This is a genomic window from Pusillimonas minor, from assembly GCF_014237865.1.
Lineage (GTDB): Bacteria > Pseudomonadota > Gammaproteobacteria > Burkholderiales > Burkholderiaceae_B > Neopusillimonas > Neopusillimonas minor.
The window spans coordinates 225,415-276,025 of the sequence record NZ_JACJUU010000004.1; the positions used below are offsets into that span (position 1 = coordinate 225,415).

Here is a 50,611-nt window from a genome sequence, read left to right on the forward strand (position 1 = left end):
CTGGCGGTAAATGTGGTCTTGCACGTCGCCGGCGGCAAATACGCCCGGCACCGATGTTTGGGTAGCCATGCCGTTCAGGCCGCTTTGGGTCACGATATAGCCGTTTTCCATTTTAAGCTGGCCTTCGAAGATGCCGGTATTGGGTTTGTGGCCAATCGCAATAAAGGCGCCCGTCACGGCCAGGTCTTCGGTTTGGCCGGTTTGGTTGTTAAGAATCCGGACCCCGGTGACGCCGGAATCATCGCCCAGTACTTCTTGCAGCTCGTAGAACAGCTTCAGGCGCATATTGCCGTTGTTGACCTTGTCCATCATTTTGTCGATAAGAATGGGCTCGGCACGGAATTTGTCGCGACGGTGAATGACGGTGACGGTGCTGCAAATATTCGACAAGTACAGGGCTTCTTCGACAGCGGTATTGCCCCCGCCAACAACGACAACATCTTGTTTTTTATAGAAAAAACCGTCGCAAGTGGCGCAACCCGACACCCCGCGGCCCATAAAGGCCTGTTCAGACGGCAAGCCCAGGTATTGGGCCGATGCGCCGGTGGCAATGATCAGGGCATCGCAGGTGTAGACCTCGCCCGAGTCACCGTTAAGCGTAAATGGCCGTTTAGACAGGTCGACACTGGAAATGTGGTCGTAGACAAATTCGGTATCGAAGCGCGCAGCGTGCTCTTGAAAACGTTGCATCAGGTCGGGGCCTTGTACGCCCTGGGCATCGGCCGGCCAGTTGTCGACGTCGGTGGTGGTCATTAGCTGCCCGCCTTGTTCCAGGCCGGTAATCAGGACAGGGTTCAGGTTGGCGCGCGCGGCGTAAACCGCTGCCGTGTAGCCGGCCGGGCCGGAACCGAGAATCATTACTTTGGCGTGTTTTGCAGTCGTCATCGCATCAATATCCGAAATTAGTGTGTAGCCAATTATAATGAGTCCATGGCTCGAATACCTGCAGCATCTCCCCGCTCGTCGCGCAACGTGCGCAATGGTCCCTCGGCATTGCAAACCCGTCTTTCGGGCTTGCTGCGCGAGGCCCGCTGGATCGCGTTCGCCGCGCTGGCTGCCTGGCTGGGGCTGGTGCTGGCCACGTGGGCGCCCACCGATCCGGCCTGGTCGCACTCTGTGCAGTCAACGGTCACGCTTAACAAAGGCGGGACGGTTGGGGCGTATGTGGCCGATCTGCTGCTTTTCCTGTTTGGCTATTCGGCCTGGTTGTGGGTGGTGTTGCTGGTGCAGCGCGTGGGGGTTGGTTTTTACCGGCTTACCGGGCAGTTGCCCCCCGACGAAAAAGCCGATGTTCTCCCGCGTTTGCGTTGGGAGGCCGGCGTCGGCTATGCGCTCATGTTTGTGGGCGTCATGGGCACCGAAGCCATGCAGCTGGTCGAAACGGGCTCGCATTTACCAGCCGGTGCCGGCGGCGAGCTGGGGAAATTGCTGGCTAAAGGTCTGGGTTACACCTTGGGCACCACGGGGTGTACCCTGTTGTTGTTGGTGTTCATCGCCGTCGGGTCCAGTCTCTTTTTCCGGTTTTCGTGGTTGCAGGTGGCCGAACGCATCGGGCTCTACCTCGAGCGGTTTGCGTTGTATCTGTGGCAACTTAAAGTGGCGCGCGAAGACCGCAAAGTGGGCGAAGTCAAAAAGGCCGAGCGCAAAGAAGTTGTCGAGGCCAAGCAAGAGCAGCTCGTTCACGAGCAGCCAGTGCGCATCGAACCGGCTATTGTCAGCGTGCCTAAATCCATTCGCGCCGAAAAAGAAAAACAAAAAACCTTGTTTGCCGCGCCCACAACAACAGATGCCTCGGGCTTGCTGCCCGAAATCGGCTTGCTCGATGCCGTAACCGAGCTGCCCGAATCGGTTTCCCCTGAAACCATCGAGTTCACCTCCCGGCTGATTGAAAAGAAGCTGTCTGATTTTGGCGTGAACGTTACCGTCGTGGCGGCGCAGGCCGGCCCGGTCATTACACGCTACGAAATCGAGCCGGCCACCGGCGTCAAGGGTAGCCAGATCGTCAACCTGGCCAAAGACCTGGCCCGGGCGCTCAGCCTGGTCAGCATCCGTGTGGTCGAGACCATCCCGGGCAAAAACCTGATGGGGCTCGAGCTGCCCAACCCGCGTCGCCAAATGGTCAAACTCTCCGAGATCATCGGGTCGCAAACCTACCATGCGGCGTCTTCGGTGCTAACCATTGCGCTGGGTAAAGATATTGCCGGTAATCCCGTTGTGGCCGATCTGGCCAAAATGCCGCATCTGCTGGTAGCGGGTACCACAGGGTCGGGTAAGTCGGTTGGTATCAACGCCATGATTCTGTCGTTGCTTTACAAGGCCGATGCTACCCAAACCCGCCTGATTCTTATCGACCCGAAAATGCTCGAAATGAGCATCTACGAAGGCATTCCGCACTTGCTGGCCCCGGTGGTTACCGATATGCGGCATGCGGCCAACGCGCTTAACTGGTGCGTGGGCGAAATGGAAAAACGCTATCGTCTGATGAGCAAGCTTGGGGTGCGCAACCTGGCCGGTTACAACGCCAAAATCCGCGAGGCCGCCAAGCGCGACGAAACCATCCCCAACCCGTTTTCGTTAACGCCCGACGCGCCCGAGCCCCTGTCTACATTGCCCATGATTGTGGTGGTCATCGACGAGCTGGCCGACCTGATGATGGTGGTGGGTAAAAAAATCGAAGAACTTATTGCGCGCCTGGCGCAAAAAGCGCGTGCCGCCGGCATTCACCTGGTGCTGGCCACCCAGCGTCCCAGCGTCGACGTTATTACCGGCTTGATCAAAGCCAATATTCCAACGCGTATCGCATTCCAGGTGTCGTCAAAAATCGATTCGCGCACCATTCTTGACCAGATGGGGGCCGAAACACTGTTGGGGCAGGGCGACATGCTGTACATGCCGCCAGGTACCGGGCTGCCGGTGCGCGTGCACGGTGCCTTTGTTAGCGACGACGAAGTCCACCGCGTGGTCGACAAGCTTAAAGAGCAGGGTGAACCAAACTACATCGACGGGGTCCTAGAAGGAGCCCCTGAAGGCGAGACCGGCGACGGTGTGGGGTCGGTTACCGGCTTTGCCGATGCCGAATCCGATCCGCTTTACGATCAAGCCGTTCAGGTCATTTTAAAGAACAAACGGGCGTCAATTTCGTCGGTGCAACGCCACTTGCGTATTGGGTATAACCGCGCTGCACGCTTGCTCGAACAAATGGAGCAAGCCGGTCTGGTGTCAGCCATGCAGGCCAACGGTAACCGCGAAATTCTCGTCCCGGGGGATTCTGCCAATGCAGATTAATCAAAAAATTGCGGCTTTTTGTACCGGGGCTTTGCTGGCCTTTGCGCCGCTGGCGGGTTGGGCAGCCTCGGCCGAAGCGCAGTTGCGTCACTTCATTCAAAACGTACAGTCGGCCACCGGTCAGTTCCAGCAACAAACCACAACGCCCCAGGGGCAGGGCAAGCCCTCGCAAACGGGCGACTTCTCATTTCAGCGCCCGGGCAAGTTTCGCTGGGACGTTAAAAAGCCCTACGAGCAGCTTATTGTGTCTGACGGCCGCCACGTGTTGCAGTACGACCCAGACCTGGCGCAAGTTACCCAGCGCAGCGTCGATCAATCCATCGGCGCTTCCCCGGCCGCCATTTTGTTTGGTTCTGGTTCTCTCGATGAATCTTTCCGCCTCGAAGCCTTGCCCGACCGCGATGGTCTGGCCTGGTTAAGGGCCACGCCCAAGGGCGCCGACGCCGGTTTCAAATATGTCGATATGGCGTTTGCCGACAACCTCCCGGCGCGCCTCGAGTTGCTCGATGCTTTCGGGCAAACCACGGTTATCGATCTGGGCAAGGTATCGGTTAACCCCGACCTGTCCGCCGGCACGTTTCAGTTCAAGGCGCCTGCCGGCGTCGATGTCGTCAAGCTTCAATGACCTCTCCCGATCTTTTTTCCGGTTCGGCCGGCGCCGCGTATGTGCCTTTGGCCGAACGTTTGCGTCCGCGCCGGCTCGACGACGTTATCGGGCAAGCGCATTTGCTGGGGCCCGGCAAGCCATTGCGCGTGGCGTTTCAGTCGGGCCGACCGCACTCCATGATTTTCTGGGGCCCGCCGGGGGTGGGCAAAACCACGCTGGCCCGGTTAATGGCTGACGGCTTCGACGCCCAGTTCCTGGCCATTTCTGCCGTGCTGGGCGGCGTCAAAGACATCCGCGATGCCGTCGTTACCGCCCAGGTGGCGCAAGGCCAGGGGCGTCGCACCATTCTGTTTGTCGACGAAGTTCACCGGTTTAACAAAGCGCAGCAAGACGCTTTTTTGCCTTATGTCGAAAGCGGCTTGTTTACGTTTATTGGCGCCACCACCGAAAACCCGTCATTCGAAGTGAACTCGGCGCTGCTGTCACGGGCCCGGGTATATGTCCTCGAACCGTTGTCAGCAGCCGATTTGCAAGGCTTGATAGGCAAGGCACTGGCGGTGATCAACAGCGATCTGGTTGCCGCGTCTCCAGAATCGCCGGCATCGTCGGCATCTCCCATGCCCTTGGCATCCGAACCGGGCAACAATGATGTCGGCGATCCTGCTGGTATTGCCGACGACGGTCTCGTCGCGCAAATCTCTATGACTGAAGACGCCGCTGCGCAATTAGCGGCATGGGCCGACGGCGATGCCCGGCGACTGATCAATGCGCTTGAAGTGGTGGCCGAGTCGGCCTTGGGTGCGGGCCGCAGGCAAATCGATGCCGAATGGCTTGAAACTTCACTGTCGCAAAACCTGCGCCGTTTCGATAAAGGGGGCGATGCTTTTTACGATCAGATCAGCGCATTACACAAAGCGGTTCGAGGGTCCGACCCCGACGCCGCCTTGTATTGGTTTGCGCGCATGCTCGATGGCGGGGCCGACCCAAAATATTTGGCACGCCGCATGATCCGTATGGCGGTAGAGGACATTGGCTTAGCCGACCCGCGCGCAACCGAACTGGCCTTGAACGGCGCCGATATCTACGAGCGCCTCGGTTCGCCTGAAGGCGAGCTGGCCTTGGCGCAAGCGGTGGTCTACATGGCTTGCGCTGCCAAATCAAACGCGGTTTACAAGGCTTACAAGGCTGCGCGGCAGTACGCGCAGCAGCATGGTTCGGCGCCGGTACCCGTGCATTTGCGCAATGCGCCTACCCGTCTTATGAAACAGCTTGGGCATGGCGAAGCGTATCGGTATGCACACGACGAGCCGCATGGCTATGCCGCAGGCGAACGTTATTTCCCCGACGGCCTGGGGGCAAGCTTTTATCGGCCGACAGACCGCGGGCTAGAGGGTAAAATCACCGAAAAGCTGGCATTTTTACGCGATCTCGATCGTCAGCATCGCGGTAAAAAGTAGTCCGCACAACCGGCGGGGAGCGTCATTTTGCGCGCCTGTGCCCGGCTTTCCTTTTAATTATTTTATTTGGCTCAATATGTTAGACCCCAATCAGTTGCGTAAAGATCTGCCCAGCGTGGTCGCGGCGCTGGCCCGGCGTGGCGTGTCCTTCGATACCGAACGTTTCGCCCAGCTCGAGTCCCGTCGCAAGGCCGTCCAGGTCGAAACCGAAACCCTTCAGGCGCGTCGTAACGCTGTCTCTAAACTGATTGGTCAACTCAAGTCCAAAGGCGAAGATGCGTCTAAAGAAATGGCCGAGTCCCAGGCCATTCCCGAGCAACTGAAAGCCCTCGAACAAGACTTGTCGGCCATTCAGGCCGAACTCAACGAATGGCTCATGACGATCCCCAATTTGCCGCACGAGAGCGTGCCCGAAGGGAAGTCATCTGACGACAACGTTGAAGTGCGTCGCTGGGTGCCGGGCCCGACCGATGCCAATGGCAATCCTGCGCCCCTGCCTTTCGAGGTCAAAGATCACGTCACACTGGCCGAGCGTTTCGGTCTCGATTTCGAGTCGGCACGCAAGCTGGCGGGTTCGCGCTTCATGATGCTGCGCGGCGCCGCAGCGCGTTTGCACCGTGCCGCCGCCCAGTTCATGCTCGACCTCCAGACTGAATCGCACGGCTACACCGAGTGCTACACCCCCTACATCGTCAACAGTTCAACCCTGTACGGCACCGGTCAGTTGCCCAAGTTCAAAGACGACATGTTCTGGGTGACCAAGGGCGGACAAGACAAAGAGCCCCAGCTCGACGAACAGGGCAACCCGGTCGAACGCGAAGATCTCTACCTTATTTCCACGTCTGAAATCACGCTGGCCGGGTCGATGCGCGACACCATCACGCCGGCGGCCGATCTGCCCATCAAGCTGACGGCCCACACGCCGTGCTTCCGCTCTGAAGCGGGTAGCGGCGGGCGCGATGTGCGCGGTGTCATTCGCCAGCATCAGTTCGACAAGGTAGAGCTGGTGCAGGTGGTGCAGCCCGAAGCTTCGTATCAGGCGCTTGAAGACATGGTCACGCACGCCGAAGCCGTGTTGCAAAAACTGGGTGTCCCGTACCGCGTGATGTTGCTGTGTGGCGGCGATATGGGCTTTGGTGCGGCTAAAACCTACGACCTCGAAGTCTGGTTGCCCGCCCAAAATACCTGGCGTGAAATTTCATCGGTTTCAAATTGCGAGGCCTTCCAGGCGCGCCGTTTGCAGGCCCGTTACCGCCCCGAAAAAGGCAAGCCCGAATACCTGCATACCCTGAATGGTTCGGGGCTGGCGGTAGGCCGTGCGCTGGTGGCCATAATAGAAAACTACCAGCAAGAAGACGGTTCTGTCATTGTGCCCGAGGCGCTGCGGCCTTATATGGGTGGCATCGAGCGCCTGTAATGTAAAAAAAGCCCGGCGTGTGTTTCAACGCCGGGCCACGATGACCCGAACAGGCTTGTCGGGTTTGGTTTAGTCGCGGTACCCACGGTGTTTATGATGGCGCTTGCCCTTGTGGCCGCGCCATTTTTTATGCGGATGGTAGTCGTGCCTTTTGTAGTAGCGGGGGTATTCGTTGTAAACGACCCCGCCGGGCACAACCACAACGCGGGGCTGCCCCACTGTTACGCTCCAGCCGTTGGGTTCGTAGTGCCGTTGATAGTGCCCATAACGCGGCGGGTGCGGGGTGCTGTAGACAATGCCCGGCACGCCGACGGCAATGTCAATATCGACGTCGGCCAGTGCGGGTTGGGCGCCGGCCAAACCCAGCACCATCAGGCCCGTCATGATCAGTCGCTTCATTTTTCACCTCTTGTTAAGCTTCAATGAGCTTATTTTGGCAATAATCCCGGCCAAAAGGTGTAAGCGCAATCAACTGAAATGCTTCTAATGACAACGGCTATGGCACAGTTGTTACAGCTGGGTCGCAAGGCGGCCGCGCAACTATGGCTAATGCAGCACCGGGGGCTGATGATTTTGGTTGCTGCCTAGCCCAGGGGCTCTTGCCGGCTGCACCGCTTTGGCCGTCGACGAATTAGCCGCGCTTTTGGCGTCTTTATTTACCTCGTCGGGGTCGGCATCCGGAGACGCCCAGGCCATTAAGCCCAGTATCAGGGCGATCCAGAACAGCAACGACAGCGTTACGGCCAGTAACCCGTTCAGGCTGGCATAGCCCACGGCTTCGGAGGCGCGGATGCCTAAAACGTCGGATACGTAGGGGATATGACCCAAGCCTTCGACAAGCAAGTTGCCGGGAAGACGGTAAAGATCGCGGAGCAGTTCCCAGATTTCCCAGAAACTGTAGCGGCCATCCGCGTTGATATCAACAACGAGATCGAGCGATTTGATGTTCATGGCAGCTCCTTAAAACCGGCCATGCCAGACCCGCGTGCACAAGGCCGGAGTCGAAAAAACAGCGCGTAAATACATTGCCCTGCACGATCATCTTATGCCTCGATGCGCTGCAAATCAAACATATTTCTAAAAGCAATAAGACGATCGTTATTAGTTAGTTCTCGTGTCGAATGAAATTGGCTAGCATGGCCCAATTCTTTCAAGTTTCTGAACAAACGGAAAAATCATGAAAACTTTGATCAAGCAAGTGTCCGCCGGACTCGCATCGACCGTCGGGGCTTTGGCCCTGGGCTTGTCTGCGCCTGCGCAGGCGCAGTCCACTTTCGATGTCACGGTGCTGGCGGCGTCGTGTGCCAACTGCCACGGTACCGACGGCCGTTCGCCGGGTGGGATGCCCTCGTTGGCGGGTCGCCCCGAGGCGGTGCTTAACGCCCAACTGATGGCTTATAAATCTGACACGCCGCCGGCTGGCACCACCGTCATGAACCGTTTGGCCAAGGGCTATTCCGACGACGAGCTGGCCGCGTTGGCCAAGCACTTTTCGCAAATCAAGCCGCAGGCCACCGACAAAAACTAAAGGGTAACGATCATGATCAATTCAAAAAAAATGACGCGTCGCGAATTGCTCGCTACCGTGGGCAAGGCCGGGGCGGCGGGTGCTTTGCTGGTGGGTGCGCCCTCGTTTGCCAGCGGTTCGGCTGGTCGAGTGGTCGTTGTCGGCGGTGGGTTTGGTGGCGCTACGGCAGCCAAATACCTCAAGCGTCGCAACCCTGCCATTCAGGTTACGCTCATCGAGCCGGCGCGCGAGTTCATGACGTGCCCGTTTACCAATCTGTATTTGGGTGGCCTGCGTACGTTGCAGCAGCAGTCGCATAATTACGACGAGTTGCGTGCTTTGGGCGTAACGGTGGTGCACGATTACGCCGACGCGGTCGATGCCCAGAAGCAAACCGTCAAGGTGGCGGGTGGCCAAACGTTTGCCTACGACAAGCTGGTGCTGTCGCCCGGTATCGACTTCCGCTGGAACGCTCTGGAAGGCTATGACGAGGCTGCAGCGCAAAAGGCGCCGCACGCCTGGAAAGCGGGTGCGCAAACCGAACTACTTAAAAAGCAGCTTGATGCCATGCCGGATGGCGGCGTGTTCGTCATGGTGGCACCCGCCAACCCGTATCGTTGCCCCCCCGGGCCTTACGAGCGCATCAGCATGGTGGCGCACTACTTCAAAACGCAAAAGCCCAAGTCAAAAATCCTGGTGCTCGACCCCAAAGACGCATTTTCCAAGCAGGGTTTGTTTACTGACGGCTGGAAGCGTTTTTATGGCGACATGATCGAGTGGGTGCCGCTGTCCAAAGACGGTAAAGTCGTGCGTGTCGATGCCAATACATTAACGGTCGAGTCCGAGTTCGGCGAGAAGCACAAGGCCGACGTGCTCAACGTTATTCCACCTCAAAAGGCCGGCATCATCGCCGAGCGCGCCGGGGTAACCAACGAGAGTGGCTGGGTGCCGGTCAACCCGGATACTTTCGAGTCGGCACGCGTGCCTAATATTTATGTGGTGGGCGATGCCACCGTTGCGGCACCGATGCCCAAGTCTGGTTTTGTGGCTAATGCCCAGGCCAAGGTTGCCGCTGCGGCGATTGTCAATGCGCTGGCCGGTCGTCCTGCCGTCAAACCCTCGTTCATCAACACGTGCTACAGCCTTATCGCGCCCGACTACGGTATCTCTGTGGCCGGCGTTTACGCGGTGCAAGACGGTAAAATCGTCGAAACCAGCGGTGGCCTCAGCCCGAAAGACGCCGATGCCGACTTCCGCAAACTCGAGGCCGAATACGGCGTGGCCTGGTATAACGCCATTGCTCAAGACACTTGGGGGACGCAGGCCTAAGTCGCGCGGTTGCGCAGGCCTGGGTCCGGGTTAAACATCGCAAGGAAGCATTATGTCGAATGTCGAGCTCGTGCTCTGGTCTGCCCTGTGTATCGGGTTTGTTTTTGGGGTGGCGGGGCAGGTCAGTGGTTTTTGTCTGCATCGTGGCTTGGCCCAGCATTTCCGGGGCCTGCAGCGCCGTCGGCCGGTCGCGCCTAAGCAGGTCGCGGCGCCTGCCCGCAGCATCGCTGCGGCAAATCAGGGCCCTTCGGCTATGTCGGTTGCCGCACCCGAACGCGCGCCCGCGGTCAAGCTGCAAAGTTTTGCGTTGGCATTGTTTGTGGCAATTGTGGGCACCCAATGGGCAGCCCATGCGGGTTGGGTCGACCTGACGCAATCCATTTATCTGGCCGGTACATTTTCCTGGCTGCTGGTGCCCCTGGGCGGCGTATTGTTTGGTTACGGCATGACGCTGTCCAACGGGTGCGGCGCAAGGGCGCTGGTTTTGCTGGGGCAAGGCAACCTGCGCGCTGCGGTGGTGCTGCTGTGTCTGGGCGTGTCGGCCTACGCCACACTTACCGGCGTTCTGGCACCCATGCGGGTCAGTCTGGCCGAACTCACCGCTTGGTCTCCCGGCAGTTTCCGTGGGCCGTTCACGTCTTACTACGTGGCAGCGGCTTTGTTGTTTTTGGCGGGCTTGTTGTGGTTTGCGCTGCGCAAGGCAACTTTGTTGCGGCACAAGGCCGACTTTTTCGGCGCCGTGGTCATCGGCTTGCTGGTGGTTGCCGGGTGGCTGGTTACCGGCGTGCTGGGCGCCGACGACTTCGACCCGGTTGCGCTGGAGTCCATCACTTTTGTTGCGCCGGTGGGCGAAACACTTCAGTACCTGATGATTTCTACGGGTGTGGATGCGGGTTTTGGCGTTCTTGTGGTGACCGGTGTGGTGCTGGGCTCGTTGGTGTCTGCGCTGGTGGGTGGGCGCTTCAAGTGGCAGGGGTTCGAGTCTCCGCCTCAAATGCGTCGTTACATGGCGGGCGGTATTTTAATGGGTGTGGGTGGCGCCCTGGCCATGGGGTGCTCTATCGGGCAAGGCCTGACCGGTTTTTCTACGCTTGCGCTGGGGTCTGTCATGGCCTTGCTGGGTATACTGGCCGGGTCGCGTCTGGCGCTTAATTTGCATCGCAATTCATCATGATTTTCCCTCGTTTTTCTGTTCGTCGTGTCTTGTCGGCTGTTGTCTTCTCGTCTTGGGCGCTGGCTGCGCCTTTGACGGCGTTGGCGCAAACACCGGCTTGGCAGCGTGTCGAAGCGGTCAAGGCTCTGGTGGGCAACAACCTGCAATCGGGGCAGGCGGTCAAACTCGAATTACCGCTGGTGTCTGAAGACGGCTCGTCTGTCGCGATGTCGGTCGTTGCCGACCAGCCCCTGGGCGACGGCGTCTACATTCGTTATCTTGATATTTTCGCCCTTGGCAACCCCACGCCGCAGGTGGCCCACTTCGAGCTTGGCCCGGAAGTGGCGCCGCTTAATCTGGGTTTGCGCGTTCGCCTGGGCGAGTCGCAAACTGTGGTTGTGGTGGCCCGCAGCAGCGACGGCCGCGCGTTTGTATCCGAACGCGCAATTCGTATTACCACCAGCGGCTGTATTGCCGGGGCTGCGCGGCTCGACAAGGCACTTGAAATGAAAGAGCGGGTGCGCGTGCCCAAGCAGTTTGTCGCGGGCAAGCCGGCCGAGGTGCTGACCATGATTACGCACCCGATGGAAACCGGGTTGGTGCCCGATGCCAGCGGCAACATGCCCGATCAGCGCATTATCAATAGTTTCACGGCCAGCCTGGGCGACCGTCAGGTCATCAAGGCCCGGTTCTACCGTTCAATGGCTGCCAACCCCTACGTGCGGTTTACATTGGCACCCAATGTAAATACAGACTTGCAACTGGTTTGGCGTGAAGACACCGGGCGGCAAACCGAGCACAAAGCCGCCATACAAGTGGCCAGCAATTAAGCCTGGCCGGTTTGCAGCGTGGGTAGCTACCCGGCTGTTTACTGTTCACAGCGTACGTTGCCACCCGGCCCAAACCGCCGGTGGCGTTAAGTGATCTCGGCGCCTGCCAACAGTAGTTCTTCCAACGCCTGACCGGGTAAGGGCCGGCTGAAAAAATAACCTTGCAGGTGATCGCAGCGTTCATTGCGCAGGTAGTGAAGCTGGGCTTCGGTTTCAACGCCTTCGGCCAGTACGGTCAGTTTCATGCTGTGGGCCAGGGTAATAATGGCCTTTACGATGGCGGCGTGGCTTTCGTCCTGTGTAATGTCTTCAATAAACGACCGGTCGATCTTCAGCTCATGGATCGGAAAGTTACGCAGGTAGCTCAGGCTTGAGTAGCCCGTGCCAAAGTCGTCTATCGAAAGCCGGATACCCATGTCGTGCAGGGTGCGCAGGGTGCTGGTTACCTGATCCGGGCGCTCCATCAGCACGCTTTCGGTAATTTCCAGCTCAAGCGCGTCGGCCGGGCACTGTGCGTCTTCAAGAGTCTTTTTTATCTGCGAGACAATATCCTGATTCTTGAACTGGCGTGCCGACAAGTTTACCGATACCCGCATGTTGGGGTTGGCATGGGCGCGCCATTTCACAATATTTGTGCAGGCTTGTTTCAGTACCCACTGGCCGATAGGCAAAATCAGACCCGTGTCTTCGGCGACCGGGATGAACTCGTCGGGGGCGATGTGTACGCCGTCGGGCAATGTCCATCGCAGCAAGGCCTCGACGCCGATGATCCGCCCGCAACCAGCCCTGATTTTTGGCTGGTAGTGTAGCTGGAGCTCGTTCTGTTCTAGGGCCCGGCGCAAGCCGTCGGCAATGAACAACCGCCGAATGTGCTGAGCATTGACTTCGGGCGTATAGAACTGCACGTTATTGCGTCCGGCCTCTTTGGCCTGGTACATGGCCGAGTCCGCATGTTTTAACAGGGTGTCGCCGTCTGGGCCGTCTTTCGGGAATAGGGCAATGCCAATGCTGGCGCCGGTATAAAGATTGCGGTCTTTGTATGCAAAAGGGGTGGCCAGCGCACGCAAAATGCCTTGGGCTCTTGCGGTAGCAATGCGGCTACCCTCAATGTTCTCCAAGATCACCACAAACTCATCGCCGCCCAGTCTGGCCACCGTATCGGTCTCTCTAACGCTGGCGGTCAGCCGTCGGGCGGCCTCGGCCAGCATGGCATCGCCTGCGGCGTGCCCCTGGCTGTCATTCACATGTTTGAAACGATCCAGGTCCAGGTACATCACGGCCACTTGCTGTTGGTTGCGCTTTGCACGGGCCAGAGCCTTGCTTAGCCGGTCTTGCAGCAGCACACGGTTGGGCAGGTCGGTGAGTGCGTCATGCCCCGCCAGCTTGACCAGCGCCTCTTCCATGCGTTTGCGGTCCGAAATATCTTCAAGCACAACGATCAACCCCATGCGCGAACTGTCTTCGCGCAGGCACGATACAGTGGCGCGTGTCCAGATGACGTGCCCTGCCTTGTGCAGGTATCGCCGCTCTTTGCTGTAGTGCTCCAGCTCTCCGGCCATCACACGGCGGGTCATGGCATCGGCATCGTTGCGGTCGTCTGGGTGTGTCAGTTGCGGGAAGCGCATGCCCAGCAACTCCTGACGCTCATACCCCAGCACATCGCACAGTTTCTGGTTGATACGGGTGATACGCCCGTCGGCATCGGTTTGTGCCATGCCCACCGCGGCCAGGTTGAAGGTCAGGCGGTAGCGTTCTTCGCTTTGTGCAAGTTTGGCTTTTACGTTCAGTTTTTCGGTAATGTCTTGTGCCATTACCAGCAGTAGCGGTTTACCCCTGAACCGGATGCAGCTCAGGTTGAATTCAAGTTTCAGGCGGATGTCGGCCTGATCCAGGGTGACAAAAATACTGTTCTGGGCGTTGCCGGTTTCAAGCACGTCGGTGCCGGCCTCTAGCAGCAAACTGCTTTTTACCAGGCTGGACAAAGGCAAACCCTCGGCGGACAAGTCATCGTCAAGCCTGAAGATAACTCGCATGGCCGGGTTCATTGACAGCACCACAAGGTTTGCACTGACGACCATTAGTCCGGTGGGCATGGTCGACACAATACTTTCGGCATATTCCTTATGCTCGCGGATTTCTTCAGTATCTGCGTGAAAATAAGTGTCCAGTGCCAGGCCAATATCAAAGTTGACGACCTTCATCAGCGCATCGCAGGTCTTCATGTATTCGTCGGGTTCGTGGCCCAACGCCTGCCACAGCAGCTTTTGCATCTCGGCGACGTATTTCCGGTAGGCGCCCAGGTACCAGGTAGGTTCAAGCCCGATATGCTGGTGCACCAGGCCCACGCGCAGGCGGTCGCGCACATAGTCGGGGCCGTAATCGCCGGCCGTCAGGGTATTAAAGTACTGCCCTTGCACGTGCTTAAGCCGGTCGAGTCGACCGTCACCTTCCAGCAGGGGCTTGATCGCATCAAACCGCGACAAATGGGCGTAGAAGGCGTCTGCGAAACGTTTGGACTCTTTACCCAGCAGCTCATGGGCACGTCGCAATCGCAGCGCATCTTCATCGGTAAGCTCCAGAAACGCCTTGCGTTGATGGATCTCGTCGTCGTCAAGCCCCAGGCTATGCGTCAGGGCATCGACTTTCTCTTTCAGGTCTTTCATGCATCGGCCTTGTCGTTCTTCAGCCCAGTTTCAAGCGGGGCACGGGGGCATTGCGTTTAAGCAGGCGTAGCGGTTGCTGCTTTTTAGCCGGCCGGGTCCGGGTCAAGGCGTTGGCGGTTGTGTGGGTCTCGATCAACTTGAAAGCATTGAGCAGTGCGCTAAGGTGAGCGGCTTGCAGTTGCAGGGATTCTGCGGTTTTTGCCGTGCTTGCTACGGCGGCGGCATTGTCCTGGGTGATGGCTTCAATCTGCCCGACGGCCTGATTGATGTGTTCGATGCCTGTGCTTTGTTCTTTTCCTGCAGCCGCAATTTCGCCCATCAGCATTGTGGCCCGATGGGCCGAGTCAAGGATGTCCTGCATGATCTGCGCGGTCTGGTCGACCTGCCGGCTGCCGGCGTCAATGCGTGTCACCGATGCTTCGATCAGCGTTCTGATGTCTTTTGCGGCATCGGCGCTGCGCAGTGCCAGGCTGCGCACTTCTGCGGCTACCACGGCAAAGCCACGCCCCTGGTCGCCGGCCCGCGCGGCCTCGACAGCGGCATTCAACGCCAGAATATTGGTCTGGAACGCAATCGTGTTGATCATGCCGATGATGTCAACCACTTTGCGAGCGCTTTCCTGGATGTCGGTCATGGTGCGGGTAACCTGCGCGGCGGCTTCGGCCCCGCGCGTCGCGGCTTCGGCAGTCGAGGCCACCAGTTGATTGGCGGCCTCCGAGTTCTCGGCATGTTGTTGAACAATCGATGTCAGTTCGGTCACCGAGGCAGACGTTTCCTCGACGTTGCCGGCCTGCGAGTCGGTGCGCTGTGCCAGCAGGGTGTTGTCGCTGGCCAAATGTATGGCTTGGGCATTGACCTGTTGTGTCGACTCTTTGATTTGCCCCACCAGCAGCTTGACGTTGATCTGCAGCTTGCGCAGCGACTGCATGAGGTTGGCAATTTCGTTGTTACCCAGGGCGTCGATACGGCCGGACAGATCGCCGGCACTCATGCGGTCGATGTCTTGCTGCGCACGGGCCAGGGGGCTGATCAGCCGTCTATAGATGGCAATGCCGCCATAGGCAGACAGCGCCGCACCACAAAGCATCAGCAGTTCGGCCAGCAGCGGTAGTACCGATGTGACCGTGGTGTTGGCCAGATTCAACTGCCACACCACAAAGGCATTCACCAGAAACAGGGTCATCATGCAAAGCGTCCATAAAACAAGACGGGTTTTCAATGACAGTTCGGTGGGGGGTGTTTGCGGGTGACGTGACAGGCGAGGGCGACGTACGACCGCGCCTTCTCTGACGGTGATGCGTCGTGTCCCTTCACGAATTTCGCGGTAGGCGGCTTCGGCGGCTGCGACCTGTTCAGGTGAAGGTTTGACGCGAACCGAGGTGTAGCCCGTGATCTCGCCGTTTTCGGTGATGGGGGCGGCATGGGCCTCGACCCAGTAATGGTCGCCGTTCTTGCAGCGGTTCTTGACCAGGCCTGTCCAGGCTTTGCCACTGCGCAGTGTTTGCCACAGGTCGTAAAACGCCGCTTTGGGCATGTCGGGGTGGCGCACAATATTTTGCGGGGCGCCCAGCAGCTCCTGCTCCGAAAAGCCGCTGATGCGAACAAAGTCTTGATTGACGTAGGTGATGTTGCCCTGCAGGTCTGTTTTCGAGACGATGGTCTCGGTGTCCTGCAATATATATTCCCGATGCGTTACTGCGCGTTCCTGTCTCATGTCCTCTGGTCCTGGTGACGCCGGTGGGCGCAACGCGTAATGCGGTTGCAACGCGCTTCATGTTGCCGGCGGTTTACGGGCAATGGCGGGTGCTGGGCCAGGTTTGAGATGGGTCGCGGGTTTTGGGCGACTGTGGCAAACGCGAGAGCAGGCGGGTTTGGGGCCGGCGGGCGTTGCCAAGTACTAGTTTGTTCTTGCTTTGCGTCCTGATTATTAACGCATGCAAAATCATTGACTAGGTGAGGATAACCCTAGGCGTCGAACTGGCTGAGTGTTTCGTGAGCTGCTATCAGTGACTTGGCCAAGTCTTGAACTTGCCGGCGAGTGCGGCGCGCCTGTGCGCGCAAGGCCTGAAAAGCACGGTCATGGTCAAGCCGGGCTCTTTCCATGATGATGCCAATGGCAATACTGATTTCACGGCTGGATTCGAGCGCCTGGTTCAGGTGCGCTTCGTTTCTTTGCAGTTCAACAATGTCTGCTGCGCGAGCCAGGCCCGCTTTAATTGCCGGAATGAGTTGTGCCGTGTCGATGGGTTTGACCAGATAGCCGACGGCGCCGCTTTCGGTGGCCTCTTTTACGGTTTCCTCGTCTCCGTAGGCCGTAAGAAAAATAAACGGCACTTGCGTTTCGGCCCGTAGCTGACGAGCCACCTCAAGCCCGGACACACCCGGCATACTGATGTCCAGGATAGCGAGGTCGGGCGTGAGGTCTTGCAGCAATTGCAGGGCTTGTTCGCCTGAGTAGGCTTCGGTTACGGCAAAGCCCGCGTATTTGAGCCCTTTTGACAGCGTTGCAAGTACAAGGCGGTCATCGTCGACAACCAGAAGATGAAGTTTGACGGCGGCGGATGGCTGCGAGGGAGTCATAGTGGCTAAAGTTGGCGTGCGGGGTTGACGCTGTAAATGACCGGGGGCGAAAGCGTAAGTTGTGTTTCGACGAACCCGGGGCGATTGGCAAATGTCAGGGTGGCGCCGTGCGCCGGCAGCATCGAGCGTACCAGTTCAAGCCCAGTCCCTATGCCTTGTTCGGACGCAAAATCAAAATCATCGGGCAGTCGGCCCGGGTTGGTAATAGTGATGCGCGCACATTCAAGCTGTGACTGCCAGGCGACGCTTACGCCTAAGGTATTGTGTCGCTCGGATGCCGACAGGTGCTTGGCCGCGTTAAGTATCAATTCGTTCAATATCAGGGCAATGGGTACGCGCTCTTGCTCGCAAACCCGAATGCGTTCAGGCACATTGACGGTCACCGTAAAGTGCGGGCCGTCGGGCAACACCAGCTCTTGTACCATCCGGGCAATACTGGGGGCCATTTCGCACAACACCACCTCGTTGTATAGCGCCTTGCCTTCAAGCCCGTGTACAACCGCGATGGTGCGCACCTGCGCAATGGCCTTTTCCAGTACGTGGGCGGCCCGGGGCTCCGACTGGGCATGCTGGCGCAACATGCCGGCAACACCTTGCAGGCTGTTCTTGATACGGTGATGCACTTCCCGGATCAGCACATTGCGTTGACGCTCCATGCGCGTGACATAGGCTCGCGTTTGCTCTTCAATAAACGCCGCATACGTGTTCACCGTCCGGATCGCGACAAAGTGCTGAAACTCGTTGTGATCGTTGAAGACAGGGTTGAAGCTCAGGTGAACCCAGAACGGCGTGCGGTCTTTTTTGTAGTTCAGCATTTCGCCTGAAAAATGCTTTTTGTGGGCGACACATTCGCGCAGTTGGTCAAGTGCACCGGCATCGGTGTCGGGGCCATGCAGGAAGTCGCAAGGGTTTTTGCCCACGACCTCGTTGGCAGCATAGCCCGTCAATGTCTGCAGTTCAGGCGATGCCCAGATGATTTGCCAGTTTTCATCGCACATCAGCGTGAACGCGCAGGCACACGGCGAAGCCACAGGCAGTTGCGTCTCGGGCGGGGTCAGAACAGGCTGTTGGAGTTGTGGCATGGCTTGTACTCAAATTTGTGCCAAATTGTATTTGGATGTGCATGAAATTAAAAGGTCGGGTTAGTCCTCACTGTGCAGGGCGGTTACTGTATGCGTTTTGCTCGCGATAAAATGCCCCAAATGCCGCACGCCGGCCACGCGAATACTCACCGGAGCACTCATGTCTTACCAGCATATTCAGGTCCCCAGTCAGGGCGGCAAGGTTATCGTTAATCCCGACGGCACACTGCAGGTACCCGACCAGGTCGTCATCCCGTTTATCGAGGGCGACGGCACGGGTAAAGACATCATGCCGGTGATGCGCAATGTGGTTGATGTCGCGATACAAAAGGCCTACAACGGCGCACGCAAAATTCACTGGATGGAAATTTACGCCGGGCAAAGTGCGGCCGACCGCTATGGCCAAACCGCGTTGCCCGCCGAAACGGTGCAGGCCATCAAAGATTATGTTGTCGCCATCAAGGGCCCGCTGACGACCCCGGTCAGCGGGGGTATTCGTTCGTTCAATGTGGCCTTACGACATCAGCTCGACTTATACGTTTGCCTGCGCCCGGTGCGCTATATCAAGGGTGTGCCGTCGCCCGTTCAGCACCCCGAGCGCGTCGATATGGTGATCTTTCGTGAAAACGAAGAAGACGTCTATGCAGGCATCGAGTTTCCGGCCGAATCTGATCAGGCCAATGCGCTGATTGATTTCTTGCAGAACACGCTGGGGGCGCAAGATATCCGCTATCCCAAAACATCGGCCATCGGCATTAAAACGGCGTCTCGCGAAGGGTCGGAGCGCCTGATTCGAAAAGCCATTCAGTACGCCATCGACCACGACCGCAGTTCGGTTACGTTGGTGCACAAGGGCAACATCATGAAGTTCACCGAGGGGGCTTTCCGTGACTGGGGGTATGACCTGGCCCGACGCGAGTTTGGTGCGCAGCTCATCGATGAAGGGCCGTGGTGCCGCATTAAAAACCCGACAACCGGCCGCGACATTGTTATTAAAGATGCCATTGCCGACGCCTTCCTGCCGCAGGCTTTGTTACGCCCGAAAGAATTTGACGTCATTGCTACCACCAACCTGAACGGCGATTATTTTTCGGCCGCGGTTGCGGCTCAGGTTGGGGGCACGGGTATTGCTCCCGGCGCCAATCTGTCCGACTCGGTGGCCCTGTTCGAGGTCACGCACGGCACGGCGCCCAAGTATGCCGGTAAAGATTACGTCAACCCGGGGGCAGCCATTTTGTCGGCCGAAATGATGCTGCGCCATCTGGGCTGGCCCGAAGCCGCCGACCTGATTGTGGCCGGCATCGAGGCCGCTATTCAAGACAAGGTCGTGACCTACGATTTTGCACGACGTCTGCCGGGCGCCACGCAGGTATCTTGCTCAGGTTTTGGTCAGGAAATTATCAACCGGATGCCAACTTGACAGCGCTCTCGCTATAATAGGGGGCTGTCTTGTATCTTATATAAGACATATCACGCTAACCCGCGGTGCCAGTCCCGGATAACGGTGCCTGCTTTTTCCGCGACAGACACAGGCTCAAGAGGACACTATGACTTCCAAGATTATCTATACCCTTACCGATGAAGCGCCAGCTTTGGCGACGCATTCGTTGTTGCCAATGGTCGAAGCGTTTGCCCGTACAGCCGGTATCGCCATGGAAACGCGTGATATCTCTCTGTCGGGCCGCATTCTGGCGGTATTTTCCGACAAGCTCAAGGCTGAACAGAAAATTTCTGATGCGCTGGCCGAACTGGGCCAGCTGGCAACCCAGCCCGAAGCGAACATCATCAAGCTGCCTAACATTAGTGCATCGATGCCGCAACTGAAGGCCGCCATTAAAGAGTTGCAGGCACAAGGTTATGCCTTGCCCGACTACCCCGACGAACCTGCAACCGACGAAGAAAAAGATATCAAGGCGCGTTACGACAAGGTCAAGGGCAGTGCGGTTAACCCCGTTCTGCGCGAAGGCAACTCCGACCGTCGTGCCCCTTTGTCAGTTAAAAACTACGCACGCAAGCACCCCCACAAAATGGGTGCCTGGGCAGCCGATTCCAAAGCGCATGTGGCCAGCATGGCCGACGGCGACTTCTACGGCAGCGAAAAATCGGTAACAGTCGGCCAGGCCGGCGATGTCAAAATCGAACTGACCGCCAACGATGGCACCACCACCGTGCTTAAAGCAAAAACCACGCTTAAAGCCGGTGAAGTGATCGATGCTTCGGTCATGTCGGTAGCCAAGCTGCGCAGCTTTTTGCAAGCGCAAATCGAAGACGCCAAGCGCCAGGGTGTTTTGTTTTCAGTACACCTGAAAGCCACCATGATGAAGGTCTCCGACCCGGTACTGTTCGGCCATGTCGTGTCGGTGTTCTACAAAGACGTGCTGGCCAAGCATGCCGATGCCCTTAAGGCCATTGGTTTCAACCCCAATAACGGTATTGGCGATTTGTACGCTCGTCTGGGCGATTTGCCCGCCGAACAGCAAAGCGCCATCAAGGCCGACCTCGACGCTGTCTATAAAGCGCAACCCGGTCTGGCCATGGTCAATTCCGACAAAGGCATTACCAACCTGCATGTGCCCAGCGACGTCATCGTCGACGCCTCCATGCCTGCCATGATCCGCGATTCGGGCAAAATGTGGAACGCCGAGGGCAAGTTGCAAGATGCCAAGGCCGTGATTCCCGATCGTTGCTATGCAGGTGTTTACCAGGCTGTTATTGACGATTGCAAACGCAATGGCGCGTTCGACCCGGCCACAATGGGCAGCGTTCCCAACGTGGGCCTGATGGCGCAGGCCGCCGAAGAATACGGCTCACACGACAAGACGTTTGTTGTGCCGGCCGACGGCGTTGTACGCGTCACCGACGCTGCAGGTAACGTACTGCTCGAGCACGCTGTGCAGGCGGGCGACCTCTGGCGCATGTGCCAAACTAAAGACGCGCCGATTCAAGACTGGGTCAAACTAGCCGTTAACCGCGCACGTCTTAGCAACACCCCAGCCGTATTCTGGCTCGACCCCGCACGCGGTCACGATGCACAGCTTATTGAAAAGGTTCAGCGCTACCTTAAAGACCACGACACCAACGGCCTTGATATCCGCATCATGACCCCGGTCGAAGCCACGTTGTTCTCGCTCGAGCGTATTCGCCAGGGCAAAGACACCATTTCGGTCACCGGCAACGTCCTGCGCGACTACCTGACCGACCTGTTCCCCATCATGGAACTGGGCACCAGTGCAAAAATGTTGTCTATCGTGCCTTTGATGGCTGGTGGTGGCCTGTTCGAAACCGGTGCAGGTGGTTCGGCACCCAAGCACGTGCAGCAGTTTGTCGAAGAAGGCTTCCTGCGCTGGGATTCGCTGGGTGAATTCCTGGCCCTGGCCGCGTCGCTTGAGCACCTGGCCAACAGCTACAACAACCCCAAAGCCAAAGTGCTGGCCGACACGCTCGACCGCGCAACCGGTAAATTCCTCGACGAAAACCGTTCGCCCGATCGTAAAGTGGGCGGTCTCGACAACCGCGGCAGCCATTTCTACCTGGTTATGTTCTGGGCCCAGGCTTTGGCCGAACAAACTGCCGACGCCGACTTGCAAGCCAAGTTTGCCGAAGTGGCCAAAACACTGACCGAGAACGAAGCCAAAATCGTGGCCGAACTGGCCGCCCCGCAAGGCAAGCCTGTTGACATTGGTGGGTACTATCGTCCCGACACAGCCAAGGTCGACGCAGCGATGCGCCCCAGCGCTACGCTGAACGCGGCCATTGCCAAGCTGGGTTAATCCACGGTCTGGTAAACTGGCCCGCCGCCGGCGCAGCACGCTTGATGCAGGCTGCGCCCAGGCGTTAGCCCGGCATCACCAAACCGCGCCCGAATACTGCCTTGTCGGCAAGTGTTCGGGCGCGGTTTTTGCGTTGTGGGTCTGGTCAGCGAAGCTGAAAATACGCGAAGCAGGTAGACAAAATGCTCACGGCATATAGGGTCGTGAAGATGCTCCCGTGATACGTTCCCATCAATAAACGCTTAATGGAGCGTATGTCGATGTTTTCACCCTTGTTTTTATTTTGTTTATAAACGAAAATGGCTGGATACCTTGTCGAGCATTACGTAACGGCTGATGGGCAAAAAGATCTTTTTATAGATTGGTTAGCCCGTTTGCGCGATATTCGGGCAAAAGTGGCCATCATCAGACGCATTTCTCGCCTCGAAGGTGGGAACTTTGGTGATCACAAGTTTTGCCGCGATGGTGTTTGGGAGTTGCGTGTCGACGTTGGGGCGGGGTATCGCGTTTACTACGCTCTGTCGGGCCATCGGGTGGTGGTGTTGTTATGTGGCGGCGACAAGAATAGTCAGGATCTTGATATTGAGCGTGCTGTGGGCTGCTGGCAAGACTGGAGGCAGAGGGCCGAAACATGAAAAGTAAATCTCACACTGATGCTATGGCTGATTTGTATCGTAGCGATCCGGCGCTTGCCTTCGAGGTAATTAACGCCATCTTGGAAGATGGGGATCAGGCTGAGTTGCTGACGGTATTGCGTCAGCTGACGCAGGCGTTTGGTGGCGTGCAAGCCGTAGCCGAACAGGCCCACTTGAATCCGACGCAGCTTTACCGGACACTTTCACCGCAAGGTAATCCTGCGCTAAAAAGCCTGACTGCAATTTTAAAGGCGATGGGTATGCGGTTGGCTGTGCAGCCGGTCTCTTAACCTGGGTTTTTGCGTTGTGGGCGTTGTCTGTCACACGGTGCGCCGCCGCGCCCTTGAGGCGTGTGGCCTTAAGCTGCCAGTGACGACGCTTCGATCAATCGGCTTCCGGTTTTACGAAGATGTCGTCGTCGCTACATAATTCTTGAAATATTGCTATTGGCATAGCAGCCGCCCTACATTGCTTGTTACTGAACGCAGCCTTTGTTATTGGAAGCAGCCCCTGTTATTGGAGGCAGTCTATGGCAGCAAGGTGTCAGCTATTATGAGTGTGAACGCCAATTAACAACAGGTGGTTTTGCCATTGTGTAAAAAGTTGTTGTAAACTAGGCCGAACGGATTACGTTTTAAAATTTAACTCAGTGCGCAGGCGTGTTAATCACTCTTAAATACGGCGCGCGCTCAAGCTCAAAGGTGGCTCTATGTCCAAGTTAACCAAAGTTACTGCAGCGCTGGTTGCGCTCGCTTTTTCGGGTAGCGTCATGGCGCAAGCCGCTGGCGGCGCAGGTGCGGGTGCCTCGGGCACGGGCACGGGCACGGGCACGGGTGCTGGTGCTGCGGGGGCAGGTGCTGGCGCAGGTGCGGGTGCTGCGGGGGCAGGTGCTGGCGCAGGTGCGGCCGCCGGTGCAGCTGGCGCGGCTGGCGCAGCTGCGGCGGGCGTTGGCGTAGGCGCCATTGGCGGTATTGGCCTGGGCGCCATTGCTGCCGGTGTGGCGGTAGTCGGTGGCATTGCCGCCGCTGCTGCAGCAGCGGGCGGCAGCAGCGGTGGTTCTACGCCAACTACCAGCCACCACGGCGGCTAAAAACTATTGCTTTAGTACCGGGGCGCGCCTGCCTTGCGCGCCCCTTGTCTTGTCTACAGGTGCCGGCTTAAACAGGCGCCCACTTCGGGTTACATGCGTAGCACACTGACGGTAGGGCGCTTACCCTTTCTTGGGTTCAGTCTGCTTGCCATTTTCCTTCTTTTGGTTGCCTTGGGCGCGGCGCAACGCGCTGCAGCGTCCGAGTCGCCTACATCGCTAGGGTTAACCGGCCTTATCAACATGCCGTCGGGCCGCATGGCCGAAGACGGCATGCTGTACATGGGTTTTAGCCGGTCGGCCCCGTATGGCGCCGCCTATGGCGTTATGCAAGCGTTGCCCGGCTTGCAAGTGTCGGGGCGCTACACGCGCATCAGCGGTGTTCAAGGCTTTCAAAACAATACCGATTACGGCTCATACAAAGACAAGGCCTTTGGCTTCAAGCTGCGCTTGCTGCCCGAAAACGCCTTTGGCCTGGGCTGGATGCCCGAAGTGTCGGTAGGGGCCGAAGACATACACGGCACAGCCTTGTTTCGCAGCGAATTTATTGCCGCCACAAAGCGGGTTGACCTGGGCGTCTTAGGTAACGTTGATGCTACCGTGGGTTATGGCCGCAAGCGCATCGACGGCCCCTACGCCGGCCTGCGTTACCGCCATAAAAGCCTGCCGTCGTGGGCGCTGGTGGCCGAATACGACCGCACCGCCTACAACCGCGACCCTTTCGCCGCCAGTACCGGCTTAAGCAACCGCAAGCCGGGTCGCCTGGGCGTAGGGCTCGAATACACCTGGGGCGCGCTTACCCTGCAAGCCACCCGCAACCAGGATCAGTACGGTTTCAACCTGTCATTGGCATTGCCGCTTCAGGGTACACGCAGTTTTGTACCCAACATCAACGAAGCCGGCCCGTTTGCCGGTGGCGCCTGGGCCAGCGCCGCGCCGCGGCCTACCGCCGCCCAATGGGAAACCGACCGCCAGTTTCGCCAAAACCTGCTGGTTGCCTTGCACCAGGAAGGCCTGCGCAACGTACGGGTGGCCTGGCACAACGGCGTAATGTCGCTGTCGGTATCCAGCAACCGTTACCGCTACGCATCGCGCGGGGTAGGGCGTGCCGCCCGCATTGCCATGGCCTACGCCCCGTTTGAAACCCAAACCCTTGAAATTACCTGGGAAACCCGTGGCGTGGCCGGCATGACCTGGACGTTTTTCGACGTGCCGACATTGCAGCGCTACTTTATGGGTACCGCCACGCGCAGCGAACTGGCCCACGCCGTTACGTTAAGCTACGCCAACCCCAATGGCCGCTTCGAGGCCAGCCGCCGCAACGACCTTAACGCCATGCTCGACGAGCTGGCTTTTCAGCAATCTGCAGGCACCAATTTTGACTGGGGTCTGGCCCGAGTACAGTTCGACACCCACGACCAAACCTCGTTTACACTGGCGCCGTCATTTTCCAGCATACTTAATGACCCTAGTGGTATCTTTAAATACGACCTGGGCCTTACCGCGGCACTAGACGTCAACCTGGGGCAGGGGCTTTGGTTCGAAGGGGCTGTGCGGGCGTCGGTACTAGAAACCATTAGCGATATTTCTCAGCAATCAAACTCAACGTTGCCGCATGTACGTTCCGACGCGCCCTTGTACCGGCAGGCATCGCGCTACAAACTAGACCGCCTGTTGCTTAACCAGCTGTGGCACCCGTCGCAGCGGGTGTATACGCGGGCCTCGTTCGGGCTGTACGAAGAAATGTTTGGCGGTTTTGGGGCCCAGGCGCTGTATTTGTCGGGCGGGCGCTGGGCGGCCGACGTGTCGGTAGACATTTTGCGGCAACGCAACTACAAAGGTACGGGGTTTTTGTCGTACCGCACCCACCAAATTATGGCCTCGGGGCATTACCGGCTGCCTTGGGTCGACGGACTTACCGCTACCGTGCGGGCCGGGCGCTTCCTGGCGGGCGACCTGGGCGCACGCTTCGAGCTAACCCGTACGTTCAAGTCGGGCCTTGAGGTTGGCGTGTGGTACACCCATACCAACGGCAACGACATCACAAGCCCCGGCAGCCCCGGCAACCCCTATCAAGACAAGGGTGTTTTTGTGCGCATCCCGCTGGGCACCCTGCTAACCAACGATTCCGGCGCCTCGGCCTCGTTCAGCTTGTCACCCTGGAATCGCGACGTGGGCCGCATGGTGAATTCGCCGGCCGACCTGTACCAAATGGCCGAAAAAGGCTGGCTTGAAAACGCCCGCGACGGCGACGGTTTGCGTGGCATTTCCGACATCCCCCCCGAGGACACGCCATGACGAACACCTGGGGCCGACTAGCGGGGGTGGTTTTGGGCATGGCCGCAGCACACGCCGCCTGCGCCCAACCCAATGCACCTGTGCCCGCACAAGCGGTAGCGCCCGTAGCCGCGCAAACACCTGCGCCCGCACAAGCCGCAGCACCCGCAGCCACGCAAGCCCCAGCACCCACAGCACCCGCTTGCCGCGTTTTCGACCCCGAACTGCAAGGCGACTATGCCGGCGGCTGCGAAAACGGCCTGGCCCAGGGCCAAGGGCAGGCCAAAGGCGCGGCCGGCGCCTTGTACCAAGGCCAGTTTGTGGCCGGCAAAAAGCATGGCTATGGCGTAAAGCTGTACCCCAACGGCGACGGCTATGCCGGCCACTGGGAAAACGACATGCGCCATGGCCACGGCCGCTACGAATATGGCAAAGCCTCGCCCTGGCGCGGCGACGTTTACCAGGGCGGCTGGCAAAACGACCGCCAGCACGGCAAGGGCACCTACATATTTTCGCCCTCGGGCGACAGGTATACCGCCACTTTCGACCAAGGCGTGCCCAAAGACGTTGGTACACCCACCACCACCCGACGCAAGCGCGTGCTTGAAGTTTTGCTGCCCGTGCTGGGCAAGCCAGGCACATTGGTGTGCTCTGTAACCACGGAAGGGGCTGCCCCCACCCGCATTGCCCGCGGCGTGGTGCTAAACACCATTGACGACCGCTTGCTGGTTAACATACAAACACCGCAAACGCTGTCTAACTCGGCCGACCCTGCCCTTAACCCCCGCTGGGAAGTATTAACCAACTGGATGCTATGCCCGACACCCGCCCCTTGATTTTGGTTATGTGCACCGGCAACATATGCCGCAGCCCCATGGCCGAAGTGCTTATGCGCCACGCCCTGCAACAGCAGGGTATAAACGCGCAGGTGGTGTCGCGCGGGCTGGCTGCGCCTGCCGGGCGCAGCCCGCACCCGTTTGCCCAGGCCACGGCCAACCACTTCGGCTTGCCCCTTGACCCGCAAAAACGTAGCGCACCGGTTAATTTGGTAGACTTCCAGGCGGCAACCGTTGTGCTGGTTATGGACCAAGGTCACCGCCGCGACATTTTGCAGCGTTACCCCCAGGCCGGTGGCAAAACGTTTTTGCTGCGCCACTGGAATGGCGGGCACGACCTGGCCGACCCTTTACACGCGCCCGAAACCGTGTTTCGTGAACAATGGCCCCTAATGCAAGAAGCCTGCACAGAATGGGCCACGCGCCTGCTGCAGGCCGGTATGCTGGCCAAGGCTACCCCCAACCCTTAACAGATCTTACGTTCAACCATGCCAACCATAGCCCAAAACGTTACAGAGCCTGCCGGAGTATGTCAGGACGCGCCAACCCCGCCGTGCGCCACCGCCATGTTGCGCAGTATGGCCGCCTTGGCGTTTGTGGCCTTGTTGCTGGCCCTGGCCGGTTGTACAGGCATGTATTTGGGCGTGCAGGGCGAACGCCCCACCAGCAGCGGCAGCCTTGGCGACGACGTTACCGCGCGTGTGGATATTCACACCATTACCCCCGAAACCGTATACCAGCAACGGCAAGAGCTTGAAGCTGCCGCCCAGCTTGACCAGGCGCGCCGAAACGCGGCCGTGCCAAACAGCAACGGCAGCTACCAGTACCTGGTGGCCCCGGGCGATATCCTTAACGTAATTGTTTGGAACCACCCCGAACTGAACAACCCCGCAGGGCAAATTACCAGCGAAATTGCCGGCCGGGTGGTGGCCGACGACGGTTACTTTTTTTACCCCTACGCAGGCCGTGTGAAGGCCGCCGGCCGCCGCACCACAGACATCCGGAACGAGCTGACCCAAAAACTTACCCAGTACCTGACCGAGCCCCAGGTAGATGTGTCGGTAGTGCAGTACCGGGGTCGCAAAGTATTTGCCGTGGGGCAATTTAACAAGCCCGGGCCGGTGGCTTTAACCGACGTTCCCTTGCGCGTTACCGACGTAGTTACCCGTGCCGAAGGCCTGAACGAAAACGCCGACGAACGCGAGGCGGTGCTTACGCGCAACGGCGTACGCTACGCCATTAACCTGTATGCCCTGTACCAAAAGGGCGACATGTCGCAAAACCTGGTGTTGCAAGACGGCGATATTCTGAATGTGGCCGAAAAACGCTACAACAAGGTGTTTGTTCTGGGCGAAGTGGTCAAGCCGCAGTCGGTATTATTGCCCTATGGCGCTTACACCTTGGCCGAAGCCCTGGGCGATGCCGGCGGGCTTAACCCCACTACATCGAATGGCAGCCAGGTGTACGTGCTGCGCGCCGTACCCGGTGCGAAACCCCAAGTATGGCACCTTAACGCGAATTCGCCCGACGCCCTGGTATTGGCCGACGGCTTCCGGTTGCAAGCCCGCGATGTGGTTTTTGTTGACGCCGCCGCCGTTACACGCTGGTCGCGCGTTATCAACCAGTTGCTGCCTTCAGTTGGCGGCCTGACCAACCTGGACAACCTTGCCCGCTAATTTACTGCTTACCCTAAATAATGTCTGATTCTTTACCTACGCAAAACGCAGTACCCCCGGGCCAAGATGTGCACGACGACGAAATTAGCCTGGGCGAACTGTTTAACGTCATTGCCCAGCGCCTGTGGCTGGTGGGCGCCATTTTTGCAGCTGCGCTGGCTGCGGGCGTGGCCTATGCCTTGTTGGCAACCCCCATTTACAAGGCCGACGCCCTAATACAGGTTGAAGAGCAAACCGGCGGGGCGCTAAGCGGGCTGGCCGTGTTTTCCGACCCCATGGCGGCCATGCAGGGCAGTAAAGTAGCAGGCGAACTGGAAATTCTGCGTTCGCGCGAGGTATTGCTTAAAGCCATTAACCAAACCAAGGCCGACATTGCCATTGAAGTGGACAACCGGTTTCCGTTGCTGGGCAATTTACTGGCACGCCGCCACGACGCCAACACCCCCAACCAGCTGGCCGAACCCGTTTTGGGTCTGGATTCGTTTGCCTGGGGCGGCGAGCGCCTGGAGGTTTCGGAATTGCAATTGCCCCGCCGCTGGTGGGGCCAGCCCTTTTACCTAAGCGTTACCGACGCGGGCTTTGCCCTGTACGACAACAACGACAACCTGCTGCTGGAAGGCCCGGCCGGGCGCCGATATACCTTTAACGTGGCCGGCGAACCAGCGGTTATAGCCGTTACCCAGCTGGCCGGCCGCCCCGGCACCCGCTTCGAAGTTAAAAAAATTGCCCCCACCGAAGCCGTAGAACAATTACGAAAAGAACTGAACGTATCTGAGGCCGGCAAACAAAGCGACATTATCAATATTAGCTTTGAACACCGCGACGTGGTGTTTGCCACCGACATGGTTAACGCCATTGCCAACGCCTACCTGGCCCAAAACGTAGAGCGTCGCAGCGCCGAAGCGCGCAGCAGCCTGAAGTTTTTAGAAGCCCAGTTGCCCAATGTTAAGCGCAGCGTAGACGAAGCCGAAAACGCCCTGACCGGCTACCGCGAACGCAGCGGCACCGTAGCCGTAGACAAAGAAGCCGAAGGCCTGTTGCAACAAGCCATTGCACTGGAAAACAGCCGCCTGGAAGCCACCCTTAAGCGCGACGAAATGCTGCAGCGCTTTAAACCCGAGCACCCCGACGTTAAAGCCGCCAACCAGCAAATAGCCGCTATTGGCAAGGCCATTAACGAACTGAACAAGCAAATTAACCAGTTGCCCGAGGCCCAGCGCGGCCTGTTTACCTACGAACGCGACGCCCGCGTTAATACGGCCTTGTACATTTCGTTGCTTAACAATGCCCAGGAACTGCGGGTGGCCGAAGCCGGAACCATAGGCAATGTGCGCATTATTGACTACGCCCTGCGCAACGACCGCCCTGTGGCGCCGCGCAAGGCCCTGGTGGTGGCGGTAGCCGGCGCTGCCGGTTTAATGCTGGGCATTTTGGCGGCGTTTGTAGCCTATTTTTTACGCCCCGCCGTACAGCGCCCCGAACAAATTGAACAGGCCACCGGGCTTACAACGTATGTGTCTATTCCCTTGTCGGAAACCGGGCGGCGGTCAATATTCAAGGCCAGGCAAACCAACACCGGGGCTAACCCTTTGCTGGCCGTTAGCCACCCCGAAGACCCGGCCATAGAAAGCCTGCGCTCGTTGCGCACCGGCTTAACCTTTGCCCTAATGGGGGCGCCAGGCAAGGTAATTACCTTTACCGGCGCCACCGCCAGCGTGGGTAAAACCTTTGTGTCGGCCAACTTTGGCGCACTGCTGGCCACCGGCGGCCAGCGCGTGCTGGTTATGGGTACCGATTTGCGCCGCCCCCGCTTGCACCTGTACTTCGGGCTAGACAAAAAACAAGCCGGGTTGTCGGACGTGCTGGCGGGCAATGTTAGCCTTGAGCAGGTGCAGTACAGCACCGGCGTACCGGGGTTAACGGTACTGCCCGCCGGCACCGTACCCCCCAACCCGGGCGAGCTGCTGTTGTCGAACCAGTTTACCCGGGTGCTGGATAACCTGGCCCAAAAATACGACCTTATTGTTATAGATACCCCGCCCATTTTGCCGGTGGCCGACGCCCTGGCCGTTCTAAAGCACACCACCGTAGCCTTTATGGTGGCCCGTGCCGAACAAAGCACAGTTAGCGAACAGCGCGACGCCATGGCCAAGCTGCGCCATTCGGGCGTGGCTGCGCCCATTAAGGGCGTTATTTACAACGGTGTACAGCGCAACCGCGTGGGTTACGGGTCTTCGTACAAGTATTACTACTCGTACAAATAAAAGTGCAGATTATGGCGCCCGCCCACTGGGCGGCGCGCCAGCCACACGTCTGGGTATAGATTCCGCGTATGTCGATCGTGATACGACAGGGCGGTAGCGTGCCAAAAACCAGAGAAATCCAAACAAACCATGACTAGCCGCCATGCCAGCCTTCTGAAAGGCACTACGTTTAGCGCGTTTCGTTTTTTGGAACAATAGTTCGACATTACCCAGCCCCAGCTGGCCGAAACGTTCGGTATACCGTGGGCGGATTGAGGTACTGCCTAAAGGCAATCTAACCCCCAGAGGTGTGGCAGAAAAGGCGGCTATTACCTATTGGTTTCTGCAGCGCAAGATGGATGGGCACGAGGCGCTGAGGACAGAAATCGAACCTCTGAAGTCTGAGGTTGAAAAGTTTGCGGACAAGGAACACAAAAAGCATGATCGACGTCACCCTTGTCATTCTTTGTGGTGATTCGGGCACCCTCTTGTGGCCACTATTCCGCACCTGCTTCCCTAAGCAGTTTCTTTGCTTGACCGGCAAAAAGAGCTTGTTTCAGCAAGCGGCCTTACGTCTGGCCAACCTTGGCAATTTAGACATTAAGGCCGCATTTCCCATTGTCATCAACGGCGAATATCATCTTTTCTTGGCATTGGAACAGCTTCGCGAAAACGGTGTTGAGCTTGGCTGTGTTTTGCTGGGACCGGCAGGCAGAAATACTGCACTAGCGCTTACATTGGCAGCGCTGGCCGCCATGGACGGTAGCGCAGACCCTGGGCTGGTCGTTACGCTTGCCGATCAAACGGTGGTTAACGCGCTAGCCTTCACCATCGCTATGCGACAAGTAGCGGGAGAGGCGGCTAACGGTACCATCGTTATTTTGGGTGTGACACCAGACAAGCCAGAGACGAGTTATGGCTATATCCAAATCAATCAAGCTGAGGCGAATGCAGGCGCGTATGCAGTGCGCTGGCTTGTGGAAAAGTCTGATGCCGCTACCGCCCAAGCCTACTTGAACGAGGGACGTTACTTCTGGAACGCAGGCATGGTCGTGCTCAAAGCCTCTGCATGGATCAACGCACTTGAGCAGTTTCGGACAAGCATCGTGCAGGCTACACAGGACGCCTGGGGTAAGCGCAGTTCAGGGGCCCAATTTGTGCGCCCATGTAGGGCTGTATTTGCTGCCGTTCCCTCTAAGTCAGTTGACTACGCCGCCATAAAGCACTTCCCAAAGACGCCAACGGTAATGCTCAGGTAGGTGACATACTGACCGCAGACAGCAAAAATACCTTAGTGCGCGTCACTAGCCGGCTCGTTAGCCTAGTTGGTTTCGATAATCTCATCGTCATCGAAACCCTTGACGTGATCCTTGTGGCAGATAAATCCCGTAGTCAGGATGTCAAAAATAGTGTTACCTAGCTGCATGTTAATAAGTCTAAAGAGCATAATCGCACAGAAGGCTACACCGCCCTTATGGTTGGTACGACAGCATCGACAAGGATGGTGCTTCAAGGTTAAAGAATACCTGTGAAATCCATGGCCAGCCTGAGTTTACAAAAGCATCACCATCGAGCAGAGCACTGGGTCGTAGTCAAAGGAATTGCTGTAATCACTAACGGCGATAAAGTTATGACTTTGACAGAAACCCAGTCAACCTATATCCCTCTTGGAGCGGTCCATCGCCTTTACAACGCCGGAAAGATTTCCCTTGGAGTAGTAGAAGTGCAATCGTGAAGCTATCTTGGCGAAGACGATACAATGAGCCTCGAAGACAAATACAGACGCAACTATTAATTGGAAAAAATGAAGGTTCTTGTTACAGGAGGCGCCGGTTTTATTGGTTCCTGGCTCGATGAGTCACTAATTGAAGCAGGACACGAAGTTATAGTTATAGATAACCTAAGTCCGCAAACTCACGGAGCATTGCGGCAGTCAAATATCCCTTGGCTAAAAACTGGCGACGTTGAATTTCTTTGTGCTGATGTGCGGAACCGAAGTGTTATGGATATCGCACTGGCCCGTATGGAGGAAATCGTTCATCTGGCTGCTGAAACTTGTACGGGCCAGTCCATGTACCAAATCGCACACTACTATGCTGTCAATCAGCAAGCGACCGCGGCATTATTTGAGGCTAATGGGGCGTGCCATCGTCATATAAGTCGCATCATTCTTGCATCGAGCCGTACAATTTATGGTGAGGGAGCATACCGCCTTGGCAAACAGCTTTTTGTTCCCACGTCGCGAGACACTTCGCGAATGAAGGCCGGAGATTTCGAACCGTACGGCCCCAGCGTGGAAATGCTGAAATTAGTGGCAACGCCCGAACATGTCACACCACGCCCCGCATCTGTCTACGCGGCGACTAAGCTTGCCAATGAGACCTTCAGTCGTATCTTTGCAAAAGTTTATGGGACGACTGTGGTCGCTCTACGCTTTCAGGATATCTATGGCGAGCGACAGTCGCTGCATAATCCCTGCACAGGAATTCTGTCCATCTTGTCAAACAGGATGCGGCAAGGGCTCCCGATTAATATCATTGAGGATGGGCGCGAGGGCCGAGACTTTGTTCATGTCAGCGATGTTGTACGTGCAATTTGCCTAGGTCTGGACAAAACTTTAACTGGCTTTGACGCGCTTAATATGGGATCGGGGCTGCCGACAAATGTTAACGAAGTGGCACAATTGTTGCAGCAACCGCTTGGCAGCGAGTCTGCTCTGCATGTGACTGGGGACTTCCGTGCAGGTGACATACGTCATTGCTACGCGAACCTCTCAAGAGCGCGTGCGCTGGGTGCAGGGACAGGAGCTTAGTGAGGCCATGTCAGCTCAGGCGCAACATCAAGTAACACCATTAGAGCTCGGTCGTGCCAGCTGAATGCGTCAATTCAGTCAGCCGTTCGGCCTCCCCGAGCTCTGAAGCAGGGCGAGCGTACCTCTCAGCCAGCCATAAGCAACGTGTATTGCTCTTAAATACAAGACTATGCGCACCAGTATGCTGAGGCGAGTTTCCTCGAATTCCGCCGCAAACGTCTTCAGCGGCGCAGTCGCTGCGATCTACCAGCTGGCTCTCACAGCGATTGCAGTGTCTATTTGGAGCGGAGCGGATTTTGCAGCTTGGGGCCTGGCTATGTCTATAGCGGCCATAGCCCCCCTTCTCTCTGTGAACTTATCAAATGTTGTGACCCGGCGCTTGGTAGAAGCGCGTCACAGCCTACACGATGCGACCGCAACTGCCATAGTGCTTGCGGGGCGTCGCATTGGTTGGGGTTTGACCAGCGCAGCTTTCATAACTTTGTTCAGCGCTGGCGCATGGATTCAAGGTTGGTCAAGTTTAAATGCACTGACTGCAAATAAGTTCTTGATTCTTTTGATAATCTTGCTATTGACGAATAGTTGGTTGTTACTTTGGCAAGTACGTTTCGGTCAATTTTTTGCAGAAGAGCGTAATTGGATCCCTGCGTTAATTTTTGCGTGCGCTCGGGCGGGTGGCCTTCTGGGCATGCTCAGCGTCGTAGCTTTAGGTAACAGAAATCTTATTCAAGTAGCCCTTGGTATATTTGCTGGCACTTGGTTAACCTTGATTACCACGAGATGGGCATTAACTCGCCTAAGGCTAGTAGATAGCTGTGGCTGTATACCTACCAATCTTGAAATTCGAGTTCAGCTTTGGTGTAATCTTCGCATACTTTACGGCTTTGCCTTCGGAACCGCCTCAAGTCTCATTGTCCAATACAGCATCCCTCCGCTAATTGCAATCATCGAACCGCAACTATTTAGTTCCTTTTACCTCGCTGGCATACTTAACTCATTAGCCATAGGAGTTCTTTCCTCTGCAATGTCAGCTTTGCTGGCACCATTCGCTCGTTGGCACACAACTGGCTCCACCCAGGCATTAAACCGCATCGGCTTGTTCAGTCCGGCCGTATGCGCTGGAATGTGCCTATCTGTACTTTGTTTGTGCTGGTTTACGCTGGAATTTGCGCTCAATTTACTATCGCCTCGCTCGGTCCACATAAATGACGTCCGCCTCTTTCTAGCGCTTTTGGGGCTTCAGGCCATTGTCCGAACTGCAGCTGCGGGCTTTGCTACATACGTTTCTTCGGCTGGAACATCGCGTCAGATGGCGATCCCCTTGTTAATCGAGATAGTGCTGACCTTAACTGTGGCAGTCCCACTGGGGTGGCTCTTCGGTGTTCACTCAATGCTGCTAGGTCTGACATTTGCGGCTTTGATTGGAAGCCAGTTCAGTAGTATAGCCTTTGCAGCACTTTGTAAGCCTGCTCGTATTACCTCTCGCGTTGCTTTCGCGTCATTGCTATCGGCACAACTGGTGGGCGCGGCGCTCTGGTGGTTAATTGTTAGTACTATCGGGTAGTGCACAGCCCGTTCTAAATATTTTTGGCATCACTAAGCATGAACAAGAGATTTGTCCGCAGTTGGGATGTATTTGACACACTGATCGCCCGCAGATGCGGAACTTACGACACGATATTTGAAATAATGGGTAGAGCCCTTGGCGAAGACTTTCGAACTTCGCGGATTCGGGCTGAGGCCATCGCACGTGAATCGAAGTATGAGATTTCGATTGACGACATATACGATGTGATTCAAAAAGAGAAGGACTGGACCCAGCAAGAGCGTCAATATGCCCTGGAGCTTGAAATCAGCACTGAGTTCGCTAACGTCATCCCAATTACGGAGAATATGTCGTTAGTACAAAACGGCGACATCCTGGTCTCAGATATGTACCTTTCCCCCGACGTAATCCTAGGGCTACTCCGTAAAGCTGGCCTTGACAAGGTGATCACACTCTATGTGAGTACACGTGGCAAGCACGATGGCAGCATCTGGAAGCAAATAAAAACTCAGTGCATCATATTGAAACATACAGGTGACAATCCCAGCTTGGACTTCATGCGACCACTGCAGCATCTAATCCCTGCAGCCTTAACAAACTCTAGCGCGGAGACGCCATGGGAGCGGTTTCTAAGCGCTAACGGTGCACCCGAGCTAAGCTGCTTCATACGAGAGATGCGGCTTCGTAGTCATCGCACGCCCCCCAAATTTCGCGCCCTCCAGGCCGCCCAAATTGAAGTGAATTTTCCTTTGTTACTACTAGCCAGCGCCTCACTAATTTTGTGGTGCTGTGATCAAGGCATATCGCGGGCACTAATGTCTAGCCGGGACTGTAACCTTTGGTCATCACTGGCGGAAAAAGTTGCGAGCCATATTGGAGATAGCGTAGCTGTCGAATATTTTCTAATTTCACGCGTTGCTGCATTGAAATCTTCGAAGGAGTATCTAGCTTATGCGGGTCGTAAAATATCCGCCGACTCAGTGGTCGTAGACCTTTCAATGACCGGAATATCTCTTGCGGGCCTAGCCGATCGACTCGGTATTGCGCAGGTCAATGCATTTGTTATCGCACTGCACAAGAGCGCTGCCAAATCTTTATATGGCGACAAATTTCAACCCAAAGCCAAGATAAATTTCAGATATCTTTTTGCTGAGTTAGCCCATCAGGATCTAGAAGCTTTCAACCAGGCACTGGTGCCGTCTGTCCACGACGTTACCGAGACAGCTGAAGGACTATCTGTCGAATATGCCTTGGAAAATAGATCGCCATCTGCTCTTGAGGCTGTCAAGGTACAGAATGCAACGTTTCTGGATATGGTTGATCGTGTGCCAGAGACAGTGCTAGATGAAGCTTTCGCTCTTGCACGTAGTACTCGACTAACGTTTCTCGTCCGCGAATGCGAGCGGCATGCGGGTGACTTCAAGACGATCCTCACTCGGGCAAGCCCGGGCTCAGCCCTTCGGAATGACCCAAACGGGATTAAGTTGAACCTTCCTTATGCATCAACCAACCCTATAGCACGGCGGTTCGCCGCCGGACTAAAGCTTTTACTCAAGCCGCTGTTTCGCGTAGGATCGCCCCTGCACCCATACCGCGGGATCCCACACTTGATAGCTCGAAGACATAAGAGACACAAGGACAAGGTTGACTAATATGCAATTTAGTGGAGCATTTAAATGCAAAATTTTTTGAAATATGCTTGGAGCAAACGTAAAAAATGGTGGATCAGAAGAGACATCGTAGCCGCGACGCTAGGTCGCCAAGTAATCGGGACTCAGTATCGGCTTGCCGGCATGCTCGCTATGTTTACAAGGAAGCTAGCACCAGCGTACGTAAATAGCCACCAACTTAAAAAGACATCAAACCCGTTCATAGAGTACGAGATTGGGCGCCTGAAGTTGAAATCCGCTCCTATAGAAACAACAATCCGTGAAACTTATTCACAATGTAATGAAGACATAATTGTTGAAGCCATTCTTCGGGCCCAATTCGCGACAACTGACCGCAGCATGTCAACCGTGCGCTACCTTGAGATAGGCGGTAATCATCCCGTCCAGACATCCTCAACCTACCTACTGTATCGTGCTTGGGGCGCTCGTGGACACATCATAGAGGCCAACGCTGGTCTAGCAGAGCGACTGCGCAGCATTCGACCACATGACCAAATCGTCCAAACTGCTGTCAGCGATCGATTCGACAAAATGGTTTCTTTTCATGTGCACGAACTCGACGAACTGTCGTCACTTTCCCGAGAGAGCATATTAGATACGAACGTAACAGGTCTGCCAGGGAAGGTGGCACGGGTAGAAACCGTCCCAAACCTGCACATCAACGACTTCTTCGCGACCTATATTCACGAGCCGCTCGACTTCATGTCGATCGATATCGAAGGATTAGATCTACCTGTGCTTCAGGCTCTCTCGCCAGCTCATCGCCCGACTGTATTACAAGTTGAATGCATGAGTCTGGATTTGCTAGCTGATCTAAAAAAGACGTTAGAGCCACGCGGGTACCGGCTTGCTGCTATGACGCAAGTGAATGTAATTTTCGTTCAAGATTAATAAATTATCCGTAATTAGATATAGTGCTTATCTTGAGCCGCAATTTCTGCAGAGTCGGAGATCCATGTTGGGCAAATGAGCTAGTTCCAAAATTTCATCCCGGGGAAGGGATGGGGGTCGAAGTAAACAATTTAGTCATAAAGAGCTTTAAAGCGAGAGTTTTTATCGCAAGATCACCCGCAACGCGAGTAAAAAAATTTATTAGGACCACGTCGCACATGTTTTTAAGATATTCCTATCCGAGGGTAATCGCAAGTAAGGTCTTCCACAGCTTGCAAGGCAATGCAAAAAGCAATCCTTTTTTCAGCCTACTGAATTTTTTTAATCTAGAAAATATCGACCTGTTTTTGAGGCACTCCGGCAGACAGATATTTTGTCCCATATGCGGGGACTCGGCTCGAATGATGTATGACTTTCCTAATACCCAAAATCGAAAAGCACATCGAGTCGGGCTTCTCCGTGAAACCTTGCAGTGCCGAAAGTGCGGAGCTACCATGCGAAACCGAACGCTTGCACTGGAACTCTTGAATGTGCTCAACGGCCAAAGCAGTCACAAGAGCAGATCCATCAAAGAGCTTGTCAGTCAAAACACCCTGCCGCTTCGAGTACTAGAGACAGACTCATTTAGTTCTATCTCTAAACTACTTAAGAATGACTCAAATTTGGTGCGATCCAGCTACATACCTGGACTGCCATTTGGGACAGAAATAGAGGAGAATCGTTTCAATATCAACTTAGAAAAAATTGATTTCCCGGACAATAGTTTTGATGTGATCTTGACTTCGGACGTAGCTGAACACATTCGGAATATTGATTCGGCGCATAGTGAGATCTATCGCGTACTACGCAAAGGTGGCAAGTACATATTTACCGTCCCATTTGATCCCGACTGCATGGGGCATCATATTCTTGTAGACACCACCCAAACGGTAGATGTTTACCTCGTCCCAAAGCAGCTTCATGGGGACCCACTAACCGGTGGAATATTGGCCTATAGAGTATTCGGTCAAAAGATATTTCGCGATCTAGAGTCCTTAGGCTTCTCCGTTGAATACTTGTCAACTGAGAGACCAGAGCTTGGCATCTTTGGTGGCGATGTGTTTATTGCACAAAAATAGTCCACACTTATTTGTTTCTTATAGTTGGGCCTCTGAGGCTCCCCAGGATCGGGAGCAAGGAAAAATAACTGTTATGCAAGTTCAAACATCGGGATCCACCCCATTGCTCGGAATTGTCACTGTCCTCTACAACAGCGATGACGTTTTGCCAGGTTTCTTCGAAAGTTTGGAGGCCCAAGAAAAGCCTAATAATTTTCGCCTCTATGTGATTGACAACAGTACGCAGGATAGCGGCTGTCGCCTGTCTGAAACGCTGGCGAGTCGGCACAACATCGACACACAAGTCCACTTCAATAATGCCAACGTCGGCGTCGCCAAGGGCAACAATCAAGGCATTGAACTTGCATTGGCCGACGGCTGCAAACAAGTGTTGCTGGCTAATAACGACACCGAATTCGGGCCTGACACGCTTAGGCTACTACAGAAAGCACTCGCCGATGGCAGCGAAAGGGCTGCCACACCCAAAATCATGTACCACGATAAGCCCGTGCGGCTCTGGTATGGAGGGGGTCACATCAACCCTTGGACCATGCGCACGCCCCACTACGGCATAGGCCAGATCGACCTCGGACAATGTGACACCGTAAAGCATGTTGGTTATGCGCCAACATGCTTCATGCTGCTAGATGCTACTGTCTTACAGACAGTGGGGCGAATGGACGAGCAGTACTTTGTCTACTACGACGACACCGACTTCGTCTGGCGTATGACTTCATCCGGAATTCGTATCAGTTATGTCTCCAACGCGGTGGTGCTACATAAGGTGAGCAGCTTGACCGGAGGAGGTCATTCGCCCTTTTCCGTTTACTACACCAATCGAAATCGCATTTATTTCATCCGCAAGAATCTGCGAGGTTTTCAAAAGGCTTTCGCCCTATGTTACGTCCTACTTACCCGGTTACCGCAACTTGGCCGCATGCCTCTTGCGCTGGCAAGTCGAGGTTGGCAGGGGGTAAAGGATGGCTTCAAGATGCCCGTCCCCCGGTCTGTGCCGCCCCAATGAATGGGTACGGTAGCTATTCGAGCCCATCGGCCCGCATTTTGTTGCATGAGCCCCCTCTGCGAGTAGACGATAGTCGGTAGAATTTCGGAGCCTCCCTTATATGGAGTTTCCCTTGAAGAATAGCAGATTTACTCTTCCCCAACTACGTACGCGATTTTTATATGTCAATGAATGACAATTTTTGCTCGATAAGAATAGTATTTTCCCTACTGCTGATTTCTTTGTTGCCTCCATTTTTGATGGTTATGGGTAATCAATCATCTTTGGCGGTGGGGCTGTTACTTTGTTCTCTATTGGTGTTTTTAATAAATTTTAGGAATGTATATTTTAAATCATTAAAAATAAATTTAATTTATAAAATATTTTCTTTTGCATTTATTATTTTTTTTTATTGTGTGATTCCATATTTTTATTATGGGGATTCAAAGGCTCTAACTTTGATTCCATTTTTGCCTGTGCTTGCGGCTGCTTATTTGTTTTCAAGAACTTTGGTTTTCGCTTCGGAAATTGACCTCAATAAGTCTATTTTTTTTTGTTTTTTTATATTGATTTTTATTGGTTGGTTGGGGTTTTTTACAGGGGGGGGTGTTGGGCCCTATAGTGGTTATATCAAAGCTGTGCCGCCGTTTGCCGAGCAAAGTCATTATGCGTTGAGTGTTGGCTTTTTTGCCTTGAGCTCTCTACTTTTATCTGGTTTGTTTTTTTCTCTATTCATTATTTTTAATTTGTTTGTGTTGGCATTTTTATTTCCAAGTCTTACTCTGCTTTTATTTGCAATGATTTCTTTTTTGCTTTATTTTTTAAGGTTTGGAAAAAAGAGATTTGTTTTTTTTGTTGTTTTGTTTTGCTTATTGTTTTTTTCATTAATAAGCTGGATTTCTGCTAACATCCATTATTTTGGTGATCGCTTGAAATTTGATGCTGCAACTAATTTAACAACGCTTGTATGGTTTCAGGGGTGGGACCTGGCTTATAGCAATCTTATAAGATCCTATGGGTTAGGTGTTGGCGCTCAGAGGTTGGGATTGTCTGAAGATCAACTTGTGGGCACAACTTATGAAATTTATCGTTTGTATGGTGCGCAATATAATCTCGAGGATGGTGGCTTTCTTGCGTCTAAAATAATATCTGAATTTGGCGTCCTAGGGATTGTTTTTGTGCTTTATTGCTCGTGCAAAATATGCGGATATTTTTTAAAATTAGTTTCTTTTGGCGGACGTGATGCTAAGACCTTCGTTAATGATAAGGCTAAAATTTTTTATGGTTTATTGATTGCTTTTTTGGTGGAAATGTTTTTTCGTGGCTATGGTTATTATTCGCCAGGAGTTTTTTTGGCTCTTTCCGTTTCTATGGCTCTGTCGGAGCGCTCCAAGAAGTTGGCCGTGCGAAACTCTGCCTGTCAAGAATGATTTTTCCAGGTATTTTTCAAACCATCCACCGATTTAGAAGGATGGTTTTAGGCTTAAATGGGAGGCGCGGTGGTCGTATTTGATCGGATAATACGTTCTATCCAGAGAACAGGCGGTGCGTCTGTCTTGTTTAACGAGTTGTCATCTCGATTAAATAGGGATGGTATTGATTATCGTGAGTTCGGTTATGAACCGTCAGAGCTGTTGCGACCATTTTACGTGGAGGGACGAAAGAGATACTTGGAGCGTTACAGAAATGCGATGGTGCCGCCGAGTATTCTTTCTGAGGGTACCGGAATATTTCATTCGACTTGTTATCGCCTACCTGCAAATGGTAGTTACAGGGTGGTTACCACTGTTCATGACTTTACGTATGAGCTTCACATTAAAGGTATCAAAGCGCTCGTTCATTCATGGCAAAAATATCGTGCCGTAAGGGGTTCTGATCACATAATATGTGTTTCCGAAAACACGAAGCGAGATTTGTTAAGTTACCTTCCAGATGTCGATGAAAGTAAAATAACGGTTGTTTATAACGGAGCCTCAGATATTTTTAGACCTCTTGCTAATGCTAGTCAGAAGCCATATGTGCTCTTTGTTGGGCAACGTAAAGGCTATAAGAATTTTACATCTTTGGTTTCGGCAATGTCTAAGTTTCGAAAATTAGAGCTTGTTTGCGCCGGGGGCGGGGACTTTGCGGACCATGAGTTGGCTTTATTGCGTCATCATTTGCAAGGTAGGTTTCGTCACGCAGGTTACGTTACCGATAGTGATTTAAATAGATTGTATTGTGAGGCATTTTGTTTGGTCTACCCTTCGTTGTATGAAGGGTTTGGGATACCGATAATAGAGAGTATGCGAGCGGGGTGTCCTGTAGTCGCTGTCAATACGTCTTCCATTCCAGAGGTTGCTGGCGATGCAGCTCTTTTGGTGGAAGATGGAGAAAGCGCAACATTGGCCATGGCGCTGGATAAATTACATGATAAGAACTATCGAGAGAATTTAATTGATAAGGGTTTAGTACAAGGATCCCTATTTAGCTGGGAGAGATGCTTCCAGGAGACATTGAAAATTTATAATAGGGTTCATGCGTTGTGATTTATAAAATTTCATGGCTAATAAGAGCGTTACTCTACAAGTCATTTTTTTTTGAAATTGGTTTTTTAAGTTATTTGGGTAAGCCTAAGTATATTTACGGATTTCGTAAAATTAATATTGGAAGTAGGGTCCGTATTATGCCCGGCTTAAGATTTGAAGTCCATGGCGACGGGAAGTTGGTAATTTCGGATAATTGTTCAATTGGAAATGATCTTCATGTTGCCGCAGGTGGGCATTTAATAATATCTTCCGGCGCATTAATTTCTTCTTGTGTTCTGATTACTGACATTGATCACAATTATACCCAATTTGGTGTTCCGGTTTTTGATCAAGAAGTGAAAATTAATAAAACATTTATAGGTAGAAATGTTTTCATAGGAGCAGGTGCAAAAATTCTGGCTGGCACCTTCGTGGGAGATGGGTGCGTAATAGGCGCTAATGCAGTAGTAAGAGGCCATTTCCCTGCAGGATCAGTAATTGTTGGTGCCCCTGCTAGGGTTCATAAAAGTTATGATCTAGTCAAGAAACAATGGCATTGATTGATATTTGAGTATTCAGGATCCGCGACTTTGTGTGTTTCGTTAAAAAATATTATCAGCATATCAAACTGATATGTCTATGGTTTATGTTCATCGATATTACCCGTAAGACGCGAGATTGAGGTCGCCGTGCCAATATAGTTGAACAGTATTATGAAAATTACTCCCATCATCATTGCCGGTGGTTCAGGCACGCGCCTATGGCCACTATCCAGGCAGTTAAGGCCCAAACAGTTTCTAAGTTTGGGGCAAGAACCGTCCTCTATGCTGCAAGCCACCATAGCGCGTTTGCAAGGCATCCGCACTGGGCAACCGTGGGTCATCTGTAACGAGGCCCACCGTTTTATTGCGGCCGAGCAATTGCGGCAGTTGGGCGTGCAGGCCGGCATCTTGTTAGAGCCTGTGGGGCGTAATACAGCACCCGCCATTGCGTTAGCGGCGTTGCAGGCCTTGGCAGGCGATGACGACCCGGTATTGCTTGTATTGGCGGCCGACCACCTTATACAAGACACTGCTGCTTTTCAGCAAAGCGTTCAAGTGGCGTTGCCTTTAGCGCAGGCGGGCAAGTTAATTACCTTTGGCATCGTGCCTACCGCGCCCGAAACGGGGTACGGCTATATTCAGCAAGGGGCGGCTGTAGGGCAGGGTGGGTACGTTGTACAGGGCTTTGTAGAAAAGCCCGACACTTCAACCGCTCAGGCCTATATTGCCAGCGGTAGTTACTTATGGAACAGCGGCATGTTCATGTTCCGCGCCAGCCGTTATCTTGAAGAGCTGGAACGGTTTAGGCCAGATATCCTTTTAGCGTGCCGCCGGGCGCTGCAGGGTCGCACACAAGATGTAGACTTTACGCGTATAGATGCTGACGCCTTTGCCGCCTGCCCGGAAGACTCCATTGATTACGCCGTTATGGAAAAAACGGACGCTGCCGTGGTGGTGCCATTAGACGCTGGCTGGAGCGATGTAGGGTCTTGGTCGGCCTTGTGGCAGGTAACCCAAAAAGATACCGCTGGTAATGTTTTTAAGGGCGATGTAGTAGGCCAATGTACATGCAACACGTATGTGCATGCCAATAGCCGCTTGGTGGCTACCCTGGGTGTTGAAGATTTGGTGGTTGTTGAAACCGCAGATGCTGTTTTGGTGGCGCATAAAGACAAGGTGCAAGACATTAAGCTGGTGGTAGACGCCCTGAAGACGCAAGGGCGGCCCGAAGTGCTTAACCACAGGGAAGTGCAGCGCCCGTGGGGGCTGTACGATGCTATCGATACCGGCCACCGGTATCAGGTAAAGCGCATTACCGTAAACCCTGGCGCAAAGCTTTCGGTACAAATGCACCATCATCGGGCCGAACATTGGGTAGTGGTTAGTGGTACGGCCAAGGTCACTAATGGCGACAAAACCTATTTGGTCACCGAAAACCAGTCAACATATATTCCCATTGGGCAAGTACATGCCCTTGAAAACCCCGGTGTTATTCCGCTAGAGCTTATTGAAGTGCAATCGGGTTCGTACTTGGGCGAAGACGATATTGTGCGCTTCGAAGATAAGTACGGGCGAGCGTAATTTTTTAAAGACATGGCGATACTCATTACAGGTGGTGCCGGCTTTATAGGCAGTAATTTTGTTCTTGATTGGCTGGCAGGTTGCAACGAGCCCGTCGTTAACCTCGACAAACTCAGTTACGCAGGCAATCTCGACAACCTTTCCGGGCTGCAAGGTGATGCCCGCCATATTTTTGCGCAGGGCGATATTGGCGACAGTGTTTTGGTGGCTGGGTTGTTAGCAAGGCACCGGCCGCGCGCCGTGCTTAATTTTGCGGCCGAAAGCCATGTTGACCGGTCCATACACGGCCCCGAAGACTTTATTCAAACCAATATAGTGGGTACGTTTCGGTTGCTAGAAGCCGTGCGTGCTTACTGGGCTGCGTTGCCGCTTCAAGAACAGACACAATTTCGATTTTTGCATGTTAGTACAGACGAGGTTTACGGTACGCTGGCGAAAGACGATGCCCCCTTCGCCGAAACCCACCGTGTTGAACCCAACAGCCCGTATTCGGCCAGTAAGGCCGCGTCAGACCACCTGGTGCGGGCCTGGCACCACACTTACGGCGTGCCGGTGTTAACCACCAACTGCAGCAACAATTATGGCCCCTATCATTTCCCGGAAAAACTCATTCCGTTAATGATCGTGAATGCCCTGGCCGGCAAACCCCTGCCCGTGTACGGCGACGGCCAACAGATACGCGACTGGTTATACGTAAAAGACCATTGCAGCGCTATTAGGTGCGTGTTGGCGGGTGGTAAGGCAGGAGAAACCTACAACATTGGCGGCTGGAACGAAAAGCCTAACATTGAAATTGTTCAAACCGTTTGCGCTTTGCTAGACGAATTGCGCCCGCGTGCCGATGGCCAAAGCTACACCAGCCAAATAACCTTTGTGCAAGACCGCCCTGGTCACGACAGGCGCTATGCCATAGACGCGCGCAAGATAGAGCGCGAATTAGGTTGGCGCCCGGCAGAAACGTTTGAAACCGGCATACGCAAAACCGTGCAGTGGTACTTAAATAACCCCCAATGGGTGCAGCGTGTGCAAAGCGGCAGCTACCGTAACTGGGTGGCTAAACAGTACGGGGTGGCTTAATGCTAAAGCTGTTACTTACTGGCGCAAACGGGCAGGTTGGGTTCGAGCTGCGACGGTCTTTGGCCGTGCTGGGCGATGTGCTTGCCGTAGACCAGGCCCAATGCGACCTGTCAAACCCGGCAGCAATCCGCCAGCTGGTTCAAAACTACAGGCCCAATGTCATTGTTAACCCCGCAGCCTATACGGCAGTCGACCAGGCCGAGTCCAACCCTTTGGTTGCGTCGGCAGTTAACGCCGATGCCGTACAAGTGTTAGGGGAAGAGGCTCAAAAAATTGGCGCCCTGGTCGTACATTATTCAACCGATTATGTGTTCGATGGCCGCAAAGACGGGGCCTATACCGAGTTAGACCCTACCAACCCGCAAAGCGTATACGGAGCCACCAAACTGGCGGGCGAACTGGCCCTGCAAGCCACAGGTGCAAGACACCTTATTTTGCGCACCAGCTGGGTTGTTGGAGCGCACGGCGGTAATTTTGCCAAAACCATGATTCGTTTGGCTGCACAGCGCCACCAGTTAAGTATTGTGGCCGACCAATTTGGGGTGCCGACATCGGCAGCGTTATTGGCCGACATTACCGCCCACCTGGTTCGCGAACACCAAACAAGCGGCGGGGAGGGGTTTACTTACGGTACCTACCACGCCGTAGCCGGCGGGGTGACAAATTGGCACGAGTACGCCTGTTATGTTATTGAGCGTGCCCGTGCTGCAGGCCGACCTGTTTTGGTGGCGCCCGACGCTATCTTGCCAATTACAACAGCAGACTACCCCACGCCCGCGCAACGCCCGGCTAATTCGCGGTTGGCTACGGCCAAACTGCAGCAAACCTTTGGCTTGCATTTGCCCCATTGGCGTAGCGGGGTCGACCACATTTTGGACCAAATTCTTTAAGCAATAAACATGACGACACGTAAAGGCATTATTTTGGCGGGTGGCTCTGGCACCCGTCTGTACCCGGTAACGCAGGCGGTAAGCAAGCAGTTAATGCCGGTGTACGACAAACCCATGATTTACTACCCGCTAAGCACCTTAATGCTTAGTGGCATACGCGACATACTGGTTATTAGCACCCCGCAAGACACGCCCCGGTTTAGTAACTTGTTGGGCGACGGCAGCCAATGGGGGTTAAACCTGCAGTACGCAGTGCAACCCAGCCCCGACGGCCTGGCCCAGGCTTTTATTATTGGCAAGAACTTTATCAATAACCACCCCAGTGCGCTGGTGTTGGGCGACAACATTTTTTATGGACACGATCTGGTCAAACAGCTGCATAGTGCCAATGCCCGCGCCAGTGGCGCCAGTGTGTTTGCCTACCACGTACACGACCCAGAGCGTTATGGCGTGGTCGAATTCAACAACCAGCAGCGCGCTATTAGTATTGAAGAAAAGCCCCCGGTACCTAAAAGCAATTACGCGGTAACGGGGTTGTATTTTTACGACCAACAGGTGTGCGACATTGCCGCCGGTATCCAGCCTTCGCCGCGTGGCGAGCTTGAAATTACCGATGTAAATAAACACTATCTGCAACAGGGGCAACTTAGCGTTGAAATTATGGGGCGGGGGTTTGCCTGGTTAGATACAGGCACGCATGACAGCCTTCTAGAGGCCGCAAGCTTTATTGCCACGTTGCAAAAGCGCCAGGGCCTGCAAGTGGCCTGCCCCGAAGAAATTGCATACCGAAAAGGGTGGGTTTCTGCCGAACAGTTGGCAGAACTGGCGTCCCCCTTGTCTAAAAACGGTTACGGGCAATATTTGCTTCGGTTGCTGAAGTAGGGGAAGGGTAATGCCATACACCGTAACACCAACCGCTATACCCGACGTGCTGGTTCTGGAACCTAAAGTCTTTGGCGATGCGCGCGGGTTCTTTTTTGAAAGTTTTAACGCGCGTGACTTTGCCCAATCTACTGGGCTAGATGTTGTCTTTGTGCAAGACAACCACAGCAAGTCGGCAAAGGGTGTACTACGCGGGCTGCATTACCAAATTCAGCACCCGCAAGGTAAGCTGGTACGTGTGGTGCAGGGCGAAGTCTTTGATGTGGCGGTAGACATGCGCCAGTCGTCGCCCACCTTTGGGCAATGGGTGGGCGTTGTGTTAAACCACACTAACCATAAGCAACTATGGGTACCGCCAGGTTTTGCGCACGGGTTTGTTGTGTTAAGCGACACGGCCGAGTTTTTGTACAAAACAACCGATTACTGGTTCCCCGAGCACGAGCGCAGCTTGATGTGGAATGACCCAACGCTGGCCATTGAATGGCCGATAGATTTTGAACCCCGGCTGGCAGCGAAAGATGCCGAGGGTAAAGGGCTTACCGAGGCGGAAAGGTTCGCGTAAATACGGTAGCGTTTGTTTTTGATGTTTTTGGTCCCCAAGCGGGGATAAGGGTTTAAGCAACTAGTATGAACATTTTAATCACCGGAGGGGCAGGCTTCATTGGTTCGCGGCTTGCAGCACGGCTTCACAAGCATGGGCATCGAATCACAATTCTCGATAACCTAAGTCGACAAGTTCACGGAGATAATCCGGAGTTTTCTGCCGATTTACAGAAAATTGCCGATTGTATTGAGGGTGATGTTTGCGATCGCATCCTCTTGGCTGATTTGGTAAAGCACCAAGAAGTCATCATTCATTTTGCGGCCGAGACCGGCACAGGCCAGTCGATGTATGCCATTCAACATTACGAACATGTGAATATTGCAGGTACATCTGTTCTGCTAGATATTTTGGTCAATGAGGGGTTGGGCTCAGTTCGCAAACTGGTCGTTGCATCATCGCGGGCAGTTTATGGTGAAGGCCAATATCGCTGTTCAACGCATGGGGTTGTTTATCCACAGGCACGTAAGCCAGAGTTAATGTCTGTCGGGCAGTTCGAGCCAATTTGCCCCCTATGCAATTCAATAGTTGCGGTCGAGCCAACTAGCGAGGAAGCACCGTTTGCACCAACATCTTTTTATGGCCTAACCAAACAAGTACAAGAACAAATGGTGCTTATGTTCGCGAATGCATTGAAAATCGATGGCATCGCTCTGCGCTACCAAAATGTTTATGGACCCGGGCAGAGTTTGTCAAACCCATATACGGGTTTGTTGGCCGTGTTTTCCAATCTTGTACGTAAAAATCAGGACCTCAATGTATTTGAAGACGGGAACGAAAGCCGGGATTTTGTCTATATTGACGATGTTGTAGAGGCGACGGCTTCTTGCGTTGATGAAAAAATTAAAGGTACCTGGACTTTTAACGTTGGGTCTGGTGTACGGACATCAGTTCTAGAGGTGGCTAAGGCCGTCATCAATTATTTTGGCGCTAACGCTAAGGTTAATATCTCTGGCGATTTTCGGGTAGGCGATATTCGCCATAATATGGCAGATATTTCTTCCTTGAAGGCATTAACCGGCTTTTCGCCCAGATGGTCGTTCGACGATGGGTTGCATCAGTTTTTGGATTGGGCGAGCAAACAGGATGCTGTAGATGCGGGCTTTGAAGGTTCGATGAAAGAGCTTGCTGACCGGGGTCTTTTGGGTGTCAAAAAGCCTTAGTAGAAAGATGGCAGTTAATAGGTCCAGGAAAAGTGATCAAGAGCAATAGTCTGGCGGGGCGCCGTATCTTGTTGATTGTGGCGGGTTTCTTTGGGTACGACAAAGAAATTGTAAAGCGGCTGAAGGCAAGAGGAGCCGATGTTACCGTATACGAGGACAGGCCCTCTACCACTACGACAAGTAAAATTCTTAATAGGCTTCATCCAGCACTAGTGTCGGGTGCTGCAAGCCGGTACCTTGATTATATTCTTCTGCAGTGTCGGGGTAAAACTTTTGACGATATCGTGGTCATTAAGGGCGAGTCTTTCACGCCGCCTTTGTTAAAGCGGCTTTTCGAGGCGTTTCCTGGTGCTCGTACCACGTTTTATATGTGGGATAGCTTTCGCAACAGTAAAGGGGCCCGAGCCAAGCTTTCGTTATTCGATAGGTGCTTCAGCTTTGACCCTTATGACGTCGCCGAGACGAAAGGCCTTAAATTAAGGCCTTTGTTTTTTGTCCCAAGTTATACACGGCAAGTTGAGGTACAACAAGATATTGATATGCTGTTCGTTGGGACTGTGCATACAGACCGATATGCAGTACTTAAAAGGTTTGTGTCGAAGCTGCCCAATAGCATTAATACGTGCTTTTATTTGTATTTTCCTGCCAAGATTATCTATAACGTGCGACGCATCCTGGACCCTCAGTTCTGGGGCGCAAAAAAAGAGGAATTTAACTTTACGCCGCTTAGTCATGATGAAAATGCGCGTCTCTATGCTCGAACTCGAGCCGTCATCGACATTGAGCGTGTCATCCAAAAGGGGTTGACTATGCGGACCTTTGAGGTTTTGGCATCTGGAAAGAAGCTCATTACAACCAACAAATCTATTCTGACTTCTGGGCTTTACGACCCCTCCAATGTCTGCGTAATTGATCGCCAAAGTCCAGTGCTCCCGCCAGGTTTTATGGGTTCGCCCTTCAAGCCCTTGCCCCCCGACGTGCTGTACAGATATTCATTGGATGGCTGGATTGACGATGTGTTTCTTTAACTTCAGTTGGGGGTAGCGTTAACGTGTCGGTACACTGCGGGTCTCAAAGGAGCGCTTTGGCATCAGGGCGTAGGGCGGCTGTTTTATCTCGCACAAACGTGTATGTTTGACAGAAAGCTGAGTCGATTTTTTTTTGTGCTTATGTCGTCCAAATGGCGCCGCATACCCTTTGCCCTATGCGTTCTGGCTTTGGCCTATGGTGTTTTTCGCGCGCAGCCGCCGCCAGACTTGTTCTTGCAGTCCGACAAGGTGCTGCATGTGGTGGCGTTTTTTGGCTTGGCGTTGTGTACGCGTCTGGCGTTTTGCAATGCGCGTTGGCTTGGTGTGCTGGCCGGCTTGTTGCTGGCTGCGGCAGGTACCGAATACCTTCAGCAGTGGGTGCAGCCGCTACGTATGTTTAGCGTGTACGATGCGGCCGCCAATGGGGTGGGGGTAATGCTGGGCGTAGTGGCCTGGGTGGCCTTGTTGCGTGTTTGCCGTGCGCGGGCCTAGTAAGCGCCGCTGCGGCCCAGCACCACACCCACGGTTTTAAACAAAATGGCAATGTCGTGCCATAACGACCAGTTTTTAACGTACCAGGCGTCAAAGTAAACGCGGGTGTCGTAGTCAACGTCGTTGCGCCCGCTAACTTGCCACAGGCCTGTCATGCCGGGCTTGGCCATAAGGTAGTAGTCGGCGTATTCGCCGTAGCGGGCCAGTTCGGCGTAAACAATGGGGCGTGGGCCCACCAGGCTCATGTCGCCGCGCAGTACGTTCCAAAGCTGGGTGTTCAACGTCAACTATCTTGGCCGGTCGGCGTCAATTAACTTGGCCGGTTGACGCTCATTGATGCTGGTCTTGTTGTTTACGCTTTAATGATGTTTTCCTGCGGTAACTTTCCCCCTCCA

The 50,611-nt window shown here is 54.6% G+C and carries 45 protein-coding genes and 1 pseudogene (1 of these 46 cut by a window edge); 38 read left to right on the forward strand and 8 right to left on the reverse strand.

Annotated features, from left to right (window positions below):
• A protein-coding gene (gene trxB, locus GTU67_RS07790) for a thioredoxin-disulfide reductase (protein WP_185779522.1) crosses the window boundary here: on the reverse strand, window positions 1-885 show its 5' portion. It extends 75 nt beyond the left edge of the window; 885 of the gene's 960 nt are visible here — the first part of the coding sequence; the start codon lies at window positions 883-885; its stop codon lies off the left edge, out of view.
• A 45-nt stretch (window positions 886-930) separates the two neighbouring features.
• Between trxB and GTU67_RS07795 the strand changes: the two genes are divergently transcribed.
• The 4 genes from GTU67_RS07795 to serS all read left to right on the forward strand — a co-directional run bounded on the left by GTU67_RS07795 (window position 931) and on the right by serS (window position 6,766).
• On the forward strand, window positions 931-3,285 hold the full coding sequence (locus tag GTU67_RS07795) for a DNA translocase FtsK (protein WP_185779523.1): 2,355 nt from the start codon (window positions 931-933) through the stop codon (window positions 3,283-3,285).
• On the forward strand, window positions 3,275-3,910 hold the full coding sequence (gene lolA / locus GTU67_RS07800; RefSeq protein ID WP_185779524.1) for an outer membrane lipoprotein periplasmic chaperone LolA: 636 nt from the start codon (window positions 3,275-3,277) through the stop codon (window positions 3,908-3,910). Before GTU67_RS07795 ends, lolA begins: the two co-directional genes overlap by 11 nt.
• Window positions 3,907-5,349, forward strand: coding sequence for a replication-associated recombination protein A (locus tag GTU67_RS07805; protein ID WP_185779525.1), 1,443 nt, complete (start codon window positions 3,907-3,909; stop codon window positions 5,347-5,349). The genes lolA and GTU67_RS07805 overlap by 4 nt, the downstream gene beginning before the upstream one ends.
• Window positions 5,350-5,425: 76 nt before the next feature.
• The gene (serS, locus tag GTU67_RS07810) at window positions 5,426-6,766 is read left to right on the forward strand and encodes a serine--tRNA ligase (RefSeq protein WP_185779526.1); all 1,341 of its coding nucleotides are present in this window, start codon (window positions 5,426-5,428) and stop codon (window positions 6,764-6,766) included.
• Window positions 6,767-6,835: 69 nt separating this feature from the next.
• Here the strand turns inward: serS and GTU67_RS07815 are convergent, their stop codons facing one another.
• Together GTU67_RS07815 and GTU67_RS07820 are read right to left on the reverse strand one after the other, a co-directional pair.
• Window positions 6,836-7,165 (reverse strand): hypothetical protein, encoded by a 330-nt coding sequence (locus GTU67_RS07815; RefSeq protein ID WP_185779527.1) that lies wholly within the window; start codon window positions 7,163-7,165, stop codon window positions 6,836-6,838.
• A gap of 147 nt (window positions 7,166-7,312) precedes the next feature.
• Window positions 7,313-7,717: a hypothetical protein gene (locus GTU67_RS07820; protein ID WP_185779528.1), complete on the reverse strand. Its 405-nt coding sequence runs from the start codon at window positions 7,715-7,717 to the stop codon at window positions 7,313-7,315.
• 226 nt (window positions 7,718-7,943) lie between these two features.
• On the opposite strand from GTU67_RS07820, the gene GTU67_RS07825 reads away from it, so the two are divergent.
• The 4 genes from GTU67_RS07825 to GTU67_RS07840 are packed head-to-tail and all read left to right on the forward strand — an operon-like array spanning window position 7,944 to window position 11,585.
• Window positions 7,944-8,294: a c-type cytochrome gene (locus GTU67_RS07825; protein WP_185779529.1), complete on the forward strand. Its 351-nt coding sequence runs from the start codon at window positions 7,944-7,946 to the stop codon at window positions 8,292-8,294.
• Window positions 8,295-8,306: 12 nt separating this feature from the next.
• Entirely contained in the window at window positions 8,307-9,602 is a 1,296-nt protein-coding gene (locus GTU67_RS07830) for an NAD(P)/FAD-dependent oxidoreductase (RefSeq protein ID WP_249417621.1), read from the forward strand.
• A 52-nt stretch (window positions 9,603-9,654) separates the two neighbouring features.
• On the forward strand, window positions 9,655-10,776 hold the full coding sequence (locus GTU67_RS07835; protein WP_185779530.1) for a YeeE/YedE family protein: 1,122 nt from the start codon (window positions 9,655-9,657) through the stop codon (window positions 10,774-10,776).
• The gene (locus tag GTU67_RS07840; RefSeq protein ID WP_185779531.1) at window positions 10,773-11,585 is read left to right on the forward strand and encodes a thiosulfate oxidation carrier protein SoxY; all 813 of its coding nucleotides are present in this window, start codon (window positions 10,773-10,775) and stop codon (window positions 11,583-11,585) included. The genes GTU67_RS07835 and GTU67_RS07840 overlap by 4 nt, the downstream gene beginning before the upstream one ends.
• A gap of 86 nt (window positions 11,586-11,671) precedes the next feature.
• Here the strand turns inward: GTU67_RS07840 and GTU67_RS07845 are convergent, their stop codons facing one another.
• The 4 genes from GTU67_RS07845 to GTU67_RS07860 form a co-directional block, all read right to left on the reverse strand.
• Window positions 11,672-14,248: an EAL domain-containing protein gene (locus GTU67_RS07845; RefSeq protein ID WP_185779532.1), complete on the reverse strand. Its 2,577-nt coding sequence runs from the start codon at window positions 14,246-14,248 to the stop codon at window positions 11,672-11,674.
• Window positions 14,249-14,267: 19 nt separating this feature from the next.
• Window positions 14,268-15,962 (reverse strand): methyl-accepting chemotaxis protein, encoded by a 1,695-nt coding sequence (locus tag GTU67_RS07850; protein WP_185779533.1) that lies wholly within the window; start codon window positions 15,960-15,962, stop codon window positions 14,268-14,270.
• Between the two features lie 251 nt (window positions 15,963-16,213).
• Window positions 16,214-16,828, reverse strand: a complete 615-nt coding sequence (locus GTU67_RS07855) for an ANTAR domain-containing response regulator (protein WP_185779534.1) — start codon at window positions 16,826-16,828, stop codon at window positions 16,214-16,216.
• A 5-nt stretch (window positions 16,829-16,833) separates the two neighbouring features.
• The gene (locus GTU67_RS07860; protein WP_185779535.1) at window positions 16,834-17,910 is read right to left on the reverse strand and encodes a PAS domain-containing sensor histidine kinase; all 1,077 of its coding nucleotides are present in this window, start codon (window positions 17,908-17,910) and stop codon (window positions 16,834-16,836) included.
• 160 nt (window positions 17,911-18,070) lie between these two features.
• Between GTU67_RS07860 and icd the strand changes: the two genes are divergently transcribed.
• From icd to GTU67_RS08000, 30 genes are all read left to right on the forward strand, one after another.
• Window positions 18,071-19,330: an NADP-dependent isocitrate dehydrogenase gene (gene icd / locus GTU67_RS07865; RefSeq protein WP_185779536.1), complete on the forward strand. Its 1,260-nt coding sequence runs from the start codon at window positions 18,071-18,073 to the stop codon at window positions 19,328-19,330.
• A gap of 127 nt (window positions 19,331-19,457) precedes the next feature.
• Window positions 19,458-21,680: an NADP-dependent isocitrate dehydrogenase gene (locus tag GTU67_RS07870; protein WP_185779537.1), complete on the forward strand. Its 2,223-nt coding sequence runs from the start codon at window positions 19,458-19,460 to the stop codon at window positions 21,678-21,680.
• 299 nt (window positions 21,681-21,979) lie between these two features.
• A complete protein-coding gene (locus GTU67_RS07875; protein ID WP_185779538.1) occupies window positions 21,980-22,315 on the forward strand; it encodes a type II toxin-antitoxin system RelE/ParE family toxin in 336 nt (111 codons plus the stop codon).
• Window positions 22,312-22,605 carry a helix-turn-helix domain-containing transcriptional regulator gene (locus tag GTU67_RS07880; RefSeq protein ID WP_185779539.1) on the forward strand — a complete coding sequence of 98 codons (294 nt, stop codon included), beginning with the start codon at window positions 22,312-22,314 and terminating at the stop codon, window positions 22,603-22,605. The genes GTU67_RS07875 and GTU67_RS07880 overlap by 4 nt, the downstream gene beginning before the upstream one ends.
• Before the next feature lie 419 nt (window positions 22,606-23,024).
• The gene (locus tag GTU67_RS07885) at window positions 23,025-23,405 is read left to right on the forward strand and encodes a hypothetical protein (RefSeq protein ID WP_185779540.1); all 381 of its coding nucleotides are present in this window, start codon (window positions 23,025-23,027) and stop codon (window positions 23,403-23,405) included.
• A 93-nt stretch (window positions 23,406-23,498) separates the two neighbouring features.
• Window positions 23,499-25,700, forward strand: coding sequence for a YjbH domain-containing protein (locus GTU67_RS07890; protein ID WP_185779541.1), 2,202 nt, complete (start codon window positions 23,499-23,501; stop codon window positions 25,698-25,700).
• Window positions 25,697-26,515: an MORN repeat-containing protein gene (locus tag GTU67_RS07895; protein ID WP_185779542.1), complete on the forward strand. Its 819-nt coding sequence runs from the start codon at window positions 25,697-25,699 to the stop codon at window positions 26,513-26,515. The genes GTU67_RS07890 and GTU67_RS07895 overlap by 4 nt, the downstream gene beginning before the upstream one ends.
• An 8-nt stretch (window positions 26,516-26,523) precedes the next feature.
• Window positions 26,524-26,985, forward strand: a complete 462-nt coding sequence (locus tag GTU67_RS07900; RefSeq protein WP_283245248.1) for a low molecular weight protein-tyrosine-phosphatase — start codon at window positions 26,524-26,526, stop codon at window positions 26,983-26,985.
• Between the two features lie 96 nt (window positions 26,986-27,081).
• Entirely contained in the window at window positions 27,082-28,191 is a 1,110-nt protein-coding gene (locus GTU67_RS07905; protein WP_185779544.1) for a polysaccharide biosynthesis/export family protein, read from the forward strand.
• Window positions 28,192-28,211: 20 nt separating this feature from the next.
• Window positions 28,212-30,455 (forward strand): polysaccharide biosynthesis tyrosine autokinase, encoded by a 2,244-nt coding sequence (locus tag GTU67_RS07910; protein ID WP_185779545.1) that lies wholly within the window; start codon window positions 28,212-28,214, stop codon window positions 30,453-30,455.
• A 419-nt stretch (window positions 30,456-30,874) separates the two neighbouring features.
• Entirely contained in the window at window positions 30,875-31,693 is an 819-nt protein-coding gene (locus GTU67_RS15590; RefSeq protein ID WP_346727001.1) for a sugar phosphate nucleotidyltransferase, read from the forward strand.
• Window positions 31,694-31,728: 35 nt separating this feature from the next.
• The gene (locus tag GTU67_RS15700; RefSeq protein WP_430459003.1) at window positions 31,729-31,854 is read left to right on the forward strand and encodes a hypothetical protein; all 126 of its coding nucleotides are present in this window, start codon (window positions 31,729-31,731) and stop codon (window positions 31,852-31,854) included.
• Between the two features lie 117 nt (window positions 31,855-31,971).
• Window positions 31,972-32,169, forward strand: coding sequence for a cupin domain-containing protein (locus tag GTU67_RS15595; protein ID WP_346727003.1), 198 nt, complete (start codon window positions 31,972-31,974; stop codon window positions 32,167-32,169).
• A gap of 69 nt (window positions 32,170-32,238) precedes the next feature.
• Window positions 32,239-33,246: an NAD-dependent epimerase/dehydratase family protein gene (locus tag GTU67_RS07920; protein ID WP_185779546.1), complete on the forward strand. Its 1,008-nt coding sequence runs from the start codon at window positions 32,239-32,241 to the stop codon at window positions 33,244-33,246.
• Window positions 33,247-33,517: 271 nt separating this feature from the next.
• Window positions 33,518-34,810 (forward strand): hypothetical protein, encoded by a 1,293-nt coding sequence (locus GTU67_RS07925; RefSeq protein ID WP_221893308.1) that lies wholly within the window; start codon window positions 33,518-33,520, stop codon window positions 34,808-34,810.
• 38 nt (window positions 34,811-34,848) lie between these two features.
• On the forward strand, window positions 34,849-36,444 hold the full coding sequence (locus GTU67_RS07930; RefSeq protein WP_185779548.1) for a hypothetical protein: 1,596 nt from the start codon (window positions 34,849-34,851) through the stop codon (window positions 36,442-36,444).
• A 24-nt stretch (window positions 36,445-36,468) separates the two neighbouring features.
• A complete protein-coding gene (locus GTU67_RS07935; RefSeq protein ID WP_185779549.1) occupies window positions 36,469-37,353 on the forward strand; it encodes an FkbM family methyltransferase in 885 nt (294 codons plus the stop codon).
• A 494-nt stretch (window positions 37,354-37,847) separates the two neighbouring features.
• Entirely contained in the window at window positions 37,848-38,471 is a 624-nt protein-coding gene (locus tag GTU67_RS07940; protein ID WP_185779550.1) for a class I SAM-dependent methyltransferase, read from the forward strand.
• Window positions 38,472-38,544: 73 nt separating this feature from the next.
• Window positions 38,545-39,474, forward strand: coding sequence for a glycosyltransferase family 2 protein (locus tag GTU67_RS07945; RefSeq protein WP_185779551.1), 930 nt, complete (start codon window positions 38,545-38,547; stop codon window positions 39,472-39,474).
• A 161-nt stretch (window positions 39,475-39,635) separates the two neighbouring features.
• Complete coding sequence (locus GTU67_RS07950; protein ID WP_185779552.1) at window positions 39,636-40,883, forward strand: hypothetical protein; 1,248 nt, start codon at window positions 39,636-39,638, stop codon at window positions 40,881-40,883.
• A 57-nt stretch (window positions 40,884-40,940) separates the two neighbouring features.
• Window positions 40,941-41,981: a glycosyltransferase family 4 protein gene (locus GTU67_RS07955; RefSeq protein ID WP_185779553.1), complete on the forward strand. Its 1,041-nt coding sequence runs from the start codon at window positions 40,941-40,943 to the stop codon at window positions 41,979-41,981.
• The gene (locus GTU67_RS07960; protein WP_346727002.1) at window positions 41,978-42,520 is read left to right on the forward strand and encodes a DapH/DapD/GlmU-related protein; all 543 of its coding nucleotides are present in this window, start codon (window positions 41,978-41,980) and stop codon (window positions 42,518-42,520) included. Before GTU67_RS07955 ends, GTU67_RS07960 begins: the two co-directional genes overlap by 4 nt.
• A gap of 153 nt (window positions 42,521-42,673) precedes the next feature.
• Window positions 42,674-44,083 (forward strand): mannose-1-phosphate guanylyltransferase/mannose-6-phosphate isomerase, encoded by a 1,410-nt coding sequence (locus GTU67_RS07965; RefSeq protein WP_185779554.1) that lies wholly within the window; start codon window positions 42,674-42,676, stop codon window positions 44,081-44,083.
• 12 nt (window positions 44,084-44,095) lie between these two features.
• A complete protein-coding gene (rfbB, locus tag GTU67_RS07970; RefSeq protein ID WP_185779555.1) occupies window positions 44,096-45,160 on the forward strand; it encodes a dTDP-glucose 4,6-dehydratase in 1,065 nt (354 codons plus the stop codon).
• Complete coding sequence (gene rfbD / locus GTU67_RS07975; protein ID WP_185779556.1) at window positions 45,160-46,050, forward strand: dTDP-4-dehydrorhamnose reductase; 891 nt, start codon at window positions 45,160-45,162, stop codon at window positions 46,048-46,050. The genes rfbB and rfbD overlap by 1 nt, the downstream gene beginning before the upstream one ends.
• Before the next feature lie 9 nt (window positions 46,051-46,059).
• Window positions 46,060-46,932, forward strand: a complete 873-nt coding sequence (gene rfbA, locus GTU67_RS07980; protein ID WP_185779557.1) for a glucose-1-phosphate thymidylyltransferase RfbA — start codon at window positions 46,060-46,062, stop codon at window positions 46,930-46,932.
• 10 nt (window positions 46,933-46,942) lie between these two features.
• Complete coding sequence (gene rfbC / locus GTU67_RS07985; protein ID WP_185779558.1) at window positions 46,943-47,494, forward strand: dTDP-4-dehydrorhamnose 3,5-epimerase; 552 nt, start codon at window positions 46,943-46,945, stop codon at window positions 47,492-47,494.
• A gap of 65 nt (window positions 47,495-47,559) precedes the next feature.
• Window positions 47,560-48,696: an NAD-dependent epimerase/dehydratase family protein gene (locus GTU67_RS07990; protein WP_185779559.1), complete on the forward strand. Its 1,137-nt coding sequence runs from the start codon at window positions 47,560-47,562 to the stop codon at window positions 48,694-48,696.
• A 32-nt stretch (window positions 48,697-48,728) separates the two neighbouring features.
• Entirely contained in the window at window positions 48,729-49,724 is a 996-nt protein-coding gene (locus GTU67_RS07995) for a WaaS/CpsH family glycosyltransferase (RefSeq protein WP_185779560.1), read from the forward strand.
• Window positions 49,725-49,826: 102 nt separating this feature from the next.
• Window positions 49,827-50,216, forward strand: coding sequence for a VanZ family protein (locus tag GTU67_RS08000; RefSeq protein ID WP_185779561.1), 390 nt, complete (start codon window positions 49,827-49,829; stop codon window positions 50,214-50,216).
• On the opposite strand, the pseudogene GTU67_RS08005 reads toward GTU67_RS08000, so the two are convergent.
• Window positions 50,213-50,488 (reverse strand): annotated as a pseudogene (locus GTU67_RS08005) (sugar transferase); the annotation flags it as partial. The gene GTU67_RS08000 and the pseudogene GTU67_RS08005 overlap by 4 nt on opposite strands.
• Window positions 50,489-50,611: the final 123 nt, after the last annotated feature.

What these genes read in the sequence shown, in the direction of transcription:
- GTU67_RS07795 (WP_185779523.1), top strand. Translation starts at nt 931, where the DNA reads ATGGCTCGAATACCTGCAGCATCTCCCCGCTCGTCGCGCAACGTGCGC.
- lolA (WP_185779524.1), top strand. Translation starts at nt 3,275, where the DNA reads ATGCAGATTAATCAAAAAATTGCGGCTTTTTGTACCGGGGCTTTGCTG.
- GTU67_RS07805 (WP_185779525.1), top strand. Translation starts at nt 3,907, where the DNA reads ATGACCTCTCCCGATCTTTTTTCCGGTTCGGCCGGCGCCGCGTATGTG.
- serS (WP_185779526.1), top strand. Translation starts at nt 5,426, where the DNA reads ATGTTAGACCCCAATCAGTTGCGTAAAGATCTGCCCAGCGTGGTCGCG.
- GTU67_RS07815 (WP_185779527.1), bottom strand. Translation starts at nt 7,165, where the DNA reads ATGAAGCGACTGATCATGACGGGCCTGATGGTGCTGGGTTTGGCCGGC.
- GTU67_RS07820 (WP_185779528.1), bottom strand. Translation starts at nt 7,717, where the DNA reads ATGAACATCAAATCGCTCGATCTCGTTGTTGATATCAACGCGGATGGC.
- GTU67_RS07825 (WP_185779529.1), top strand. Translation starts at nt 7,944, where the DNA reads ATGAAAACTTTGATCAAGCAAGTGTCCGCCGGACTCGCATCGACCGTC.
- GTU67_RS07830 (WP_249417621.1), top strand. Translation starts at nt 8,307, where the DNA reads ATGATCAATTCAAAAAAAATGACGCGTCGCGAATTGCTCGCTACCGTG.
- GTU67_RS07835 (WP_185779530.1), top strand. Translation starts at nt 9,655, where the DNA reads ATGTCGAATGTCGAGCTCGTGCTCTGGTCTGCCCTGTGTATCGGGTTT.
- GTU67_RS07840 (WP_185779531.1), top strand. Translation starts at nt 10,773, where the DNA reads ATGATTTTCCCTCGTTTTTCTGTTCGTCGTGTCTTGTCGGCTGTTGTC.
- GTU67_RS07845 (WP_185779532.1), bottom strand. Translation starts at nt 14,248, where the DNA reads ATGAAAGACCTGAAAGAGAAAGTCGATGCCCTGACGCATAGCCTGGGG.
- GTU67_RS07850 (WP_185779533.1), bottom strand. Translation starts at nt 15,962, where the DNA reads ATGAGACAGGAACGCGCAGTAACGCATCGGGAATATATATTGCAGGAC.
- GTU67_RS07855 (WP_185779534.1), bottom strand. Translation starts at nt 16,828, where the DNA reads ATGACTCCCTCGCAGCCATCCGCCGCCGTCAAACTTCATCTTCTGGTT.
- GTU67_RS07860 (WP_185779535.1), bottom strand. Translation starts at nt 17,910, where the DNA reads ATGCCACAACTCCAACAGCCTGTTCTGACCCCGCCCGAGACGCAACTG.
- icd (WP_185779536.1), top strand. Translation starts at nt 18,071, where the DNA reads ATGTCTTACCAGCATATTCAGGTCCCCAGTCAGGGCGGCAAGGTTATC.
- GTU67_RS07870 (WP_185779537.1), top strand. Translation starts at nt 19,458, where the DNA reads ATGACTTCCAAGATTATCTATACCCTTACCGATGAAGCGCCAGCTTTG.
- GTU67_RS07875 (WP_185779538.1), top strand. Translation starts at nt 21,980, where the DNA reads ATGGCTGGATACCTTGTCGAGCATTACGTAACGGCTGATGGGCAAAAA.
- GTU67_RS07880 (WP_185779539.1), top strand. Translation starts at nt 22,312, where the DNA reads ATGAAAAGTAAATCTCACACTGATGCTATGGCTGATTTGTATCGTAGC.
- GTU67_RS07885 (WP_185779540.1), top strand. Translation starts at nt 23,025, where the DNA reads ATGTCCAAGTTAACCAAAGTTACTGCAGCGCTGGTTGCGCTCGCTTTT.
- GTU67_RS07890 (WP_185779541.1), top strand. Translation starts at nt 23,499, where the DNA reads ATGCGTAGCACACTGACGGTAGGGCGCTTACCCTTTCTTGGGTTCAGT.
- GTU67_RS07895 (WP_185779542.1), top strand. Translation starts at nt 25,697, where the DNA reads ATGACGAACACCTGGGGCCGACTAGCGGGGGTGGTTTTGGGCATGGCC.
- GTU67_RS07900 (WP_283245248.1), top strand. Translation starts at nt 26,524, where the DNA reads ATGTGCACCGGCAACATATGCCGCAGCCCCATGGCCGAAGTGCTTATG.
- GTU67_RS07905 (WP_185779544.1), top strand. Translation starts at nt 27,082, where the DNA reads ATGTTGCGCAGTATGGCCGCCTTGGCGTTTGTGGCCTTGTTGCTGGCC.
- GTU67_RS07910 (WP_185779545.1), top strand. Translation starts at nt 28,212, where the DNA reads ATGTCTGATTCTTTACCTACGCAAAACGCAGTACCCCCGGGCCAAGAT.
- GTU67_RS15590 (WP_346727001.1), top strand. Translation starts at nt 30,875, where the DNA reads ATGATCGACGTCACCCTTGTCATTCTTTGTGGTGATTCGGGCACCCTC.
- GTU67_RS15595 (WP_346727003.1), top strand. Translation starts at nt 31,972, where the DNA reads ATGGCCAGCCTGAGTTTACAAAAGCATCACCATCGAGCAGAGCACTGG.
- GTU67_RS07920 (WP_185779546.1), top strand. Translation starts at nt 32,239, where the DNA reads ATGAAGGTTCTTGTTACAGGAGGCGCCGGTTTTATTGGTTCCTGGCTC.
- GTU67_RS07930 (WP_185779548.1), top strand. Translation starts at nt 34,849, where the DNA reads ATGAACAAGAGATTTGTCCGCAGTTGGGATGTATTTGACACACTGATC.
- GTU67_RS07935 (WP_185779549.1), top strand. Translation starts at nt 36,469, where the DNA reads ATGCAAAATTTTTTGAAATATGCTTGGAGCAAACGTAAAAAATGGTGG.
- GTU67_RS07940 (WP_185779550.1), top strand. Translation starts at nt 37,848, where the DNA reads ATGCGAAACCGAACGCTTGCACTGGAACTCTTGAATGTGCTCAACGGC.
- GTU67_RS07945 (WP_185779551.1), top strand. Translation starts at nt 38,545, where the DNA reads ATGCAAGTTCAAACATCGGGATCCACCCCATTGCTCGGAATTGTCACT.
- GTU67_RS07950 (WP_185779552.1), top strand. Translation starts at nt 39,636, where the DNA reads ATGTCAATGAATGACAATTTTTGCTCGATAAGAATAGTATTTTCCCTA.
- GTU67_RS07955 (WP_185779553.1), top strand. Translation starts at nt 40,941, where the DNA reads ATGGGAGGCGCGGTGGTCGTATTTGATCGGATAATACGTTCTATCCAG.
- GTU67_RS07965 (WP_185779554.1), top strand. Translation starts at nt 42,674, where the DNA reads ATGAAAATTACTCCCATCATCATTGCCGGTGGTTCAGGCACGCGCCTA.
- rfbB (WP_185779555.1), top strand. Translation starts at nt 44,096, where the DNA reads ATGGCGATACTCATTACAGGTGGTGCCGGCTTTATAGGCAGTAATTTT.
- rfbD (WP_185779556.1), top strand. Translation starts at nt 45,160, where the DNA reads ATGCTAAAGCTGTTACTTACTGGCGCAAACGGGCAGGTTGGGTTCGAG.
- rfbA (WP_185779557.1), top strand. Translation starts at nt 46,060, where the DNA reads ATGACGACACGTAAAGGCATTATTTTGGCGGGTGGCTCTGGCACCCGT.
- rfbC (WP_185779558.1), top strand. Translation starts at nt 46,943, where the DNA reads ATGCCATACACCGTAACACCAACCGCTATACCCGACGTGCTGGTTCTG.
- GTU67_RS07990 (WP_185779559.1), top strand. Translation starts at nt 47,560, where the DNA reads ATGAACATTTTAATCACCGGAGGGGCAGGCTTCATTGGTTCGCGGCTT.
- GTU67_RS08000 (WP_185779561.1), top strand. Translation starts at nt 49,827, where the DNA reads ATGTTTGACAGAAAGCTGAGTCGATTTTTTTTTGTGCTTATGTCGTCC.